This is a genomic window from Paenibacillus thailandensis (assembly GCF_042685365.1).
Taxonomy (GTDB): Bacteria; Bacillota; Bacilli; order Paenibacillales; family Paenibacillaceae; genus Paenibacillus_AP; species Paenibacillus_AP thailandensis.
The window spans coordinates 1-57,671 of record NZ_JBHUMY010000037.1 but is presented as its reverse complement, the minus strand read 5'-3'; the positions used below and the strand labels follow the sequence as shown (position 1 = coordinate 57,671).

Below are 57,671 nucleotides of genomic sequence, written 5' to 3'. Positions count from 1 at the left end.
CCGGCGTTGGTGAGCCAAAAAACTTTATACTTCTCCGCTCGCCATTCCGCGACACGGAGTGCCTCGTTGTAACTTTCGCTGGCCAACCCATAATGTCCGAAGAAGTGATAAATTTGCCCTTTAATGCTATGGTACTCAGGGTAATCAAGCGGTTGAACATATTTTTCATTCAATGTCCATGCATCGTTGAGCCGGTTTTTGCGCAAATAACATTCGATTAAGGATATTGCGCAGTATACGATCCATATTTGACCGGATGTTCCGGACTGTTTCGATTTTTTCTGAAGGGCTCGCTCATAGTAATAGATTGCTTTATCCAATTCATTAACACCGAGTTTTTCGTTGCCAATTGTGAAATAATCGTATGCTGCAAGGCCGTCCTCGTTTTTTCGTTTCTGAAAAAGTTCGGCATTACGTTGGGACTTCTCTTTTTCTTGGACCGTTTGACCGAGGTAACCGGTATGGTAAACCGTAATAGGGGCATCGGCTCCTTTTAACGGTACGCCTTTTGTTGAATACGGTTGTTCATGGATAGGTCGATTAAAATAAATCCCTTGGTGGTTCGGGAATAACCGGAGGACAGGTGCAACGGCGACTGTGCTTGTATTCATCGTTTCCCCAACGAAACTGACAACAGATACGTTATAAATCTGATTATCCCGAATTGGCTCGTTTTCCAAAAAAGTCCGAATGGATGAAGCATCCTTCGGATCTAGATATTCATCGGCATCCATAACAAGAATCCAATCGGCTGTCGCGCGTCTAATGCCTTCATTTCTTGCTGCGGAGAAGTCGTTGGTCCAATTATAATGATATACGTGTTCCGTATATTTTAATGCGATTTCTTTCGTACGATCGGTGGACCCCGTATCGATAATAATGATTTCGTCCGCTATTTCTTTCATGCTTTCTAAACAGCGTTCTAGTACTTTTTCCTCATTTTTTACGATCATACAAAGCGATAGTAACATGATTTTCTCCTCGCTAATTTCATATCATATCTTTTTAATATGAGATTAAGGGTGTGTTGTTCCAATCATACTCATAACGTGTTCATCTTTATCCCGAATTTTTTTCAAGTAGCTTCTAGCAATTTCAAACTCTCCAGATTGGTACAATACATATCCGATATTGTATAACGTATCATCATCCTGTTCATTTACAGATAAAGAATCTTGTAATAGCGGAAGAACATAATCGTATAATTTTTTATTGTACATAGAAATTGCAATCATGTTGAACAAATTTTGACAATCTGGATAATTGAATATTTCATTTCTTGTATGTGTAAACAGCGAATCGTTGGAAACGATTAGATCGGCAAGCTCATCAATGGCTTCAATCGAGTGGAATTCATTAATACTCTTTAATAGCTGTTCGATGCGGTTGTACTCCTGTAAATTGTGCACACGAAATAAATACTGATAGGCTTTCGTTTCTTCTTCAAATCTTGCATAGTCTGTTAGTGCTGCTAGGTCACTGATTAACTTAGCGTCAATCTCATTAACAGGCAAATTGGTTGCCCCGATTTCTATTTTTGTATAACCGGCATCCTCGAGCATTTTTAGCATTTCTTGTCGGGTAAAAAAGCGAAGGTGCCTACGATCAAGGATACCCGCATCCCTATAGGTCCATTTACCGTCTAGCAATTCCCGTAATACGCTATAATGCATGACATTAGGTAAGCTGATTAGCAATTTACCGTTTGGTTTTAAATATTTTTTTACGTTCTCGACTACTTGCCATGGATTATGCAAATGCTGGAGAACATCTGCGAATATCATATAATCGAAAAAGCTTTCCGGATATGATAGCTTCATTTCGACATCTTCCGCTTCAACATTTGCAAATTTGCCTGCAATATTGGCTTCTGAAGCATTTAATTCGATACCGTAAAGTTCCGCGTTTGGATATTGGTTTTTAATTTCCAGCAATGTAGCTCCGCATGCGCAACCGACTTCCAATACACGTATAGGTTCAAGCTGGGGGGAATCAATCAAATTGATAATTTCAAATCGTATCATAGAGGAATAAGTCGAGTTAAATCCCCATTTTTGTATAAATTTTTTGGCGTTATTAGTCATTAGATTAATGTACTCATTCGATACATGTTTAAAAGAAGCTCCGCCGAAATGATGGATAAAAGTATCCTTACATAATAAAAGTTTATATCCTTCCTGGACAATTCGGAAGGAGTAGTCATCATCTTCATAATTGCCGGGCGTAAATCTTTCATCCAATAGACCGATTTTATCAATGACTTCGCGTTTTATTAGCATACAAAAGCCTATAAGTTTTAAACGGCATTCCCATTTTGCCGGATTGGAAACATTAAGAGACGATGCAAAGTTATGCATATCTGCTATGCTTTTATAGGATGTGGGGATAGTTTGATAATAAGAGGCGCTGTTCGTTATAGGACCAACCGCTCCGATATCGTTCGAGCTAGTCAGGGCTGTCCTTAGATTCGTTAGCCAATTTTCCGTAACGATTGTGTCGTTATTAAGAAGAAGAATATTATCCCCGTTTGCGATCTCGATTCCTTGATTACAGCCTGCAGGAAATCCGGCATTATAGTCATTCAAAATAAGTTGGAGATCGTCTTGTTCTTGCAGCCAGTCTTTAGTTCCGTCGGTTGAGTTATTATCGATAATAATGATTTCATATGTATCTTTTTCGGTGTATTTTCTAATGCTCTCAATACAAAGTTTTGTGTACTCAATTTGGTTGTGTGTCAAAATAATAATGCTAGTTATAGGTTTACTTTGGTTAATCACTTTAAGCTGTGTTTGACCCATCAGAGCAAGCCTCCAGTATGGTTAGGTAGGTTCTCTTTATTTATCGTCAGTTGAGTTGATGAAATGAAGCGAAGTTACCGGTAATTGTCCATTTCGGCCTTCAATAAAATGAACGGCGGTAGCGGTTTTTAAGCGATTGTATTCGCTTTCAAAAAATTGATTGACAATTTCGAGCAATTGGTGTTATAGTCAAAATGTGGGCCAATATACAATTCGCCTCACAGTCATTTGAAGATGAAGGGAATGTATGTGAATGCAAGGTAAAGTAAAATGGTTTAACGCAGAGAAAGGTTATGGATTCATCGAGACTGAACAAGGCGGCGACGTATTCGTTCATTTCTCCGCAATCCAAGCCGAAGGCTTCAAAACGCTCGAAGAAGGCCAATCGGTTGAATTCGACATCGTTGAAGGCGCACGCGGTCCACAAGCTGCTAACGTAGTCAAACTGTAATTATCCGGCGACTCATTCGCCGACTTATAGTTTAATTGACAAGTGCCGACACAGACAATGGCTCCGGGAAACCGGGGCTTTTTTATTGTATGTTTATTGCATCTACCTGACAAAGATCAGGGAATAAACACAACGCCGTGCATGGCCGAACAATTGGAACCGCTTTTTTGGAGTCGTTTGGGTTGCATCTTTCATGGTGCAACTTTTTGTTCTTATAAATAGAATGCATAAAACGAATAGCTCTAAAAAATATTAAATTTCCCCAAAACGATCTATTCATTTTTAATCGATTGCAGCCGATAAATCGCTGTCTCGAGCCGTTGCCGCAACCTTTTTGCAAGCGATTTCACAAATCTATCAAAATTTATCTGAAAATTTAGAATAGAGCAAAAACAATTTTGTAACGCCCATTGGAGTGTGATATACTAAGATTAAGTAAAGGAGGAATGCCACATGAAGTTCAACATTCGAGGTCAACGCTTACAGGTGACAGAGGCATTGCGAGATTACGTGGAAAGGAAACTTAGCCGATTGGCGAAGTACTTCGACGAATCCGAACCATCCGAAACGATTGTAACTTTATCCGTTACAAAAGGAAAACATACCGTAGAGGTAACGATCCCGCTGCCGGGCCTTATGCTGAGGGCCGAAGAGAAAAGCGAAGATATGTACGCTTCGATCGACACGGTGGTGGACAAACTCGAGCGTCAAATCCGCAAGCATAAAACGAAGATGAACCGGAAGCTGCGTTTTCAAGGCAGCGTGAAGACGATGTTCAAGGAAGGAGAAGGGTCGGCGGTACGCCTGGCCGACGAGGAAGAGGAGTTTGAGGTTGTCCGCACGAAACGGCATACGCTGAAGCCGATGGACGTGGACGAAGCGATCCTTCAGATGAATTTGATCGGCCATAGCTTTTTCGTCTTCAACAACATCGACACGAAGCAGGTGAACGTGGTTTATCATCGGAACGACGGCAAATACGGACTGATCGAGCAGCGATAAGCAATAATACTTAAGATATATTTAAATAGGAAACGATAGGTTTAACGTTAATAAAGAGGCCTCTTTACCTCCGGTGAAGAGGCTTTTTGGCGCGCGGGGCCTGCCGATTGCTGGAAAACGGGGGGCATGCGTTGCGGCGGTGCTTTCAAACTGTTACAATTTAAGGCAAACAGGCGTTTTTTAATGAAAGGGGAAAACCATGCTCGGATTAGTGAAAAAAATATTCGGAGACGCAAATGAGCGCGAAATTAAGCGCCTTATGCGTACGGTGGAAGAAATAAATGGGCTGGAGCCTCAAATTTCCGCTTTGACGGACGAACAATTGCGGGCGAAAACGGATGAGTTCAAGGCCCGTTACGAGAAGGACGGCGATCTCGACCCGATTTTGGCCGAAGCGTTTGCGGTCGTTCGCGAAGCGTCGAAGCGTGTGCTGGGCAAGCGGCACTACGATGTGCAGCTGATCGGCGGCATGGTGCTGCACGAGGGCAAAATTCCGGAGATGAAAACCGGCGAAGGTAAAACGCTCGTGGCGACGCTGGCCGTCTATTTGAACGCTTTGACGGGCAAAGGCGTGCACGTCGTAACGGTCAACGATTACCTGGCTCAGCGGGACAGCGCGGAAATGGGCAAAATATACGAATTTCTGGGACTTACGGTCGGCTGCAACCTGCACGGGCTGACGCATGAGCAGAAGCAAGCCGCATATGCCTGCGATATTACGTACGGCACGAACAACGAGTTCGGCTTCGACTACTTGCGCGACAATATGGTGCTGTACAAAGAACAAATGGTTCAACGCCCTCTTAACTATGCCATTATCGACGAAGTGGACTCGATTCTGATCGACGAAGCGCGCACGCCGCTTATTATTTCCGGTCAAGCCGCGAAGTCGACGGAAATCTATTATGCGGCGGACCGTTTCGTAAGCCGTCTGAAGGAAGAAGAAGATTATGTGATCGACGTGAAGCTCCGCAACGTCAACTTGACGGAAGCCGGCGTCGAGAAAACGGAGCGTGCGTTCCAGATCGACAATCTTTACGATCACGCGCATGTGCTGCTTAACCATCACATTCAGCAGGCGCTGAAGGCCCGCTACATCATGAAACGCGACGTCGACTACGTGGTGCAGGACGGCGAAGTCATCATCGTCGACGAGTTCACCGGGCGCCTGATGGCCGGCCGCCGCTACAGCGACGGTCTGCACCAGGCGATTGAAGCGAAGGAGCAGCTCAAAGTCCAGAACGAAAGCATGACGCTTGCGACGATCACGTTCCAGAACTACTTCCGGATGTACCGCAAGCTGGCCGGTATGACCGGTACGGCGAAGACGGAGGAAGAAGAGTTCAAGCGCATCTACGGCTTGGAGGTCGTGCAGGTGCCGACGAACAAGCCGAATATCCGTAAAGATTTGCCGGATGTCGTCTACAAGTCGGAGAACGGCAAGTTTAACGCGGTAGTCGAGGAGATCGTCGCCAGACATAAAAACAATCAGCCGGTTCTCGTCGGCACGGTTTCGATCGAGAACTCGGAGCGTCTCTCGGAGATGCTGAAGCGCCGCGGCGTCAAGCATAAGGTGCTGAACGCGAAGTTCCACGCGGAGGAAGCGGAAATCATCTCCCATGCGGGACAAGCGGGCGCGGTTACGATCGCGACGAACATGGCCGGCCGCGGTACCGACATTTTGCTGGGCGAAGGCGTAGCCGAGCTTGGCGGTCTCCATATTATCGGTACGGAGCGCCATGAATCCCGCCGGATCGACAACCAGCTTCGCGGCCGCGCCGGCCGTCAAGGCGACCCGGGCTCGACGCAGTTCTATTTGTCGCTGCAGGACGACCTGATGCGCCGCTTTGGCGCCGAGAACATCATGAACATGATGGACCGCCTTGGCCTCGAGGAAGACCAGCCGATCGAAAGCCGCATGATTACGCGTGCGATCGAATCGGCGCAGAAGCGGGTGGAAGGCAGCAACTTCGATACGCGTAAAGTCGTTCTCCAGTACGACGACGTGATGAACCAACAGCGCGAAGTCATTTACAAGCAGCGCCGCGAAGTGCTCTTCTCCGAAAACATCCGCGAGATCGTACATGAGATGATCAAGCCGGTTATCGATCGGATCGTGGAGGCGCATTGCTCCGAGGATATTCCGGAGGAGTGGGATCTCGACGCGGTCGTGGACTACGTCCATTCGACGCTGCTCCCGGAGGATTCCCTCACGAAAGACGAGCTGTGGGGCAAAGAGAAGGACGAAATGTCCGAGCACATCTACGGCAAAGTCGTCGCTTATTACGATCAGCGCGAAGAAGAGATGGGCGCCGAAACGATGCGCGAGTTCGAGAAGGTCGTCGTGCTCCGCGCGGTCGACAGCAAATGGATGGACCATATCGACGCGATGGATCAATTGCGTCAGGGCATTCACTTGAGAGCGTACGGCGGTACCGATCCGCTTCGCGAATACCAGTTCGAAGGCTTCGAAATGTTCAAGGAAATGATTGAGCATATTCAGGAGGAAGTCGCCAAGTATATTATGAAGGCCCGCGTTCAAAGCAACCTGGAGCGCCAAGAGGTGGCGAAGGGGCAAACGACGAGCGGCGGCAGCAGCGAAAGCCAACCCGTTCGCAAGCAGCAGGTCCGCGTCGTAAGAATCGGCCGCAACGATCCTTGTCCGTGCGGCAGCGGCAAAAAGTACAAACAATGCCACGGTTTGAAGGAAGAATAACGCGAGGCGGCGTTTAAGCATAAGGTAAAAATACACGGCGCCGGTTCCGCATATTCGGCGGCATCGGCGCCGCACAAGCGGCATGAAGCCTATAAAGGCATGCAAACATAGATTGAGGTGAAGCAACGCTATGATAGACGTATCGGTTAAGCAAGACCTGCGCGAGATGGCGAAGCGGCTCCAAGAACTCAGGGGGTCTCTTTGACCTGGATCTCAAACGGGAGATGATCGCCAACTTCGAAGAGAAGATGAGCGCGCCTGATTTTTGGGACGACAACGACCGTGCGCAAAGCATTATCGCGGAATTGAACGCGGTCAAATCGGTCGTGGAGCAATACGAGAAATTTACGGGCGAGCAAGAGGATCTGCAGACGATGCTGGAGCTCGCCGAAGAAGAGCAAGACGACTCGCTGGAGGCGGATCTGGCGCAAGGCGTCGCCAAGCTGGTCGACGACATCGCCGCTTTTGAGCTGCAGCTGCTGCTGAACCAGCCGTACGACAAGCTGAACGCCATTCTGGAGCTTCATCCGGGCGCCGGCGGCACCGAGTCGCAGGACTGGGCGCAGATGCTGTACCGGATGTATACGCGCTGGGCGGAGAAGCATAATTTCAAAGTCGAGGTGCTGGATTTTCAGCCCGGGGACGAAGCGGGAATCAAAAGCGTCACGATGATGATCCGCGGCCATAACGCATACGGCTACTTGAAGGCGGAGAAAGGCGTTCACCGCCTCGTCCGCATCTCGCCGTTCGACGCGTCGGGCCGACGCCATACGTCGTTCGTGTCGTGCGATGTCGTGCCGGAAATCGTCGAGGACGTCGATATTGAAATCCGGCCGGAAGAGCTGAAGATCGACACGTACCGTTCCAGCGGCGCCGGCGGCCAGCATATTAACAAGACGGAATCGGCTATCCGGATTACGCATATTCCGACCGGAATCGTCGTGGCCTGCCAGACGCAGCGCTCCCAGATTCAGAACCGCGAGCGCGCGATGATGATGCTCCGCTCGAAGCTTTATGAGCGCAAGATCGAGGAGCAGCAGCGCGAGCTGGCCGAAATCCGCGGCGAGCAATCGGACATTGCGTGGGGCAGCCAGATTCGCTCCTATGTGTTCCACCCGTACAGCATGGTGAAAGATCACCGCACCTCGGTGGAGACGGGCAACGTCGGAGCGGTTATGGACGGCGATCTGGATCCGTTCATCGACGGTTATTTGCGCAGCCAGATCCGGCAGGAAGCCTAGGTCCGGGCCGCCGCCGTCAGAGCGGCGGCGCCGGCCTGACGGCCTAACGCGTCGTTGCCGCGGCCGGAATTGGGCGAAATGGCAAAGCGCGCGGGACGCGAGCCGGTTTTTATACGAAACATCATGAAGTCCTTCCCTAATCGAACGAGGGGAAGGGCTTTTTTTGAAATATAAGAATATATAAGCTTTGCGTTATTAATTGTCTTAGTATAGTTCGCGCCGAAACGTTTCGTCCTTAAGAATTGGACTAAAGAATCGTTTCCGCTTGAAATACGAGAAGAGGGGCTAATCGTGGAACAACAAGAACAGCAGAAGAATAAAGAGCATCAATCGTTTCAAAACGAGAGGCGGAAGGGGAGCCCGGCTGCAAACCCCGATATGCGGATAAAACGTCCCCGGACCAAAAAACCGAACCCGCGCGTCGTAGCCGCCACGAATGTCATCCAACTGATTGTCGGGGCGTTTGTGATGGCGGTCAGCTTTAATCTGTTTCTGGTGCCTAACGCGATTGCGTCGGGCGGAGTATCCGGCATTTCGATTTTGGTCGAGCGGGCCGCCGGGCTGGAGCCGGCGATTACGCAGTGGGCGATCAACATTCCGCTTTTTGCGGTCGGCTTGTGGCTGCTTGGGCGCCGGTTTGCGCTCAAAACGGCGTTCGGAACGGTCATTTTGCCTCTATTCATTCTGCTGACGTCCGATTGGCAGTCGCCGACGGACAATCCGCTGCTCGCGGCGATTTACGGCGGAATCGGCGTCGGCTTGGGGCTTGGCCTTGTGTTCCGGGGAAAGGGATCGACGGGCGGCCTGGATTTGGCGGCGCAAATTTTACATAAGTATACAGGCTTGAAGCTGGGACTGGCGATGGCTTGCTTTGACGGGTGCGTCATCGTGGCGACAGGCATCCTCGTCTCGCCGGAGGTGGCGCTGTACGCGCTGCTGGCCCTCTTTATTACGAGCAAAACGATCGATATCGTGCAGACGGGATTCGCGGTTTCCAAGGTCGCTTTCATAATAAGCGATTATACGGAGGAGCTGACGGAGGCGATTTTGCACGATTTGGACAGAGGCCTGACGCGTTTGGACGGGCATGGCGGTTATACCGGAGACGGCCGGACGGTGCTCATGGTCGTGCTGGGACAGACGGAAGTGACGAAGCTGAAGCAGCTTGTTCAATCCGTCGATCCGGGGGCGTTCGTCATTATTAGCGATACGGCGGAGGTGCTGGGCCAAGGCTTTAAGCTCCCTTAATAAAAACTTCCGTCGAACCGGCATGGAAGTTATTTCTTCGCATTGTATTATTATAGATTGGATTGTATAATAATACGGACGGTTTCGGATTCCATGTCGGACGGCAATCATGTACAATTGACATGGGAAAAGTTCTCATAGGGAGAGAATGCAATGAGCGATCATATCAGAGCGGCCATTATCGGATCGACCGGCTACGGCGGCGTGGAGCTGTTCCGTTTGCTGGCGTCCCATCCATACGTCGAGGTGACGGCGGTTATTTCGTCTTCCGCGGCGGGAACGTTATTTTCGGAGGGGTATCCCCATCTGACCGGCATTTATGCAGGCGTGCTGGAGGATGTCAACCCGGCGGCGATTAAGGAAAAGGCGGATGTCGTCTTTCTGGCGACGCCTCCCGGCGTGGCGGCGAAGCTGGCCCCGGAGCTGCTGGAGACGGGCCTTAAGGTTATCGACTTGTCCGGCGATTACCGGCTTAAGTCGCCTGCTTTGTACGAGCAATGGTACAAAAAGCAGCCTGCCGACGAGGCGTATTTGAAGCAGGCGGTATTCGGCTTGGCGGAAGTGTACGGCGAACGGGTGAAAGGCGCTAGCTTCATCTCCAATCCGGGCTGCTATGTCACGGCGACAACGCTTGGGCTCTATCCGGCCGTGAAAGAAGGCTTTATCGACCCGGACACGATCATTATCGACGCCAAGTCCGGCGTCTCCGGAGCGGGACGCGGCGTAAGCCTCGGCAATCATTATTCCGAAGTGAACGAAAATTTGAAAGCTTATAAGCTGAACCAGCACCAGCATATTCCGGAAATCGAGATGATCTTGTCCGATGCGGCCGAGAGGCCGGTCGTCACGACGTTCTCGACGCATCTGATCCCGATGACGCGCGGCATTATGTCGACGATGTACGCAACGGTGCAAGGCGGGCGCAACGCCGCGGACTTTATCGAGCTGTACCGCAGCTTTTATGAAGGCCGGCCGTTCGTGCGCGTGCGCGATGAAGGCATATTGCCCGCCACGAAGGAAGTATGGGGCTCGAATTATTGCGATATCGGCTTTGCCGTGGACCCGAGAACGGGCCGGGCGACGATCGTTTCGGTTATCGACAATCTCGTGAAGGGCGCGGCCGGACAGGCGGTCCAGAATCTCAACCTCATGATGGGCTGGGACGAAACGCTGGGCCTTCGGTTTGTTCCGGTTTATCCGTAACGGGGATTAAAGCCTTATTTGCCATGCTTGTTGAAAATAGCGAAGGAGACGGGAATCCAACATGGGACAGGTAAAAGCATCGGAAGCGTTTACGGTCGTAGCCGAAGGATCGATTACGACGCCGAAAGGGTTTAAAGCCGGAGGCTTGCACTGCGGCTTGAAAAAGACGGACCGCCACGATCTGGGCGCGATCGTCTGCGAGGTGCCGGCTGCGGCGGCCGGCGTCTATACGCTCAATCAATTCCAGGCTGCGCCGATCAAGGTTACGCAAGACAGCATCGGGACGGAAGGAAAGCTGCGGGCCGTTATCGTCAACAGCGGCAACGCGAACGCGGTAACGGGCAAGCAGGGCGAAGCCGACGCTTTTGAAATGCGAAGCCGCTTCGCCGAGCGGATCGGCGTTCCGGCGGCTCACGTGGCCGTCGCTTCGACGGGCGTCATCGGCGAGCTGCTGAAGATGGACAAGGTGCGCGGCGGCATCGATGCGCTGCCGGAGAAGCTGGACGGAAGCCGCGAGGGAGCGGACGGCTTCTGCCAGGCGATTCTGACGACGGATCTGGTGCAGAAGTCGGTGTGCGTCGCGGTGGAAATCGACGGCCGGACTATCCATATCGCCGGCGCGGCCAAAGGCTCGGGCATGATTCATCCGAATATGGCGACGATGCTCGGCTTCGTCACGACCGACGCGGCGATCGGCAGCGAAGCGCTGCAAGGGGTGCTGCGGCAGGCGACGGACATGACCTTCAACATGATAACGGTCGACGGCGATACGAGCACGAACGATATGCTTGTCGCCATGGCCAGCGGACTTGCCGGCAACAAGGAGCTGACGGCCGCTCATCCGGATTGGGCGAAATTCGCGGACGCGTTCCGCTACGTGTGCGAGGTGCTGGCGAAGGCGATTGCCCGCGACGGAGAAGGGGCGACGAAGCTGGTCGAGGTGCGGATCCGCGGGGCGGAATCGGTGGAAGCGGCCCGGGCGATCGCAAAGACGGTTATCGGTTCTTCGCTCGTCAAATCGGCGATGTTCGGCGCGGACGCGAACTGGGGCCGCATTATTGCGGCCGTCGGCCGATCCGGGCAGCCGGTTAACGTCGATACGGTCGACGTGCGCATCGGCGATATCGCGACGCTCGAGCAGTCCCGTCCGGTTCCGTTCGACGAGGATGCGGCGCTCGCCTATTTGAAAGGCGATACGGTCGTCATCGACGTCGACTTGCATATGGGCGAATCGGAAGCCGTGGCGTGGGGCTGCGACTTGACTTACGACTACGTCCGCATTAATGCGGCTTACAGAACTTAAGGGCGGCGCCCGTTTGGCCCGGCGGAAGCGCCGGATTCGGGCGGCATGGCTTAACGGGCCGGAGGCTCCGGCAATAAGCGGAACTGACGGCGGAGGACGTTAGCGGAACGGCCTGAGGCGTCAGGCCGTACTGGCATCGAGACGAGAGACGGGGAGCGGAGAAGGATGAACAAGCGGTTTGTGATGAAATGCGGCGGCAGCACGCTAGCTGCTTTGCCGGATTCCTTTTTCGAGGATTTGCGCAAGCTTCAGCAGTCCGGCGTGCGTCCGGTTATCGTGCACGGCGGCGGACCCGCCATTAACGAAACGCTGGCATCGCTTGGCATTGAGTCGTCATTTGTGAACGGATTGCGGGTAACGACGAAGGAAGTGCTGGGCGTGGTCGAAATGGTGCTGGCCGGCCGGATCAACAAGGAAATCGTGCGGAAAATTCAAGCCGGGGGCGCGCAAGCGATCGGCCTCTCCGGCGTGGACGGCAGGCTGATCGAAGCGAAGCCGGCCGCCAACGCGGACGAGATCGGCTACGTAGGCGAGGTCACGAACGTAAACGCGGCCGTTATCGAAGGCGTTATGGCGATGGACTACATACCGGTTATCGCCCCGATCGGCATCGACGGACAAGGCCAAAGCTACAACATTAACGCCGATACGGCTGCGGGAGCGGTCGCTTCTTTTCTCGGCGTGGAGCAGATGATCGTCGTGACGGACGTTCCCGGCATTATGAAGACGGCAGACGGAGTAAAGCGGGTGCTGCCGGTCGTTACGGTGGCGGAAATCGAAGCGATGATCGAAAGCGGCGAAATATACGGCGGCATGATTCCGAAGGTTCGTGCGGCGATTCAGTGCATTCAAGGGAAGGTACGCGAAGTCGTGATCGTTAGCGGCGAAGAGCCGGGCGTGCTGAGCCGCGCGGTGCTCGAAGGAGATATCGGAACGCGGGTTGTGCTCGGATAACGGCTCCGGGTATCGGTTGCGGGACGGTTATCCGGTACGGAATCAAGCTGTCGTGAAAATAACGAAAGGCGGTTGAAGGAGAATGGGCGATACGAAGCAATCGGCGGCGGCGACGGCCGTAACAAGCGTAACGGAAGGCGGCGGACCGCTTCTGCCGACGTACGGCAGATACCCGCTTGCGCTCGTCAAAGGCGAGGGCAGCCGGCTGTGGGATGAAGCGGGCAACCGCTATCTCGATTTTATGAGCGGCATCGCGGTAACGAACCTCGGGCATGTGCCGCCGAAGGTGAAGGAAGCGCTTGTCGGCCAATTGGACCGGCTGTGGCATGTGTCGAACCTGTTCCGCATCCCGAATCAGGAGGAAGCGGCGGCGCTGCTGACGGCCAACAGCTTCGGCGACGCGGTGTTCTTCTGCAATTCCGGGGCCGAGGCGAACGAAGCGGCGATTAAGCTGGCCCGGCGTTACCAGCAGAAGGTTGCGGGCACGGGACGGTACGAGATCGTCACGTTCCGGAATTCTTTCCACGGGCGCACGCTGGCCACGCTGACGGCAACGGGCCAAGATAAGGTGAAGGACGGATTTGCCCCTTTGCCGGAAGGTTTCCGCTATGTAGCGTTTAACGATCTTGCCGCGCTGGAAGAAGCGGTTACGGACAAGACGGCGGCGATCATGCTGGAAATGGTTCAGGCCGAAGGCGGCATCCATGCGGCGGAGCGTTCGTATGTTCAGGCGATTCGCAAGCTTTGCGACGAGCAAGGCATCCTGCTGATCGTCGACGAGGTGCAGACCGGCATGGGCCGTACGGGCAAGCTGTTCGCTTATGAGCATTACGGCATCGAGCCGGACATTATATCGCTTGCGAAAGGCCTTGGCAGCGGCTTCCCGGTAGGCGCCATCGTGGCGCGGGAGAAGCTGCGCGAAGCTTTCGGGCCGGGCAGCCACGGCTCGACGTTTGGCGGCACGCCGATCGCGACGGCCGTCGTGAAGGCGACGGTGGAGACGATCGTCGGCGACAAGCTGCCGGAGCGGGCGGCGGAGATGGGCGAGTACTTGCTCTCGCGCCTTCGCGAAGCGCTTGCCGGCAACGAAACGGTCGTCGACGTGCGGGGACTCGGCCTGATCGTCGGCATCGAATGCAAAGAGCCGGTGGCAGATCGCATTACGGCGGCGCAAAAGAAAGGGCTGCTCGTCATTTCGGCCGGGCCGAACGTTATCCGGCTGCTGCCGAACTTGCTCGTGACGAAGGAAGAGATCGACGAAGCCGTTTCGATATTGGCCGAAGTGACGGCGGAGTAAGGCCGGAGTATGAGGACGCTTGGCGAATCCGGTTAAAAAAGCGCTTGGGTTAGCTATCGTCGCTGCAACTGCAAAAATACAGTTATTTTCCGGTGAAACGAGCTGGTTAAGAGGTTTTGCCGCAAAAGCGCAATAACGTGTCCGTTTAATGGTTAAAATGGTTAACTTCGTTGAATTTTAACTGTATATTCGCAGTTCAACTTGTCTATAACACATCGCGGCGCTAGTTTTTACTGCATTTTTGCAGGAAGCCGCACAGCTTTAGGCGCTCAGGAGGCGGCATCCGGGAGCAGCGGACGGCGTTACCTGCCGTGGAGACCGCTTGACGGCGCACGTCCTTGCCGCGCTTGGCTGCGCCGCGGTTATCACGGTCCGAGCCGCCCTGCACATGCGAGCGCCGGCCGCGGCCTTGTCCAATATGGCGCGATGTGCCCGGGGCGGCCCCCGCCGCAAGAGCAAACGACGATGCCCGCGGAGCGGGCAATGAATAGAGGAGGGCTCCACATGCAAGATACAGTAAAAGAAGAGCTTGCGATCAACTTGAAGGGGCGCGATTTTCTGATGCTGGGCGATTATACGCCGCAGGAAATCCGTTACCTGATCGATCTGGCCATCGAGCTCAAAAGAAAACAAAAAGCAGGCGAGGTTTATCAGCCGCTGAAAGGGAAAACGCTTGGCATGGTGTTCGAGAAGTCGTCCACCCGCACGCGAGTATCGTTTGAGGTCGGCATGTACCAGCTCGGCGGCCAAGCGCTGTTCCTGAGCAGCAACGACTTGCAGATCGGCCGCGGCGAGCCGATTGCCGATACGGCGCAAGTGCTGTCGCGTTATCTTGACGGCATCATGATCCGCACCTACGCGCACCGCACGGTTGTGGAGCTTGCCCGCGCCGCTACGGTGCCGGTCATCAACGGCCTGACGGACCTGTCCCATCCGTGCCAGGTGCTGGCCGATTACCAGACGGTGCTGGAGCACAAAGGACGTCTGGAAGGCTTGAAGATCGCTTATATCGGCGACGGCAACAACATGGCGCATTCGCTAATGATGGGCGCGGCCAAGCTCGGCATGAACATCGCGGTCGCTTCCCCGGAAGGGTACGCCCCGGACGCCGACATGACCCAAAACGCCAAGGACGTCGCTTCCCGGCAAGGCTCCACCGTTCTCGTGACGCAGGATCCGAAGGAAGCGATCGCGGACGCGGACATCGTCTATACCGACGTATGGGCGAGCATGGGCTTTGAACAGGAGCAGAAGGAGCGGGAAATCGCTTTTGCCGCTTACCAGGTGAACGAAGAGCTCGTCAAATACGCGAAAAGCGATTATCTGTTCATGCATTGCCTGCCGGCCCACCGCGGGGAAGAAGTGACGGAAGCGATTATCGACGGCAGTCATTCGATTATTTTTGACGAGGCGGAGAACCGGCTTCACGCGCAGAAAGCCATTATGGCGGCGATTATGTAATACAACGGCTGCGAGAGAACGGGCCGATTCACCATACGAAATTCAAGGGGAGTGCAGAAGAACATGGCAAAGGAAAAAATCGTTCTCGCCTATTCCGGCGGGCTGGACACTTCGGTCATTTTGAAATGGCTGAAAGAAACGTACGACGCTGAAATTATCGCCTTCACGGCCGATATCGGCCAGAAGGAAGAGCTGGACGGCCTCGAGGCCAAAGCGCTGGCGACCGGCGCTTCGAAAGTATATATCGACGACCTTCGCGACGAATTCGCGAAAGACTTCATTTTCCCGATGTTCCAGGCGGGCGCCCTGTATGAGGGGCAATACTTGCTCGGCACGTCCATCGCCCGTCCGCTTATCGCGAAGCGCATGGTCGACATTGCCCGCGCGGAAGGCGCTACGGCGATCGCGCACGGCGCAACCGGCAAAGGCAACGACCAGATCCGTTTCGAGCTGACGGCCGCGGCTCTCGCTTCCGACATTAAAGTGATCGCCCCTTGGCGCAGCGAAGAGTTCCGCAACCAGTTCCCGGGACGCGCGGAAATGATCGCTTACGCCGAGAAGCACGGCATCCCGGTTCAAGCGTCGGCAGCCAAGCCGTATTCGATGGACCGCAACCTGCTCCATATCAGCTTCGAAAGCGGCATGCTCGAGGATCCTTGGTTCGACGCCAGCTCGGAGGAGAACAAGGATATGTACGTGCTGAGCGTGTCCCCGGAAGACGCGCCGGATAAGCCGGAATATGTCGAGCTGACGTTCGAGGCGGGCAATTGCACCGCGATCAACGGCGAAAAGCTGAGCCCGCTGGCTGTCATGGAGAAGCTGAACGAGCTGGGCGGCAAGCACGGCATCGGCCGCGTCGACATGGTCGAGAACCGCTTCGTCGGCATGAAGAGCCGCGGCGTATACGAGACGCCGGGCGGCACCATTCTGTTCGCCGCTCACCGCAAAATGGAATCGATCACGATGGACCGCGAAGTGATGCTTCTGCGCGACGGCCTCATCCCGAAATATGCGCAGCTCGTTTACAACGGCTTCTGGTTCGCGCCTGAGCGCCTCGCGCTGCAAGCGCTCGTGACGGAGTCGCAGAAGAACGTGACGGGCGTCGTGCGCCTGAAGCTGTACAAAGGCAACGTCATCGGAGCCGGCGTGAAGAGCCCGGTGAGCCTGTACAATCCGAACATCGCGACGATGGAAGCCGATCCGACGCAAGCGTACGACCAAGGCGACGCGACGGGCTTTATCCGCCTCAATGCGCTGCGCCTGAAGGTCGGTTCCACGTTCCAAGGCGAATAAGGAGCTTTCGTTTTCGATTGATTTGCTTCTAGCCGAAACCGTCTGTCCTCCGACCAGGAGATGCCGTTTCGGCTTGCAGCGTTAAAAAGATCCGGCAGTCCCCCTTGCTGCTCTTGCCGGAGAAGCAGGGGGGTATCCGGAAGGGAGTGTACTAGCCAGTGAGCAAATTGTGGGGCGGCCGGTTTACGAAAAAAACCGACCAATTGGTAGAGGAATATACGGCGTCGATTATGTTCGACAAGGAGCTGGCCGAAGAAGACATTCAAGGCAGCCTTGCGCACGTGACGATGCTGGGCAAGCAGGGCATCCTGTCCGCGGACGACGTGGACCAAATCAAGGACGGCCTGCACCGCGTCATGCAAAAAATGAAACGCGGCGAAATCGAGTTTTCGGTATCCGACGAAGATATCCATATGAACATCGAAAAAGCGCTCATCGACGACGTCGGCCCGGTCGGCGGCAAGCTGCACACGGGACGCAGCCGCAACGACCAGGTCGCGACGGACATGCATTTGTACTTGCGCAAGCGCGTCGTGGAGTTCGTCGATCTGCTGCATAAGCTGCAAGCCGCTCTTCTCGAACAGGCGAAGGCGAATTTCGATACGATTTTGCCGGGATATACGCATCTGCAGCGGGCGCAGCCGATTCTGTTCGCGCATCATCTGCTGGCGTACGTATCCATGTTCGGCCGCGACATCGAGCGGCTGCAAGACAGCTACAAGCGCATTAACGTGCTGCCGCTCGGCGCTGGCGCGCTGGCGGGCACGACATTCCCGATCGACCGCCATTTCGTGGCCAAGCAGCTGAAGTTCGACCGGGTGTACGAGAACAGTCTCGACGCGGTCAGCGACCGCGATTTCATTATCGAGTTTTTGGCCGACGCTTCGATCGTGATGATGCATTTGTCGCGCCTGAGCGAAGAGCTCGTCATGTGGTCGAGCAACGAGTTCAATTTCATCGAGTTGGACGACGCGTTCTGCACGGGCAGCAGCATTATGCCGCAGAAGAAAAATCCGGACGTCCCGGAGCTTGTCCGCGGCAAAACCGGACGCGTATACGGCAATCTGTTCGGCTTGCTCACCGTGCTCAAGTCGCTTCCGCTCGCTTATAACAAGGACATGCAGGAAGACAAGGAAGGCATGTTCGACACGGTCCGCACGATGCAAGGCGCACTGCAGCTGTTTGCGCCGATGATCGCGACGATGAAGGTGAAGAAGGACAACATGCGCAAGGCGGTGAACCAAGACTTCTCGAACGCGACGGACATCGCCGACTTCCTGGTCGGCAAAGGGCTGCCGTTCCGTCAAGCCCACGAAGTGATCGGCAAAACGGTGCTGTATTGCATCGAGCAGGGCAAATATTTGCTGGATTTGACGCTGGACGAATTCAAGCAGTTTTCCCCGCTGTTCGACGATCGCATCTATACCGTGCTGCAGCCGGAAAACGTGGTCAACGCCCGCAACGTATACGGCGGCACCGCGAAGGAGCAAGTCATGTCGGCTGCTGCGCGCGCCGAAGAAGCTCTTGCGGCTACCGCGGCTTGGGTGGCGGAATACGCCGAGCTTAGCCGCTAGGCGGGGCAATACGCCCTACTTGGCCGTTAAGCCGGCGTATCGGATGAAAGGGGCCGGGGCAATCGGCTTTGAAGGGGAACCCGCTCTTTTTACCGTGTCGAGGTTTCGTTGTATCTGCGGGAGATCCTAAAGCAGAAGAGAACACCATCGCAAAACGACTTCGTCTCTTTGCAAGGAGATGAAGTCGTTTTTCCTTGGATAAGAGAGTTGCCGATAACTTCACGGATTTAATAATGCAAGAGATAAGACTAAGAGATTTCGAGACCGGGCGGCTTGCCGACCGGGGGCTGAAGCGGGCGCTTATATCCGGTCGGCAGGGAACAGCAGCGCGGTGCCGGGGCTGCTGTTCCCTGCCGGGGCCGCCGAACGAGCCGGTCGGCGCAGCTGCGAAGGCAGCTCCTGCTCGCCAAGGCAAGGGCCGCCCCCCGCTCACCCGATGCCCTTCACGTGCTGCCGCACCGCTCGCTTTAGCCGATGCCGTCCTCGAGCAGCGGCTCGCCGCTGTCGGGCGCCGGTGCCGGGGCGCCTTCGTTGCCGCCTACGTTCACGACCGTAGGCTGCGCCTTGTACGTATCGCGCGACACCCGTTCGCGCGACACCTCTTTGCCGTCCTGCACAAGCGTGCGGAACGTCTCCACGACGTAGCCGGGCTTGCCGTGCTGGACGACTTTCCGGGTGCCGGCCGGAAGGCTTGCGCTTGCAACCTCCTGAACGGCCGGCTCAATCGTTTGGACCGTGACCGATTCGATATCGTAACGGATATTTTCGGGCATCGTGCCGAACATCTTGACGGTCAGCTGGCGGTCCTTGACGGCCGTGCGGATGATGAGATGCTTGCCCGTCGTATTTTTAAACCGGAAATTGATCGCCCCGCTTGCGAACGTAGCGTCTTGGCCGATCGGCAAATACGAGACCGGCAGCGAGTGATTGCGCCGCTCGACGATTTCGAGCCCCGTCCGCAGAACTGCATTGTACAGCGTGCTGGATACTTGACAGATGCCGCCGCCGATGCCGGGCACAAGCTTCCCGTTCAGAATGACCGGCGCTTCCTTGTAGCCGTATTCGTCTTCGGTCAACCTTACGATTTGGCCGTAATCGAAAATGTCCCCCGGTGCCAAATGCCAGCCGTCGAGCACCTTTGCCGTAGACGATACGTTATAGGCCCGCCCTTCGGCGCTTGAGCTGAAGTCGGTCGTAAATTCGATGATTTTTCGCTCCACGCCCTCCGCCTTTAACGCTTCCAGCGTCATCTTCGGCTGAACGACGGTTACGGGAAGCTCCGTTTTCAGCGCCTTCTCTTCTTCCGATAGCGTTCCGTCCCCGGCGCGCAGCAGCCAGCCTTCGACCTTGCCGGACAGCTCCTCGACGTTCAGCCGGTATGCGTTCGTATGAGGCTTGTATTCGACCCGGTCGTCGTCCGTAATCGTCCGCACCGCATCCGCAGGCTCGTTCAGATCGATCCAGCCCCATTCCTTCCGAACGGCGGTTTCGAATACGTCGCGTTCCCAGCTTTGCTCCAGCTCGTATGTTTTCGGAAAATGATACCGATAGCGCGCCCGTTCCCACACGGAGCCTTCCGTCAACCGCTGCAAAGCCGATCTGACCTTTGAAAAATCCGCTTTATACCCGATGTCCGCGGCGCTCCATTGCTTGCTGCCGTTCGCGGCCTCGCCCGCCTCCACGGTTAACGTCCGTGTCTCCAGCGCCTCCTCGTATCGATTCAGCAGCCCCACGGCCTCCTCGATGTTCATCCCTCCCAGCGGAATGCCTCCGGCAGACACGTCTTCCGGCACCGTCCGTTGCTGCGCATAGTACCATATAACCCCCCATCCCGCCGTTGCAAGTAGCAGCAGCGACATTAGGATGATGAACCACATATGAAGCCGTTTCACGATTAGCATCCACCTTTCTTTAAACGATCTTTAGGGCGATTCTTCCATGTATATGCGGCTTTGGTGCCGTTTCTGCCCGGTGCTGACGGTTTGTCGAAAAATCTTTGGCCAGCCCGGGTCTATTGCGTGCAGCCGTCGATATTTCGTACTCTAGTAGAAGGTTCATAGATTGCAGCCGGATTTACGATATAACGATAGAGTGATTCGGATTGATTTTTTACCACATCAGAAAGTAATGCGAAAAAATCGCTTTCGGATCGGCGATAAATACTGTCGTTGAAACGAGGTCGCACATCCTGGAAGGACTTCGATGGAAGTTTTTCTCAAAATTCGGAGGGGAATCATGGGGTTATCTGTCGCAATGATCGTAAAAAACGAAGAAAAATATTTGGAGCGTTGTTTAAAAAGCCTTCCGGCTATCGTCAATGAAGTCGTGGTAGTCGATACCGGTTCGTCCGACCGTACCGCCGACATTGCGGTTTCAAACGGAGCGAAGCTGCTTGCCTACGAATGGGACGACGACTTCTCGGCTGCAAGAAACTTTGCGATTAATCAAACGAGCGGCGACTGGATTCTGGTTATGGACGCGGACGAATATTTTGCGGAGGACTGTTCATCCGTCCTCGAATCGTTTATGAACGCCGGGAAGCAGATCGGAAGATTCGAAATCGTCTCCAAATATATGGATAACGGAGAGACCGCTTTTGCCCGCGACTACGTTTCGCGTTTATTTCCCCGCGGCGCCGCTTATGCCGGGAGGATTCACGAGCAGCTGATAGGGAATTTTCCGAGGCGCCGGATCGGCGGGGCCGTGATTCATCATGACGGTTATTATCAGACGGACAAGCATGAGCGGAATCTTTCCTTGCTTCTGCTGGAGCTGCAGGAAAAACCGGGCGGCTCTTATCTCTTATTTCAGCTCGGAAGGCAATACAACTCGGTGCGGGATTATGCGAAAGTCGAGATGTATTTAACCGAAAGCTATCGTCTCTTAAACAGAACGGAAGGCTACGCGAAAACCGCCGTCGTCGAATTGTTGGAAGTTTACCGGATCAACAAAAAATTCCGGGAAGCTTTTTCGCTGATCGATGCGGAATCGGAATATATGAACGGCGTATCCGACTTTCATTTCGGAAGAGCGCAGCTTTATCTGGATTACGCAATTGAGTCCGCCGATTATTCGTTCATTCCCGAGATTGAAAAAGCTTATAAAGAAGCGCTTGGCGCCGCGGACGAAATCGTCGTCGGAACGGCTTCATACCGTTCCTATCATAACTTGGGCGTATTTTACGAACTGACGGGTCAACCGGAACTGGCTAAGCGTTATTACCGCCAAGCTGCCGAGTGCAATTTCGGGTTGTCCGCCGAAAGACTCGAAAAAATGGGAATTTAGCCGAATAATCGGTCCCTATGCGAAAATTCTTAGAAATTACACAGAAACGCAGTTTTTTGGAGGATTTCGCCTGCCCCTGTCGAAATAGTAAAGCTGACTCTTAACAGGATGTGATAAAGTGATTGAAATGCAAGACATATGGAAGACCTACAAAGACGGCACGCACGCGCTGCGCGGCGTTTCGGTCCGCATCGACCGCAACGATTTCGTCTATGTCGTTGGTCCTTCCGGCGCAGGCAAGTCGACCTTCATGAAGCTTATCTACCGTGAGGAAGTGCCGACCAAAGGGCAAATTTCCGTCAACGGATTTAATATAGGGAAGCTCAAACCACGCAAAATTCCTTTCGTCAGAAGAAATATCGGCGTTATCTTTCAAGATTTCCGCTTGCTTCCCAAGCTGACGGTTTTCGAGAACGTCGCGTTTGCGATGGAGGTGATCGAAGCGCCGCCCCGCATGATCAAGAAGCGGACGATGGAGGTGCTGGAGCTCGTCGGACTGAAGCACAAGCACAGCAGCTATCCGAATCAGCTGTCCGGCGGCGAGCAGCAGCGGGTCGCCATCGCCAGAGCGATCGTGAACAACCCGGCCGTGCTGGTCGCGGACGAGCCTACCGGCAACCTTGACCCGGAAACGTCAATGGATATTATGAGCTTGCTCGAGGAGATCAATTTCCGGGGTTCGACGATCGTCATGGCGACGCATAACCGCGATATCGTCAACAACGTGAGGAAGCGGGTCATCGCCATCGAGAACGGACAGATCGTGCGCGACGAGGTCAGAGGGGAGTACGGCTATGAAATTTAGAACGCTGCTCCGCCACTTCCGCGACGGCTTCAAGAACATCCTGCGCAACGGATGGATGTCGTTCGCCTCAATGAGCTCGATTGTCATTTCGCTTTTTATACTCGGCGTGTTTCTGCTGGTAGCGCTTAACGTCAACAGCATGGCCTCCCAGATCGAAAGCCAGGTTCAGATCCGCGTTTACCTGGAACTGAACGTCGACCAAGCGAAACGCGCGGAGCTTGAGAAGACGATCCGCAGCATTCCGGAAGTGAGCAAGGTCACCTTCGTCACGAAGGAAGAAGGCTTGGAGCAACTGAAGCAAAACCTCGGCGAGGACAACCAGGATTTGTTCGAGGGCTACGACGAGGAGAACAACCCGCTGATGGACTCGTTTACGGTCGACGTGTTCGACCCGCAGACGATCTCCGTTACCGCGGACAAGATCAGCGCCATTAACGATACCGACGAGACGAAGCCGATCATGGACGTGAAATACGGCAAAGGCACGATCGAAACGTTGTTCAAAATCACCAACGCCATCCGCAATATCGGGCTTATTATGGTGCTCGGCCTGATCGTAACGGCGATGTTCCTCATCTCCAACACGATCAAAATGACGATCGTCGCGCGCCGGCGGGAAATCGGCATCATGAAGCTGGTCGGCGCAACAAATTCGTTTATCCGGTGGCCGTTTTTCGTAGAAGGCGCGTTGATCGGCATCATCGGTTCGGTCATTACGACGGTTCTGCTCCTGATCGGTTATTCGGAGCTTGTCCGCATGACCCAGGTCGATCTGGGACTGATGATGATCAAGCTGGTCACGCTTGAGGAATCGGGCCCGCTGGTGGCATCGCTGTTGATCGGACTTGGCACGCTTATCGGCGTATGGGGCAGCACGCTTTCCGTACGCAAGTATCTGAAAGTGTAGGTGACGATGCAGGTGAAGAAGAGGTATATTCCGATGCTCGCCTTTGCGGCTTGCGCTCTGCTGCTCCAGCCGGTCGGCAGCCAGGCGGCGACTTCTTTAAGCGAGGTTAACAAGGAGCTCGACGCGACCAAGCAGCAAATTAAAGAAACGCAGCAGGACGCGGCGGAAGCGGAGAAACGCCAGAACGAGCTTAACGCCCAAGTAAAGGTTACGGAAAATTCGATCCAGACGATCATGAAAGAGTTAAGCGATGTGCAAAAGACGATGGATGCGACGAAGATCCAAATCGTCAATAAGGAAGAGGAAATCCGCAAGACGAAGGAAGAGCTCGCAGCGGCGGAAGAACGGGTAAAGGAAAGGGACGCTTTGATCCAATCGCGGATGCGCCTTATGTATTCGAACGGCATCGTTTCCTATTTGGACGTCTTGCTTAGCTCTACGAGCTTCTCCGATTTCCTCGACCGCTTCGATGCGCTGCAATCGATTTTGCGGCAGGATAAAGACATTCTCGCGCAGAACAAGGCCGACAAATTGCTGATCGAAGAAAAGAAGGCGACGGCGGAAAAGCAGCTGAAAGAACGCAACGATCTGTTCGCGAAGCAGAATTCCTATATGCAGACGCTGAAAGAGAAGGAAGAACAGAAGGAAGCGATGATCGCCTCCTACAAAGAAGAAATCGAGGAGCTCGAAGAGATCTCCGAGGAAGCCGAGCAGTCGCTTATCGCGCTGGCCAAGAAGCAATCCCAGCTGGAATCGCAGAAGAAGAAGCTGAGCTCGGTGAACAAGCCTTACAGCGGCGGCAAGCTGGGGATGCCGATCGTAGACTACTCCCGGGTCAGCTCCCCGTTCGGCGTGCGGATTCATCCGGTAACAGGGGTAAGGAAGATGCACACCGGCATCGACTTTGCGGCGCCGAAAGGAACGGATATTTTCGCCGCGGAATCGGGCGTCGTCATCTTGGCGCAGTCCTGGAGCGGCTACGGCAACACCGTCATTATCGACCACGGGAACAATCTGTGGACGCTGTACGGCCATATCCGGGAAGGCGGAACGCTGGTGTCCGAGGGCGAAACGGTCAAAAAAGGCCAAAAAATCGCCGAGGTCGGCATGACCGGAACGGCGACGGGGTATCATTTGCATTTTGAGGTGCGCGTAAACGAAGAACCGGTTAACCCAAGCTCTTATTTAAATTAAGATCATCGCATTTCACGACGTACAGGCAGCCTCCCGCAGGCTGCCCTTCTTGTATGGATGGCCCGGAATAGATAAATAATGGCGGCTGGCTTGTCATATACTAGTAAAGTTCGGGCAGCAGATCTCGCGAGGGTGGTGAATAAATTGAAATTTAGCGGACGCTCGGTCATCGTTTTCGTGCTTGCGGCCGTCATCGGCTCGTCGCTGGCGACGATGGCGGTTACGGGCAAGTTTGCGGACGTTAAACGGACATTGGCGCCGTCTTTGGCCGCTGTGGCCGGAGCCGGGCAAGCCGAACCGGAACAGCTGAACGAAGACGAGTTGAACAAGCTTAATGCCGTCTTGAATTTGATCGAGACGAAGTATTATAAGGACGTGGACCGCGAAGAGATTGTCGACGGCGCGATCAAAGGCATGATGTCTGCCTTGGAGGATCCGTATTCCGTATATATGGAAAAGGAGGCGGCGCAGCAGTTCTCGGATTCCATCGAAGGCTCGTTTACCGGAATCGGCGCGGAAGTGACGATGGAAGACGGCAAGGTGGTCGTCGTCGCTCCGATCAAAGGCTCTCCGGCCGAGAAGGCGGGGCTGCTCGCCAAGGATATTGTCCTTTCGGTCAACGGCGAGAAGCTGGAAGGCCTTGATCTGAACGAAGCGGTTGGTTTAATCCGCGGCCCCAAAGGGACGAAAGCGAAGCTGTCCATTCGACGATCCGGCTATGCCGAGCCGCTGGAGCTTATTCTGATCCGCGACGATATCGATGTCGAGACGGTATACGCCAAGCTCCGCGACGACGGAATCGGCATCGTCGAGATTCGGCAGTTCTCGCTGAATACGGCTGAGCGGTTCAAGGAAGAGCTGGTCAAGCTGGATGAGGGGGGCATGACGGGGCTCGTCATCGACGTCCGCAACAATCCCGGCGGCGTCTTGCCGGTCGTCGTCAATGTGGCCGAGCATTTCGTGCCGAAAGGCAAGCCCATCGTTCAGATCGAAGACCGCGACGGCAACCGGGAGCAGACGTTGTCCGGCGGAGAGGGCCATAAGGATTATCCGATTGCCGTTCTGATCAACAAGGGCAGCGCCAGCGCGGCGGAAATTTTGGCCGGTGCGCTTCAGGAGGAAGCGGGAGCCGTGCTTGTCGGCGAAACGACGTTCGGCAAAGGCACGGTTCAGGTGAGCTACAACAAAGCGCTGGGCGACGGCAGCTTGGTCAAGATGACGATCGCGAAATGGCTGACGCCGGACGGCGGCTGGATTCATCAGAAGGGCATCGCACCCGATATTAAAGCGCCTGCGTCGGAGCTGAATTCCGTCGCGAGGCTTGCCGTGGCGGAGCCGATCGTCGCCGATACGTTCGGCGAGCAGGTGCGCAGCCTGCAAACGATATTGAAGGGGCTCGGCTACGATCCGGAACGGACGGACGGCTACTTCAACGGAGCGACCGAGAAGGCCGTCAAGAAGTTTCAAGCCGACGCCGGCCTTCCGGCAAGCGGCAGCGTAGACAAGAAGACGGCGCAAGCGCTGGAGCTGGCCGTTATCAAGTGGCTGAGGGACGAGAACAACGATTCGCAGCTGCATAAGGCGATCGAGGCCGTAAAAGCCGAAGGCAGGAAATGACGACGCTCGTGTCGAATGATAAAAAGGTTGGCTCTGTCCGCAGAGCCGGCCTTTTTTTACGGCATGGAACAGAGGAGTGAGGGGAATGGACGCTGGCACAGCTTTGCTGACGCAATGGGGACAAGCGGTCCTTCAACTGTTGACGCAGCCTTATTATTATATAGCTGTATTGTTTCTGGTTTTTCAATATATGAGGCAAATCCGTTTGGAACGCCAAATGTTTGCGGTTAAGCTTCACCTATGGCCCGGTTTGCTCGGGCGGGCGGCGCTTTCCGGGCTTGCGGCCGGGGCGGCCGTCTCTTTGGCGGGGGCCTTTCTGGGCGCGGCGCTGACGCAAGAAGCGCTGATCTGGTTATGGAGCACGGCCGCGGTGCTGATGGTCTTCCGCATTCGCTATTTGTGCTTCGCCTACAGCGCCGGCGTGCTGGCTTTGCTGCAATGGCTGGTCGGCTGGACGCCGCTCGCGGATGCTTCGGGGTTGGCCGGAAGGCTGGCCGGATCGCTTGAAGCGATCGACATGCCGGGGCTGCTTATCCTGGTGGCGCTGCTTCACTTGGGGGAGGCGCTGCTCGTGAGGACGGGCGGAGACAAGCTGTCCATGCCGCTGTTTATGGAGGGGAAGAGGGGCAAGCTGATCGGCGGGTATTTGCTGCAAGGCTTTTGGCCTGTTCCTTTGTTTATTCTTGTTCCGGGCGGCGGGAGCGAGACGGCGCCGCTGCCGTGGACTCCGCTGCTGGGCGGAGGCTGGGAGGGAGGCTGGCAGGTTGCGGCGCTTCCGATGGTCATCGGTTTCAGCGAGCTGACCCGCTCGATGCTGCCGTCCGAGAAAGCGAAGCACGCTGCGAAAGGGCTGCTGCTCTACAGCGCCGGAGTATTGGCGTTCGCTTTCCTGGCCGCTTACGTGCCGGCGCTGCTGCCGCTGGCAGCCGTCGCTTCGCTGGCGCTGCACGAAGGGATCATTTGGCGCAGCCGAGCGGTGGAAGCGGCGCGCAGCCCGCTTTACGTCCACGATGCAAGAGGCTTGCGCCTGCTCGGCATCGTGCCGGGCACGCCCGCTGCGGCCATGGGTCTTCTTCCGGGCGAAATCGTGCACAAGGTCAACGGCGTCCGGGTGCGCAGCAAGGAGGAGCTGCACGAGGCGCTGCAGATCAACCCGGCCTTCTGCAGGCTGGAGGTTTATAATAACGCCGGCGAGCTGAAGTTTGCGCAGAGGGCGCGGTATGCGGGAGAGCATCACCAGCTGGGCGTGATTTTGGCGCCGGACGAGCAGGCCACTTATTACGCTTCGCCGGGACCGGCGTCGCTCCTCGAGCTGCTGAAGCGCTCGCGCACGGCGAACCGGCGGGAGGCGGCGGCCCGCCGGCAGGAGGCCCGCTCGGCCGATTGAGGCGAACGCGAAGCGTTGGCCCGGGCGCTCGCGAGGGAGGGCTCGGCTGAGCGAACGGGCTTAAGACCCGGCTTGCCGGTTAGAACGGGCAAAGCTTCGAGGCGGGAAGCGTCGAACTTGCCGGTAAGAAACGCTCGCGAGGTTCAGTTGAAGAGAAGGGCTCTGCTGTTCCAGATTACGGACGGCAGAGTTTTTTTCTAAATATAATCGTACGAGTTTAACCCGCCATAGGAAGCAGTCGCCTCGTCGCTTCTAGCAAGCCCCGTCAAGCGTTCTGATCGTTTTATTCCGACAGGCTTTGCCGGCAGATCAGTGTCTAACGAATCCAGCGGCCGCTATTTACGCTAAAATTAGCCTGATGAAATTTTAACGAACTTCAGAATCGTTATTTCCGGTATGGGGCGGTATTTGTTGTCCCTGACGGTCAATTAACGCCGGCGGAGTTCGTTAACTTTGGGAAAAGCGATATTTCACGCAAATAAGCGCGGTAGGCTTCGTTAACCGTCATCCCGGACCGAGAGGACGGTCTGCGCAGCCAGTTCGCGGATATCAGAGCCGGCCGAAAAGTTCTGCGACCGGCGCAAAAGAGTTCCGTGCCAGTCGGGAGTGCTTCGCCTGCGTTTCCAGAACGTGACAAGGACCAAAAACTGTTTTACATTGCAACTGCTGTAATAGAACGGTATAATGGATAGGAACATATATTCCTATTAATTTATCGCAAATCGTTGGCAATAATGATAGAAGATAGAGCAAGCAACAATTGATCGGATTGAGGTGAAGGAGAAGGTGAAGGGACCGGAACTGAAAGAAATACCGTTCGAGCTGAAGTCGGCGTATACGCCGCAAGGCGATCAGCCCGAAGCGATAAGAAAGCTGGTCGAAGGCGTCAAGGCGGGCGTCAGGCATCAGACGCTGCTTGGCGCTACGGGCACGGGCAAGACGTTTACGATCGCCAATGCCATCAAGGAGCTGAACCGCCCGACGCTTGTGATCGCCCACAACAAGACGTTGGCGGCCCAGCTGTGCAGCGAGTTTAAGGAATTTTTCCCCGACAATGCGGTGGAATACTTCGTCAGTTACTACGATTATTATCAGCCCGAGGCTTACATTCCGTCGACGGATACGTATATCGAAAAGGATTCCAGCATCAACGACGAAATCGACAAGCTGCGCCACTCGGCGACCAGCGCGCTGTTCGAGAGACGCGACGTCATTATCGTCGCCAGCGTCTCCTGCATATACGGTTTAGGTTCGCCGTCCGAATACGGCAGCTTGGTGCTGTCGCTGCGCACGGGCATGGAGAAGTCGCGCGACGAAATTTTGCACAGGCTCGTCGACATTCAATACCAGCGGAACGACATCAACTTTACGCGGGGTACGTTCCGCGTGCGGGGAGACATCATCGAGATTTTCCCGATTTCCACGAACGAGAAGGCGGTCCGCGTCGAGCTGTTCGGCGACGAGATCGAGCGCATAACCGAGATCGACGTGTTGACCGGCGAAATAACGGGCGAACGCGAGCATATCGCCATCTTCCCGGCATCCCACTTCGTTACGCATGAAGAAACGATGAAGCGCGCCATCGAAAATATCGAGCGGGAGCTGGAGGAGCGCCTCGCCGAGCTGCGCGAAGCCGGCAAGCTGCTGGAAGCGCAGCGGCTGGAGCAGCGCACCCGGTACGATCTCGAGATGATGGCGGAGATGGGCTTCTGCTCCGGCATCGAGAACTACTCCGGTCCGCTTACGTTCCGGGAACGAGGCGCGACGCCTTATACGCTGATGGACTATTTCCCGGACGACATGCTGATCGTGATCGACGAATCCCATGTGACGCTGCCTCAGCTGCGGGCGATGTACAACGGCGACCGGGCCCGGAAGGAAATGCTGGTGGAGCACGGCTTCCGTCTGCCTTCCGCGCTCGATAACCGGCCGCTTAAATTCGAGGAATTCGAGCAGAAGGCGGGGCAGATGATCTATGTATCGGCAACGCCGGGGCCGTACGAGCTGGAGCATTGCCCGGAAATGGTCGAGCAAATTATCCGGCCGACGGGGCTGCTTGACCCGGTCATCGAGGTGCGGCCGACCAAAGGGCAAATCGACGATCTGCTTGGCGAAATCCGCGAGCGCATCGGTCGGGACGAGCGGGTGCTCGTGACGACGCTCACGAAGAAAATGGCCGAGGACTTGACGGATTATCTGAAAGACGTCGGCATTAAAGTCCGCTATTTGCATTCGGACATTAAGACGCTGGAACGGATGGCGATTTTGCGCGATTTGCGTCTCGGAACGTTCCACGTGCTCGTCGGGATCAACCTGCTTCGCGAAGGCCTCGACTTGCCTGAAGTATCGCTTGTGGCCATTCTCGACGCCGACAAGGAAGGCTTCCTCCGTTCGGAGCGCTCGCTTATCCAGACGATCGGCCGGGCGGCGCGGAACAGCGAAGGGCGGGTCATTATGTACGGCGACAACATCACCGAATCGATGGACAAAGCGATCAAGGAAACGGAGCGCCGCCGCGCCATTCAGATCGCCTACAACGAGCGGCACGGCATTACGCCGCAGACGATCCGCAAGCGGGTGCACGACGTGATCGAAGCGACGAAGGTCGCCGAGCAGAAGGCGGATTATTTGGCCGACGCAAGCGCGGGCAAGCTGTCGAAGAAGGAGCGGCAGTCGCTCATCCAGCGTCTCGAAGCCGAAATGAAGGAAGCGGCCAAGAACCTGCAGTTCGAGCGTGCCGCGGAACTTCGGGACGCGCTTATGGAGCTGCGGGCTGAAGCGGGCTGAGCATAGGCGGCACCCAAGACAGCGCGCGAGATACGGATAAGGACGGGACGCATGCAGCCGGACGGAACGGGCGGCTTGGGATTCCGCTATGGTATATAGGATGGAGGAGGGTTCATTGTGGCAAGCGACCATATTGTCATAAAAGGCGCGAGAGCGCATAATTTAAAAAATATCGACGTCACCATTCCGCGCGACAAGTTCGTCGTGCTGACGGGGCTTAGCGGCTCCGGGAAGTCTTCGCTTGCCTTCGACACGATCTACGCCGAAGGGCAGCGCCGGTACGTGGAGTCGCTGTCGGCTTACGCCCGCCAATTTCTCGGGCAGATGGAGAAGCCGGACGTCGATTCCATCGACGGGCTGTCGCCGGCGATTTCGATCGACCAGAAGACGACGAGCCGCAATCCGCGCTCGACGGTCGGAACCGTAACGGAAATATACGATTATTTGCGCCTTTTGTTCGCCCGCATCGGCAAGCCGCATTGTCCGGAGCACGGCATCGAAATTTCTTCGCAGACGGTCGAGCAGATGGTGGACCGGATTATGGAATATCCGGAGCGGACGAAGCTGCAAATTTTGGCGCCGGTCGTATCCGGGCGCAAAGGCGAGCACGCGAAGCTGCTTGCCGATCTTCAGAAGCAAGGTTTCGTCAGAGTCCGGGTGAACGGCGAGCTGCGGGAATTGTCGGAGAAGATCGAACTGGAGAAAAATAAAAAGCATAACATCGAAGTCATCGTCGACCGGCTGGTCGTCAAGGAAGGCATCGAGACGCGTCTCGCCGATTCGTTGGAGACGGCGCTGAAGCAAGCGGACGGCCGGGTGCTCGTCGATATTATCGATCAGGAGGAGCTGTTGTTCAGCTCCAATCTGGCATGCCCGATTTGCGGATTCAGCATGGACGAATTGACGCCGCGCATGTTTTCGTTCAACAGCCCGTTCGGGGCGTGCCCGGATTGCGACGGCCTCGGGGCGAAAATGATCGTCGACCCGGATTTGCTCGTCTCGGATTGGAGCAAAACGATCGACGACGGCGCGTTCGAAGCTTGGGCGGGCAGCACGTCCAATTATTACCCGCAGTTTCTGGCGGCGGTATGCGCGCATTACGGCATTCCGCAGGACGTTCCGGTGTCCGAGCTGACCGGCGAGCAGATGAAGAAGCTGCTGTACGGGACGGGAGGAGAGCGCGTACGGTTCGTGTACGACAGCGATTTCGGCGGGCGCAAGGAAGCTTACGTGCCGTTCGAAGGCATCGTCAACAATTTGGAGCGCCGCTACCGCGACACGCCGTCCGATTCGATGCGCGAGCATATCGAATCGTATATGAGCTCCAAGCCGTGCGCATCCTGCCAAGGGCAACGGCTGAAGAAGGAAGTGCTGGCCGTTACCGTGGGCGGCCGGAATATCGCTTACGTGACGTCGCTGTCCATCGGCGAGGCGCAGCGGTTTTTCGATTCGGTTACGCTGAGCGACAAGGAACGGACGATCGCCCATCTCATTTTGAAAGAAATTAACGGGCGGCTTGGCTTCCTCGTCAATGTCGGGCTGGAATATTTGACGCTTAGCCGCGCGGCCGGAACGTTGTCCGGCGGCGAAGCGCAGCGGATCCGGCTCGCCACCCAGATCGGCTCCAGCCTGATGGGCGTCCTCTATATTTTGGACGAGCCGAGCATCGGGTTGCATCAGCGGGATAACGACCGCCTGATCGAAACGCTGAAGCATATGCGGGACATCGGCAATACGCTGCTTGTCGTCGAGCATGACGAGGATACGATGCTGGCGTCCGATTACATTATCGACGTCGGTCCGGGTCCGGGCATTCACGGCGGCACGATCGTGTCGCAAGGCACGCCGGCGGAGGTCATGGCCGACGAGAAATCGATCACCGGGCAATATTTGAGCGGCCGGAAGTTTATTGAGGTTCCGCTGAAGCGCCGCGAGCCGAACGGCAAATGGCTGGAGGTGCGGGGGGCGAAGCAGAACAACCTCCGCAACGTCAACGTCAAAATCCCGCTGGGCGTCTTTACGGCGGTAACGGGCGTATCCGGCTCGGGCAAGTCGACGTTCGTCAACGAGATCGTCTATAAAACGCTGGCCCGCGATTTGAACAAGGCGAAGACCCGTCCGGGCGAATACAAGGAAATGCGCGGTCTGGAGCATCTGGATAAGGTCATCGACATCGACCAGTCTCCGATCGGCCGCACGCCGCGGTCCAACCCGGCAACATACACCGGGGTGTTCGACGATATCCGCGACGTCTTCGCCGTGACGAACGAATCGAAGGTAAGGGGCTATAAGAAAGGCCGCTTCAGCTTCAACGTCAAGGGCGGGCGATGCGAAGCATGCCGCGGCGACGGCATTATTAAGATCGAGATGCATTTTCTGCCCGACGTCTATGTCCCATGCGAGGTTTGCAAAGGCAAACGGTACAACCGGGAGACGCTTGAGGTGAAGTACAAAGGCAAAAACATAGCCGAAGTGCTCGAAATGACGATTGAAGACGGGTGCGAGTTTTTCAAAAACATTCCGCGCATCCACCGCAAGCTTCAAGCGCTCATGGATGTCGGTCTCGGTTATATGCAGCTCGGCCAGCCGTCTACGACGATGTCCGGCGGCGAAGCGCAGCGAGTGAAGCTGGCGGCGGAGCTGTACAGGCGAAGCACGGGCAAGACGCTGTATATTTTGGACGAACCGACGACCGGTCTTCACGTGGACGATATACAGCGGCTGCTGACGGTTCTGCATCGAATCGTCGATTCCGGCGAATCGGTGCTCGTCATCGAGCATAACCTGGACGTCATTAAGACGGCCGATTATTTGATCGATTTAGGTCCGGAAGGCGGAAGCGGAGGCGGAACGGTTGTGGCGACGGGTACGCCGGAGCAAGTGGTGAAGGTTGCCGAGTCGTATACCGGACGATATCTGAAGCCGATTCTGGAACGGGACCGCGCCAGGACGATCGCGAAGCGGGAAGCGGAAGAGACCGTTGCGGCGGCGAAGGAATAGACCGGAGCGAGTCCAGGTTAAACGGCCGTTCCGCACGGGAGGGCATCCGCCTACGTGTAGGCGTAACAGACAGCAAGCAATGGAGGGAAGCCTCTGTGGGCGCACCTCCTCCGAAACATAAGAAGTGCCAATCAATGCCGTCCTTGCAGCAAGGGCGGCATTTTTTTGCTGCGTACCGCTACGCTTCATCGGCTGCCGCCGCTTCAAACCTGTCGAATTTAGCGTCGGTGATTATTGTTTTGAAGACCCGCGCAACGAAAAACTCGAAGAATGGGGCATGAAGTAGTTCATAGCTCATCACATATATGGAAAGGACGCTGGGACACCTTTCTGCACCAACAGCGTGAATCCATGGATGGATTTTTTAGAGCGCCATCCTCGATATCGCCAAAGCGGGGGGAAACGAAATCAGCCGCCTACAGGCGATTTATACACGACTGTGTGTTGTTTGTTTGTGGTGTGACGACAAGAACATGTAGACAATGAAAGTGCATAAACTACGTTTACACGATCACCTGTAATGAATAAAGAAAGACGATACGAAAAACAGAAGTCGACCATTTCGTTGGTCGACCTCTATTTATTCTATTGTGCGGTCAAAATTTGCGGACCTTCAGCCGTGATAGCGATCGTATGCTCATATTGGGCGGCAAGCTTGTTATCCATCGTCCGTGCGGTCCAGCCGTCCGGATCGATTGTCATGGAGTAAGTGCCTTCGGTGATCATGGGTTCAATCGTGAACACCATACCTTCCTTGATACGGAGGCCTTTTCCGGGCTTGCCGACATGCATATAATTCGGCTCCTCGTGCAGGTCGCGGCCGATGCCATGGGCAAGAAGATCGCGCACGACGCCGAAGCCGTGTGATTCCGCATGCCGTTGAATCGCGCTCGTAACGTCGCCGAGCCGATTGCCGGGCTGCGCCTGTGCGATGCCGTGGTCAAGGCATTCCTTTGTGACGCGCATCAACTTCTCAGCCGTTGGTGATATCTGGCCGACCGCATAAGTCCAGGCCGAATCACCGAGCCAGCCATCGAGTTCAGCGACCGTGTCGATCGTCACGATATCGCCTTCCTCAAGTGGCTTATTGCTAGGGAAGCCATGCGCGATCACATCGTTGGGGGAGGCACAGGTCGCATATGGATAGCCCTTATAGCCTTTCTGGTATGGCTTTGCGCCGTACTTTAACATAACGTCCTCAAAAATGCGATCAATCTCGTTGGTGGTAATGCCCGGTTTGATAAGCGGGGCGATTGTACGATGGCATTCAGCCACCACTTGGCATGCCTTCCGGATAGCCTCAATTTCATACTTGCTTTTTAAAATGACCATGTTCGTATCAGGACTCCTTCGTAATAGCTTGCATGGCAAGACGGGCAATTCGATCGACGTCAAAGCCGGAATTGCCTGCATAATAGTACAGTCCACAGCAGCCGATCAGCACAGCAAGCATATGGTCGACGCTATCATCATCGCGCTGGGCGATCGATTGAAGTGGAACGTACAGCCGTTCCGTAAATCGTCTCTTGGCGTGATAGCGATCCTTCTCAGGCAAGCCTGCATAATGTTCCGCCGCCATTTTGTAGACAAGATATGCACGGGCGTCCGATTGCCACAGCCGGAGCAGCGCTTTGCAATAGGTCAACAGCTGCCTGTCATCGGGGTGGCTGCCGCTGATGTTCGCCCATTCCACGATAACTTGCTCGCATCTCTCAAAGCCGCTGCACAACACATCTTCTATTAATAAATGCCGGTTGGGGTAATAATGGTATACGGTGCCGTAACCAAGCCCTGCTTCACGGGCGACGTCGCGAATATCAAAGCTGCCGCCCGTCCGAAAGTAAGATCGCGCGGCGACGTCCAGGATCTGTTCTCTGCGCTGCATACGTATGAGCTCATTTTGTTCTTTGGTACGGGGGGACATAGGCGTTAGAACCTCCTTATATAGACCTGCATATTTGTCGATATAAAGATAGTAGCGCATGCGGCGAAGAAATGCAAAAGATCTGTAGGTGTTCGATGAAATGATGTACTGAAAATATAGATCTGAACCATGACAATAAAGTTGTAGATTGTGCGATGGCGTTAAACTAACGGGAAACGTTAGTTCAATAAAATAGCGACAGTCTAAGACAATAGTTTATCGAACGTGGCTGTCGTAACGATACAGCGGACAGCTCGAATGCCGTTTCGGACCGTTAACGGTAATAAATGCCGAAGGAGATGGGTATTTTATGGGGTAAAGGATAACGGGCTTCATACACGAGGATACGTGCAAATTTTAGAAAATCGTGACAATGTTGTTAAGACTGGAAATTGGGACTTGCATCCAGCGTCCTAAACGGATAACATGAGGATAATATAGGCAAGTTGTGAATAAAAAGGAGGGCCACCGATGTTTTTGGCAGAAGAAGCGGCAGCATCAACCAGTACGGTAAATACGTTCGACTATTTTATGCTATTGTTCACGGTGTTGATCTTTATTGGATTGATTCGGTTGCTGAGAGTAAAGCCGAACAAAAATTATTTTGCCATCGGCTGGACGACGCTTTCGCTGCTCGTATTCCTTGTGATCGATTACATAATGATTTTCAAAATTTGGATGGCATGAGAAGAAACTTCGGGAAATTACAAATACTATTGCGGCAATAGAAAGCCTGCCGGAAATTCCGGCAGGCTTTTTTATTTCGGTGAGGCGGGCTTGCTTTATACCCACCACATTTCGCCAAGAGGCTCGCGAATAAGTACTTGCTGCAGATTTTGAACGGCCTTCGAGAAGCCTTCCTCGACCGACATCAGGCCGTCTTCGTGCTCGATGCTGACGACATAGTCGTAGCCGACGAGACGGAGAGCGCTGATGATGTCCGCCCAAGTTTTCAGATCGTGGCCGAAGCCGACAGTGCGGAACTGCCATGCGCGGTCCAGCATCTGCGTGTAGGACTGCATGTCGGTTACGCCGTAACGGTTCACGTTGATCGGGTCAATCGACGTGTCTTTGGCATGGAAATGGTGAATTGCGCCGGCGCGGCCGAGAATTTGAACCGCTTGCACCGGATCGATGCCTTGCCACCACATATGGCTCGGATCCAAGTTGGCGCCGATGACGTTGCCGACCGCTTCGCGAAGGCGGAGCAGCGTGCCCGGGCTATGGACGGAGAAGCCGCCGTGGAGCTCGAGACCGATTTTGACCCCGCTGCGCTCGGCGATACCGCCAACCTCGGTCCAATAAGGAATCACTTTCTCCTCCCATTGCCATTTCAGAATTTCCTGATAATCGTTAGGCCATGGCGCAACCGGCCAGTTCGGGTATTTCGCGCCTTCGTGGTCGCCCGGGCAGCCCGAGAACGTGTTCACGACCGGAACTTCCAGACGGTTCGCAAGCTCGATCGTTTTGCGGATGACTGCATCGTCCGGTGCGGCGAGCGCCTGCTGCGGGTGCAGCGGATTGGCATGGGCGCTAAGGGCGCTAATGATCAGGCCGCGGGACTCGACGGCTTGCTTAAACGCTTTCAATTTACCCGCATCCGACAGCAGCACGTCCGGATCGCAATGGGCGTTGCCCGGGTAACCGCCGGTGCCGATTTCAACCGCTTCCAATCCTTTCGACGCGATGTAGTCGAGCGCTTCTTCAAACGGCTTTTGTGCAAATAAAACAGCAAATACGCCTAATTTCATATTCGGATTCAGCCTCCTTGAATATCACCGTATAAACGAACAAAAAGCAATTTCATTATAGCATTTCTCTATCCAAAACGAACCGGCTAACGGCAAAAATGACAAAATCGTATAAAAAATAAACAATCCAAAGGACGGCTTCCCGATTGGTGCCGACTGCCGTCAAAAAACGTTAACAAAACGATCGAATTATGGCGATATATGTTATAGCGATGCGGAACTGGAAGCGATTGCCGCAAACCGCGAATCGAAGAAATAAACAAACAGAGCATTGGGGGATGAAGGAATGAAATCGGGGAAAAAAGCGGCAACGGCTTTGCTAGCGGGCTCTTTGCTGGCGGCGGCCATGTTTCCGGCGGCGGTTATGGGCGCGGAAGCCGGGAGCGCGGTCGAAATCACACTGAAGTCCGGGAGCCCGAGCATCAGCATTAACGGCGTATCGTCCGCAATCGTTGCGCCTTATGAGCAAAGCGGCACGACAATGGTGCCCTTGCGCGTCATCACGGAATCGTTCAAGGCCGATCTGACGTACGACAAAGGCGTTATCGGGCTGACCTACGGCGACCGCCAAGTCGTGCTGACGATCGGAAGCAAAAAAGTGCTGATTAACGGCAAGGCGACGCAGGTAGCCGTTGCGCCTGCGCTTATTAACAACGGAACGACCTACGTGCCGCTTCGCGTCATTGCGGAAGCGTTTGGCGCCGACGTCAAATTCGACCCGGCCACCAAAACCGTCACGATTAAAGGAAGCGCGCAAGCGGAAACCGGCGCAGCTGCCGAACAGGCCCAGATCGGAAGCAGTTACGACGGCTGGACGATCAACGATCCAAGCATTTACGGATTGAAGCAGCGCTTTGTGAACGGCACCTACACGACTTTTATGAGTACGGACGGATCCAGCACACTTATCATCGATTCCGTGCTTGTCGGAGGGACATTAAGCTCGAACGAGATCAAGGAAGCGGTAACCGGATGGTTTGAAGACGGCGAAGAAGTGCTTTCGGAGCGAACGGTGACCGTTAACGGCGTTAACTTCGTGCAGATTCAAACGGAAATTGACGGCTCGGTTGTCGAATATCGCGCCGCTCAGCAAGGCGATTTGCTCTATTACGTGATCGCCGTTACCGAAGGGGCGGATACAAGCGATCTGGCTCATCTCACGGAGCTGCTGGACAGCTTTAGAATCGATTACGACGCATCGGCCGCATCGGACGTCGTCGGCTCGACAAGCTTGAATAAATTAAAGAACGGCATCTCCATCACGACTCCGCAGTATTGGTATTCGGCGGCCGGTACGGAAGGATTCGAAGATTTCACGGAATTTTATTTTTTCCACGGCGGCTCGTTCTCGATCCGGGTGCTGGAGCCGAGCGAGTTGACGGAAGACGATGGCGAGCTCGAAGACGAGTTCGAGGAAGAACCGTCAATCGAGGCTTGGGAGGAAAAGATCGGCGGGAAGGACGCCATTGCGTTCAAGGAAGTATCGGAAGAAGATAACGGCGTTTACTATACTTATTTGACCGATTATAACGACAATCTGGTCGCCATAACGTTTTTCATCGAGAACGGCGCCAGAGCCGAAGCGAATTTGCGCGACGCTCAAGCTGCGGTTCGCTCGATGACGTTTGGCTCTTAATCGGAAAGACGGACTGTCTTTCGCCTCCTGGCGTTAGACGGTCTTTCTTTTTGGCGTTTTAAATTGGACAGCTATGCAGAGTACACGTAAAATGTGTTGCCAGCATTGTATGGTAGATTCGCGGCGGGCGGTTTGTTACACTATTAGAAAAAGCTTGAGAAGCTTGAACTAGAAGATGGAGGATGTTAGTCGTTATGACTTTAAATATAAGAAGAGAAGATATCGAGCTGCTGGCGCCGGCCGGCGATTGGGACTGCATGCGGGCGGCCGTGGCGAACGGCGCGGATGCGATTTTTTTTGGCGTCGAGAAATTTAACGCCCGCGCGCGGGCCAACAATTTCCGGATGGAAGAGCTGCCGGAGATTATGTCGTTTCTGCACAGCTACGGAGTGAAGGGTTTTTTGACCTTCAACATTCTCGTATTCGAGGACGAGCTGAAGGATGCGCAGCAGCTGATCGAAGCATGCATCTCCGCCGGCGTCGACGCGGTTATCGTGCAGGATCTGGGGCTCGTGAAGCTGATCCGCGAGATTTCGCCGGATTTTCCGATCCACGGCTCGACGCAGATGACGATCACGTCGCCGGAAGCGGTGGAGTTTACGAAGCCGTTCGGAATGGAACGGGTCGTATTGGGACGCGAAAACAATTTGAACCAAATCCGAAAAATCGGCGAGCAGGCGAAGCTTCCGATGGAAGTGTTCGTCCATGGCGCCTTGTGCGTATCCTACTCCGGCCAATGCTTGACGTCGGAAATGTGGGGCGGCCGCTCCGCGAACCGCGGCGAATGCGCGCAGGCGTGCCGGCTCCCTTACGATCTGATCGTGGACGGCGAGCAGAAGCCGATGGGCGATGTGGCGTATTTGCTGTCGCCGAAGGATCTGGCGGCGATCGATCTCGTGCCCGAGCTGATCGAAGCGGGCGTGTCGTCTTTTAAAATCGAAGGCCGTCTCAAAAGCCCGGAATATGTAGCCAACGTGGTGAGCAAATACCGCAAGGCGATCGATAAATATTTCGAAGGCGACCGTTCGGCGCCAAGCAAGGAAGAAATTCGCGAGCTGCAGCAAAGCTTCTCGCGCGGCTTTACGCACGGCTTCCTGGAAGGGACGAACAACAAGCAGCTGGTGGACGGCACGTTCCCGAAAAGCCGCGGCGTCTATCTTGGCCGGGTCGAGCGCGTCATGCGCGACGCGGTCACCGTTTGTGTCGAAGCGCCGATCAAGCGGGGCGACGGCATCGTGTTCGACGCCGGCGATCCGACCAAGAAGGAGGAAGGCGGCCGCGTCTACGATTTGCGCCGTCAGGGCGTGAAGATCGAAGGCGAAGCCCAGGAAGGAACGCTGCTCGAAATCGTGCCGGGACGCCACGACGTGGATCTGTACAAGGTGCATGTCGGCGATAAGGTGTGGAAGACCAGCGATCCGGCATTGGACAAAAGGCTGCGCGCAACGTTCGAAACGGAGAAGCCGTACCGCGTATTTCCGCTTCATGTGCGGGTGAGCGGCCAAGAAGGCGGCTTCCTGCACACGGTTTGGACCGACGTGCAGAAAGGAACAAGCGTAGAAGTGAGCTCCGAGCTTGCGCTCGAAAAAGCGCTGAAGCGCCCGATGGACGCGGCGCTGCTTGAAGAGCAGCTGGGACGGCTCGGCGGCACGCTGTATCAGCTCGATCGTCTGGAGGTTGCGCTTGAAGGCGATCTGATATTGCCGATCCGCGAATTGAACCGGATTCGCCGCGAAGCGGTCGAAAAGCTGACGGGCGAACGTCCGAAGCCGCCGGTGTACGTCAAGCGGACCGTCGATGCGTTCGCCGATGCGCGTAAATCTCCGGCGAAGCCGGTGCGGGACCCGCAGCTGACGGCATTATGCCGGACGCTTCCGCAGGTGGAGGCCGCAGCGGCGGAGGATGTCGCGATGATTTACGCCGATTTTGAATTCATTAAGCAGTTTCCGGCCGCCATCGACATCGCCCGACGCGCGGGCAAGCCGATTGCGCTGGCAACGCCGCGCATCCATATGCCGGGCGAAAACGGCTATCACGCGAATATTTTGAAGCTGCAGCCGGATGCCGTTCTGGTGCGCAATACGGGTGCGCTCTATTACTACCTGCGCGCTATGGCCGAGAATCCGGGACGGAAGTTCCCGAAGCTGATCGGAGATTTTTCGCTTAACGTGGCGAATCATAAAGCGGTTAACGTATTTACCGAAGCGGGGCTCGATATCGTAACGCCTTCGTACGACCTGAACATTCAGCAAATGGTCGATTTGCTGCGACAGGCCGACACGTCCAGGCTGGAAGTCGTCATTCATCAGCATCTGCCGATGTTCCATACGGAGCACTGCGTCTATTGCACGTTCTTGAGCGAAGGGACGAACTATACGAACTGCGGCCGCCCGTGCGAGGAGCACCGCGCTTCGCTGCAGGACCGAATCGGCATGTCCCATCCCGTCCGCGTCGACGAGGGCTGCCGCAATACGGTATACAACGCAATCGAGCAGTCCGGCGCCGAATATATCCGCAACTTTATCGAGCTCGGCGTTCCGTCCTACCGTGTCGAATTTCTGGAGGAATCGGCGGAGAAGGTGCACGAGGTGCTGGGCTTGTACCGCGAAGCGCTGGAAGGCCGCATTAGCGGCACGCAAGTATGGCGCGCGCTGAAGGCGACGAATCAGCTCGGCGTCACGCGCGGACAGCTGGTGAAGTAGACCGGACGCCGCGGGTGAGGTCGTCTTGACCGTTTACTCCTATTGAGACAGGTTCGAAGAAAACACGCTCTCGCTCACGCCGGTTCTTGTTCGAAACCATACACGCCGGTCCCGCCTCTATGCTTTAACGGCAAGAGACGGGGCCGGCGTTTTTTTTGCCGCTTAAGAGTATTAAAGTTTCGGCGTTTCCAAGCATGACAATTGGAGGTGTTTTTATCCAACGATTGAGCATGGTAAAATATTGGAAAACGCAAGGCGGAGAAAATTCTCCGTGTGAAACGGCAAAGGGGAGGAGCCGCGCAAAATGAGAAGCGAACGGTTAAAATGGGCCGTTGCCGCAGCGGCAGCGCTTATACTTGTTGCGGGAGCTGCCGTGCTGCTTCGGCTGTATTCCGAGCACCGGCTGGACCGATTGGCGTTAGATGAGGCGGCGTCCATGAACATGGACGGGATTGAAGAACCGGAGCTCGTATATATTTTCAACAGCTTTAGTTCATCATCGGGAAATACCGGCGATCCGGAACGGTTGGCGGAGATCCGCGCGCGGCTGGAGAAGCTTGTCTCCGATGACGGCGATTCGCCTTATAGCGCCCGGAGCAAATTCAGCCTTGCCGAAATTTATTTGCTGCAGAAGGAGTGGGACAAGGGGGAGCGGCTGCTGCAGGAGCTGGCCGCAGAACAATCGCCCGTCGGCGGGTTTGCCGAAGACGAGCTGCAAGCCTTGCTTGCCATGTTGGCCGCAAGGGATGCTGCGGGCGGCAAGCCGATTCTTCTCGAAGGAAGCGTGACGCTGGACGGACAACCGGCTTCCGGCGTTTATGTCGTTTTGCGCAAGGCGTCGGACCCGGGATGGGTCACAAGACCGTTTGGCCATTATCCGGTCGCCGTAACCGACGAGGCCGGGCGTTACCGGTTTTACGGCGATGACTTATCCGGCGAGGCTCGGCCATGGCAAGCTCAACCGGGGGAATACGAAGTGGGAGTCGGCATGCTGCCGGAAGAAGTCGAAGGCTATCATCTGGTAGAGCCCGACCGCCCAACCGTAACGATCGCCTACGGCGAGACCGGCCGTTACGATTTGAGCTTCGCTCCGCGAATCGGATTGGTTTCGCCCGTTGACGGCGACCTTATAGAAGGCGACCGTATCGCGTTCCGATGGCATGCCGTCCCCGGCGCGGCTTATTATCAGCTGTCGATTGCCGCATTGGAGCCGGACAAGGACGGCCGGGCAGCCGGCAGCATAAAGAGCCCGTTGGAGGAGCGGTGGACGGGAACGTCGGCGGAGTACCGGATGGAAGATTTGCGAAGCCGGTTAATCGGCTATGTCAAAAGACAGGGGACTTCGAAAAACGATTTTGCGCTCGGCACGCAATCGATTCTGGGAGTCGTTTATCCCGGCGGTCAATTTGTTTGGGCGGTCGATGCTTATTCGGCGGAAGGTCGCAAGCTGACCAGCTCCGCAGCACACCGTTTCGACCGTCCCGACCGGCCGCATTTTCATACGCCGGCGGACGGGCTGACGGAAGGAGACCGTCTCGTTCAGCAGCAACGGTACGAAGAAGCGGTTGCCGCCTACGAACGGGAAGGAGGCGGGGACCGTACGCTGCGGGCGCTGGCCGCCATGGCGCTGCACGGCATTACCGCGGACGATCCGGGAGATCCGGCCAAGGCGCTTGCTTATTTGGAACGAATCAAGAAGCCGTCGAAGCAAGACGCGGAAACGATCGGCTACGCCCGCAAGCAGCTGACGGGGACGGATGCGGAATAACGGCCTGCAATTGCGCCTTGCCGATTGCCCCCCGGGCGATCGCCTGCATCTTTCGTTTGACACCGGGTGCGGGCTGTCTTAGCATAGAGGAATCGAAAGGCGCTTTTCCCCTAGCGGACGATAAAAAGAGAAGAAACGCGCTTCATGAACGAACAAGCGGAGGAACATCGATGGAAGCAATAGGCTACGCCGAATGGCGGCATGTATTTAAATTGGACCCGGACCGGGAGCTGTCCGACGAAGCGCTTGACGCGGTGTGCATGTCCGGAACGGACGCGATTATGGTCGGGGGCTCGAGCGGCGTAACGTTCGACAACACGATCGATCTGATGTCGCGCGTCCGCCGTTACGCGCTTCCTTGCGTGCTGGAGGTTTCGTCGCTTGAAGCGGCGGTTCCCGGGTTCGACGGTTATTTGGTTCCGATGGTGCTGAATACGGACAAGCCGGAATGGATAGTCGGCAACCATATCGAAGGAATTAAAGAGTACGGCAGCTTCGTGCCCTGGGACATGACGGCGGTGGAAGGCTACATTATACTAAACGCGGAGGCGACGGCGGCGAAGCTGACCGGCGCGCAGGCCGATCTGGACGAGCATGAAGTCGTCGCCCGCGTCAAGCTGGCGGATAAGCTTCTGCGGCTTCCGATCGTTTATTTGGAGTACAGCGGCGCTTACGGCGATATGGACCTTGTAAGACGGGCGGCAGCCGCTGCGACCCAAGCCCGGGTCTTTTACGGCGGCGGCATCGACAGCGCCGCGAAAGCGGCCGAAGCGGCAAAAGCGGTTCATACCGTCGTCGTGGGCAATGTCGTTTACAGCGACCTGCAGGCCGCTCTCGCCACCGTGCCGGCCGTAAAGTCGGCGGATCATTAATACATCTTAAAACACCTGCCTGACAATCCGCTTCCTTCGGAATCTCGGGCGGGTGTTTTTGTTTGTTCGGCGCCAGGGCTAACGCTTGATTTCCCGCTCGCTCCGTGCAAGTTTGACTTCCCGTTTGGGGAAAAACTATACTGAATTCGTATAAAAGTTTTATTACTAAACTATTTGCGTCCGAAGGGCGGGTGTACGCTGTTTTGTTAAAGCTATTCCGTTATTTAAGTCCTTATCGCTGGCAAGTTGTATTCGTTCTCGTGTTTGTATTTCTGCAAACGTTATCGGATCTTTATCTGCCGACATTAATGTCGGATATCGTGGACGAAGGCGTCTTGAAGCAAAACACGCCTTACATATGGCGCGTAGGCGCCTTTATGCTGCTCGTCGCCGCGGGAGGCGGCCTATGCTCCGTCGCGGCCAGCTATCTTTCCGCGAAGTCGGCGGCCGGCTTCGGGCGAATCGTCCGGAGCAAAGTATTTAGCCATGTCGAACATTTCTCCCTGCATCAATTCGACCGCATCGGGACTTCGTCGCTCATTACCCGGACGACGAACGACATTACCCAGCTGCAGCAGGTGCTCATTATGATGATGCGGATGATGGTCATGGCGCCGCTTATGTGCATCGGCGGCATTATAATGGCCGTATCGCAGGACGCCAAGCTGTCGCTTGTATTTATCGTCGTGCTGCCGCTGCTGGCGTTTGTCATTTATGCCGTCATGCGCAAGGGTATCCCGCTGTTCAAGGCGATGCAGAAAAAGATCGACAAGCTCAACCTGGTGCTGCGCGAAGGGCTCATGGGGATTAGGGTCATCCGCTCGTTCGACCGGACCCGGCATGAGACGGAACGGTTCGAAGAAGCAAACGCCGACCTGACCGATACGGCCGTTCGCGTCAACAAGCTGATGGCCGTTATGTTTCCGCTTATGATGCTGGTCATGAACTTGTCGATTGTCGCCATCGTGGCGATCGGCGCCGTACGGATCGGGAACAACGATCTTCAGGTCGGTTCGCTGATGGCTTTCATCCAATATGCGATGCAAATTATGTTTTCGCTCATGATGGGTTCCATGATGTTCGTCATGCTCCCCCGCGCGTCGGCTTCGGCGGCCCGCATCCAAGAGGTTCTCGATATGGAAGGAGGGACCGAGAACCACGTTCGGGAAGTACGCGGCACGGACGGGAAGCCGGCGGCAGGGAACGGGACGGCCGCATGGCCGAAAACGGAAGGCGGCAAACGAGGTTATGTGACGTTCGAACGCGTTTCCTTCCGTTATCCCGGAGCGGAGGAAGCGGCGCTGTCCGATATTTCGTTCGAAGCGGGCCCCGGCGAGGTGACTGCGATTATCGGCGGCACCGGCTCCGGCAAAAGCACGCTCGTCAGCCTCATTCCGCGCTTTTATGACGTTAACGAAGGCCGCGTGCTCGTGGACGGAATCGACGTCCGGGATATGGAGCCGGAGCGGCTGCGCGCCAAAATCGGCTTCGTGCCGCAAAAGGCGATGCTGTTTACGGGCACGGTCGCGGACAATATCCGTTACGGCAAGGAGGACGCGACGGACGAGGAGATTCGCCGCGCGGCGGAAATCGCCCAAGCGGCCGATTTTATCGCGAAGATGGAGCAAGGGTACGGTTCTCTTATCGCCCAAGGCGGGAATAACGTGTCCGGCGGGCAGAAGCAGCGGCTGTCCATTGCCCGCGCGCTCGTACGCAAGCCTGAAATATACGTGTTCGACGACAGCTTCTCCGCGCTTGACTTCAAGACCGACGCGAAGCTGCGGGCCGCTCTCAAAACGGAAACGACCGAAGCGACCGTCCTGATCGTCGCCCAGCGGGTCAGCACCGTGATGGATGCGGACCGCATTATCGTGCTGGACGAAGGCCGAATCGCCGGAATCGGGAAGCACGCCGAGCTGATGCAAACGAGCGAAGTATACCGCGAAATCGTCTTTTCGCAGCTGTCGGAGGAGGAATCCGCATGAGCGATCACAAGGATCGGAGAGGTCCCGGCAACGGACACGGCGGCCCGCGCATGGGACCGCCCGGGCCCGGGATGGGGATGCCGGTTCAGAAGGCCAAAAATTTCAAAGGCACGTTAAACCGGCTGATCGGGTATTTGAAGCCTCATGTCGGCAAGCTGACCGGCGTGTTGCTCGCGGCTATCGCCAGCACGATATTCAGCATCGTGACGCCGAAGCTGCTCGGAAACGCGACGACCAAGCTGACGGAAGGGTTAATCGCCATATGGAACGGCACGCCGGGGGCGGGCATCGACTTCGGCGCGATTAACCGGATTTTGCTTGTGCTTGCGTTGTTGTATGTCGTCAGCGCGGCTTTCGGCTATATCCAGCAATATTTGATGGCGGACGTGGCGCAGAAGGTCGTCTACGATTTGCGCAAGCAGGTTTACGACAAATTCAACCGGCTGCCGATCAAGTTTTTTGATTCGCGTCCGCACGGCGAAGTGCTGAGCCGGGTCGTCAACGACGTGGACAATATTAGCACGACGCTGCAGCAAAGCTTAACGCAGTTTATTACCTCGTTCGTTACGCTGGTCGGCGTAATCGTCATGATGCTGACGATTAGTCCTTTAATGACGTTAATCGTCTTTCTGACCATCCCGGCCAGTCTGCTGGCGATCCGGTCGATTGCCGCCCGATCTCAGAAGCTGTTCGTGCAGCAGCAGGCTCAGCTTGGCAGGCTGAACGGGCACGTGGAGGAAATGTTTACGGGCCACCGGATCGTCAAGGCGTTCGGCAGGGAACAACGTTCCATCGACGACTTCGACGAAATGAACGACAAGCTGTACGAAGCGGGCTGGAAGGCGCAATTTATATCCGGCATCATTATGCCGATTATGAGCTTCATCAGCAACATCGGCTATGTGCTGGTCTGTATCGTGGGCGGCCTGCTCGTCCTTCGCAGGGCGATTTCCGTCGGCGATATTTTGGCGTTTATTCAATATACGAGACAGTTTACGATGCCGATTACGCAGCTGGCCAACATCGCCAACGTCATCCAATCGACGGTCGCTTCCGCCGAGCGCGTATTCGAGCTGCTGGACGAGCGGGAGGAGATTCCCGATCCGGAGGTGCCGAAGGCGCTCATCCGCCCGGCCGGAGCGGTTCATTTCGATCATGTGCGGTTCGGCTACGAGGCGGACAAGCCGCTTATCGCCGATATGAACATCAACGTGCTGCCGGGGCAGACGATCGCGATTGTCGGGCCGACCGGCGCGGGCAAAACGACCATCATCAATTTGCTCATGCGCTTCTACGAGCTGGACGGCGGCAAAATCACGATCGACGGCGTGGACGTCAAGGAGATGAAGCGAAGCGGCCTGCGCAATCTGTTCGGCATGGTGCTGCAGGACACCTGGCTGTTTAACGGCACGATCCGGGACAATATCGCGTACGGGCGCGAAGGCGCAACCGAAGAGGAGATCGTGGAGGCGGCCAAAGCGGCCCATGCCGATCACTTTATCCGGACGCTGCCGGACGGTTACGATACGGTGCTGAACGAAGAGGCGTCCAACATTTCGCAAGGGCAGAAACAGCTGCTCACCATTGCGCGGGCGATACTGGCCGATCCGCAAATTCTCATTCTCGACGAAGCGACAAGCAGCGTCGATACGCGAACGGAAGTGTTTATCCAGCGCGCGATGAACTCCCTGATGAAGGGGCGAACGAGCTTCGTCATTGCCCACCGCCTGTCGACGATACGGGGTGCCGATCTTATTCTCGTCATGAATAACGGCTCGATTATCGAACAGGGCAATCATGAGCAGCTGCTCGCGGCGAACGGGTTTTACGCCGATCTGTACAACAGCCAGTTTACGGGCAAAGCGGCCAGCGGGGCATGAGGGCGACTTAAAAGGCATAGGAGGTGTTCGCCGGCGATGGACATCGAGGACATGATGAAGCAGCTGGAATCGCTCGGGACCGGGCAAACGAAAAAGACGCTCATGCGCCACGGCGCGCCCGAACCGTTATTCGGCGTCAGGATCGGCGATTTGAAGAAGCTGGTCAAGCATGTCAAAAAAAATCAAGAGCTTGCGCTTCGGCTTTACGATACGGGCAATTACGACGCGATGTATTTGGCCGGGTTGTCCGTCGATCCGAAGCGGCTCACCAAGGAGCAGCTGCGGGTCTGGGCGTCGAAGGCGAATTGCCATACGATTGCCGAATGCACGGTGGCGGCCGTCGCCGCCGAAAGCGCCTTTGCCTTGGAGCTGGCGAACGAGTGGATGGCCTCCGAGGAGGAGCTTATCGCTTCGTGCGGCTGGAACACGATGACCCATTACATCTCGGTTACGCCGGACGAGGAGCTGGACCTGGACGCACTTCGCGTTTTGCTGCGACAAGTGTCCGATCGGATCCATGAGGAGCGCAACCGCGTCCGTTATACGATGAACGGATTTGTGATCGGCGTCGGGTCTTTTGTGAAGCCGCTGGCCGGAGAGGCGGCGGCTGTCGCCGAAAAGATCGGCAAAGTGAGCGTCGACGTCGGCGATACCGCCTGCAAAGTTCCGGTCGCCGCCGATTACATCCGCAAAGTGGAGGCGGCCGGAAAGCTTGGCGCAAAACGGAAAACATGCATCTGTTAACAGGGACAGCCATCCTCCCAAAACATCAAAGCCTTGTCTAGCGGCCGATTGCCGCCGGACAAGGCTTTTGTTTTTGTTCATTTCCATAGCCGCCGGCCTGTCTTATGCCGGCACGGCCGCGCCGGGTCATGTTCGCGTATTTTGAACTTTTTTCGGCAGGTCCTTGCCCGCGCCAATTTGGGCTCATCCGATTTTTTGGAAATGGTTGACATAGGAAGAATAATCCATTATGATGAGGTTAGTTACTAGAGTAATTAACCAGTGTGGTGGTGAGGTAAAGATCATGATAGACGACAGCAAGCCGATATTTATGCAAATCGCGGAGAAAATCGAGGACGACATTATCGAGCGGACGTTGCCCGAAGAAACGCAGGTGCCTTCGACGAACCAGTTCGCGTCCTTTTACCGGATTAATCCGGCTACCGCGGCTAAAGGCGTCAACCTGCTGGCGGAGCAGGGCATTTTGTACAAGAAGAGAGGGATTGGCATGTTCGTTGCGGCAGGCGCGAGAGAGAAGCTGGTCGAGAAGCGGAGAGAGCAGTTTTATGAGCAATATGTAGTGTCGATGGTCCAGGAAGCGAAGAAGCTGGACATTACGGCGGAACAGCTGGCGGATATGATCCGGAAGGGAGCGGGCGGACAATGAGCGCGGTCGTGGAAGTGAAAGGGCTGACGAAGCGCTACGGCGATACAACGGTGCTTAACGCGATCGATTTTACGTTAAAGGAAGGCAAAATTTACGGCTTGCTCGGACGGAACGGAGCGGGCAAAACGACAATTATGCACATGCTTGCGGCGCAGTTGTTTCCGACGAAGGGCACGGTCAAAGTGTTCGGCGAAAATCCGTACGAGAACAAGCGGGTGCTGGATCGAATCTGTTTCATCAAGGAGAGCCAGAGGTATCCCGAGACGTTTAAGGTTTCGGATGTGCTTGGGGTTGCGGAGACCCTGTTTCCGAATTGGGACCGGCGGTATGCCGAGAATTTGCTCGAACAGTTCGATCTTCCCCGGAACCGGCCGGTCAAGAAGCTGTCAAGGGGCATGACCTCGTCCGTGGGCATTATTGTCGGCCTTGCAAGCCGCGCGCCGCTTACGATTTTCGACGAGCCGTATTTGGGGCTGGATGCGGTCGCCCGGTCGATGTTCTACGAGCTGCTGCTCGAAGACTACGCCAATCATCCCCGCACCGTTATTCTGTCCACGCATCTGATTGATGAAGTAAGCCAATTGCTGGAGCACGTCATCGTTATCGATAAAGGCGAAATATTGTTCGACGAAGAAGCCGACACGCTCCGAGATAAAGGTTATACGGTGGCCGGACCGGCCGGAAAGGTGAATTCGTTCGTGGGAGACAAGGAAGTCGTTTCGAGCTCGGCCCTGGGCGGTTTCTCGACCGCGACGGTAATCGGCGTATCCGCCGGGGAGAAGGAAGAAGCGGAGAAACTGGGACTCGATATCGTGCCGGTTTCCTTGCAGGAGCTGATCGTCCATTTGACGGGGAAAAGAAAACGGCAAACGGAAGGGGGATTCGGGGCATGAACAAAATTGGGGCCGTCATGCGCATGCACTACCGGGATAAATGGTCATGGTTTCTTATTCCGGTCATTATATTGTTCGCCAGCTTTGCAATCAATCTGCTTATCGGGTATTTGGTGCAGGAAGAAGAAGGGATGAGATCGGGCGGCGTCACGTCGGTTTACGTATACGCGTTTATAGCCGGCATCATCGCCCCTTCCCAAACATTCTCGTTCGCCATCGGGCTTAGCGTTCGAAGACGCGATTTTTTCTGGGGAACGGCATGCACCATGGCCGTCTTCAGCTTCACGGCAGCGGCGATGCTCACGGTGCTTTCGTTCGTGGAAGCGGAATGGACCGGAGGCTGGGGCGTCAAGCTGGGATTTTTTCACCTGCCGTATTTGAACGATGGCAATGCCGCCGTTCAATTGCTGATTGCGTTCAGCTTGCTTCTGCATATGTACATGGCCGGCTTTACGCTGGTAGCTTTGTTCCGAAGATTTGGCCGGAAAGGCATGTTCACGTTCTGGATCGCCGCGATCCTGCTGGGCACGCTTGCAAGCTTCATTCTGACCTATATGGAACTGTGGGGGGCAATCGGGGAATGGCTCGTCAGCCATTCGGCTTCCTATTATGCGGCTTGGCTGCTGCCGCTGACGGCGATCTACGGAATCGTCTCATACTTGGTGCTAAGAAAAGCGGTTTGACGCGAAACGCTCGTCATACGGCATAATACGCAAAGAAAAAGGGAGCTTCCCGGCGGCAAGCTCCCTTTCCCATCTAATACGGACTTAACTTTCTCGCCGAAACGGTTCGTCCGTAGGTGTTGGACGGCGAAGCCGTTTCAGCTTGTTACAGGATAAATACAAAGTAAATGATGGCGGCAAGCACGATCCGGTAAATCGCAAACGGAACGAGTTTGATCCGGTCAATGAGCTTCAGGAAGAAGCGGATGGAGATCAGCGCAAAGACGAACGCCGCGACGAAGCCGGCGATAAAAAACGGCAAAGCGTCCATCGTGAAATATTCCAGATTTTTGATCAGCGACAGAAAGCTGGCGCCGAACATGATCGGAACCGCCATAATGAACGTAAAGTCGGAAGCCGCGCGGTGGCTTAGCCCAAACATTACGCCCCCGGAAATCGTCGATCCGGAGCGGGAGAAGCCCGGCCACAGCGACAAGCATTGGATCAGGCCGATGCCAAGAGCCTGCTTGTAAGTAATCTGGTCGACCGTTTCCGCTCGGACGGTTTTCCGCTTATAGACGTAGTCCGCAACGATCATCAGGATCGCTCCGACGACGAGCCCGATCAGCACCGTTTCCGTCGAGAACAAATATTCGTCGATATAATCTTCGAACAACACGCCGAGCACGCCGGCCGGGAGAAGCCCGACGATAACCTGCATCAGCTTCAGGCGCCCTTTGTTGGAAGCGGCCGCCGATCCTTTGCCCGTGCCGAAAACCCGGTTCAGTCCGAGCAAATCGATGAACCGCTGCCGGAATACGACCAGGACGGCCAATATCGATCCCAGCTGGATGACGACTTTGAACGTATTGGCGGTGTATTTGCCCAGAAACTCTTCGGATTTCAGCCACATGTCATCGACGATGATCATATGTCCCGTCGACGATACCGGTGCGAACTCCGTCAGCCCTTCCACCAGGCCGAGAATGATAGCCTTCAGTATTTCCCAGAACTCCATTCCTATTAACATCCTCTCTATCTGCTATTCATATAAGCGGAACGAAAGCGATAGTATAGCCTTCCGTCCGGCTTATCGGCCGCCCGCTGCGCCGGGCTTCAAGCCCTTGCAACGGCAGCCCTGACATTCATTCGCGGTCCTGCAGGCGGTTTCCTCCCAAAAAACAGGAGAAAAAACTTCCATTTTCAAGACCGGGCACTGTCGCTATTATACATGAGAGGACTTCATAGGCTCAAATGTCTTAGCGCCTGTTTTATTCGGCGGGACCCTCCGGCTGGACGGCCCATCCGGGAGCAAGGCGGTTCGTCTTTCGCCGCAAACGTTCCCGTCTAAAGACGGAGTCAATAAAATACGCCTCAGCATCAACGATCAAATTGACATGCCAAGGCCCCGAAGTCTACACTGGGAGTAGGCGAACAAATGCGAACAAATCGGTACAAAGGAGCAAGATGATGTTAAATCCAATCGGCATCGAGCAAGCGGTGCAAAAGCTGAATCCGCCGCAGCGGGAAGCGGTCCGCACAACGGAGGGCCCTTTGCTTATCATGGCGGGAGCGGGCAGCGGCAAGACGCGGGTTCTGACCCACCGCATCGCTTACTTAATTGAGAACAAGCGCGTTGCGCCGTGGAGCATACTTGCCATTACGTTTACCAATAAAGCGGCCCGCGAAATGCAGGACAGAGTGTCGGCCTTGATCGGCCCCGGCGGACAAGACATCTGGGTGTCCACCTTCCACTCCATGTGCGTCCGGATTTTGCGCAAGGATATCGGCCGCATCGGATATTCTTCGAGCTTTTCCATTCTGGATTCGTCCGACCAATTGTCGGTCATCCGCAACGTCATGAAGGATCTCAACATCGACGTCAAAAAATTCGAGCCCAAGGCGGTTCAGGCCGCGATCAGCAGCGCCAAAAACGAGCTGATCTCGCCGGAGAGGTACGAGCAGAAAGCCGGCGATTATTTCGAAGGCATCGTGGCTCAAGTGTATTCGGCTTATCAGAAGCGTCTTCGGGGCAACAACTCGCTCGATTTTGACGATCTCATCATGAAGACGATCGAGCTGTTCAAGGACGTGCCGGAGGTGCTGGATTTCTATCAATCGAAATTCCGCTACCTTCACGTGGACGAATACCAGGATACGAACCGCGCCCAATACATGCTGTGCCGTATGCTGGCCGACAAGCACCACAATATATGCGTCGTCGGCGACAGCGACCAGTCGATCTACCGCTGGCGCGGAGCGGACATTACGAACATTCTCAACTTCGAGGAGGACTATCCGGAAGCCCGCACGATTATGCTGGAGCAGAACTACCGTTCCACCTCGAACATATTGGACGCGGCGAACGCCGTAATTCAGCGGAATACGGGACGAAAGCCGAAGAAGCTGTGGACCGACCGGGGCGCAGGCGATCCGATTACGGTCTATCAGGCGGACTCCGAGCATGACGAGGCTTATTTCGTGACGGGTGAAATTCGCCGGAACGTCGATACTAAAGGCAAACGGTACGACGATCACGCGATATTGTACCGCACCAACGCGCAGTCGCGGGTGATCGAGGAAGTGCTGATCAAGTCGGAAATTCCTTATCAGATCGTCGGCGGCGTAAAGTTCTACGACCGCAAGGAAATTAAGGACTTGCTGGCCTATCTTCGCCTCGTGTCCAATCCGGACGACGATATCAGCCTGGAGCGGATTATTAACGTGCCTAAACGCGGCATCGGCGATACGACGGTCGGCAAGCTGGCGGCCGAAGCGGCGAGAAGAGGCACGTCGATTTACGAAGTGATCGGCGATCTGGAAGGCGTGGACGTCAGCGGACGGATTCGCTCGCAGCTGATCGAGTTTCGGGACATGATAGGAAATTTGTCCCGCATGGTCGAATATTTATCCGTGACGGAATTGACGGAGAAGGTGCTGGAGCTGACGCAATACCGGCTCGAGCTGCAGCGGGAAAACACGCTCGAATCGAAAGCGCGGCTCGAGAACATCGACGAATTTCTGTCGGTAACGATGGATTTCGAGAAGCGGAACGAAGACCGCACGCTGGTCGCGTTCCTGACGGATCTGGCGCTTATCGCGGATATCGACAGCATGAACGATTCGGACGAAGACGGCGAAAACGCGGTCGTGCTCATGACGATGCACAGCGCCAAAGGGCTGGAGTTTCCCGTCGTGTTCATCATCGGCTGCGAAGAAAGCGTCTTTCCGCACAGCCGTGCGCTGGCGGACAACGAAGAGCTTGAAGAGGAGCGCCGGCTGGCGTACGTCGGCATTACGCGAGCCGAGGAAAGGCTGTATATGACTTGCGCCCGGATGCGGACGCTGTTCGGCCGAACCGGCGCGAACATGCCGTCGCGGTTTCTGGAGGAAGTGCCGGACCATGTGAAGGAGAACGTATCGCCCGGGGGCATCGGCCGCGGCCGCTTCGGAGGCGGAGGCTCGTGGTCCGGCGGCTCGGGCTTGTCCGCCGGCGGAAGACCTGCCGGCGGCTTCGGCTACGGTTCGGCGGCATCGGCCCGGCCTGCCGGCGCGTCCGGCGGGGGCGTGCGCGTCAGCACGCCGATGGACGCGGCCCGCGCGGCGGGCGGTTCGGCCGCCGGAGGCGACCGGAACTTCGCCGCGGGCGATAAGGTCAAGCACGGCAAATTCGGCGAAGGGACGGTCGTCTCCGTCAAGGGGACGGGCAACGACATGGAAATCCAGGTCGCTTTCCCGGCGCCGGTCGGCATTAAACGGCTGCTTGCCGCTTTTGCTCCGATTACGAAAGTATAAGGAAGGAACTTCAATACGGAAGGGGAGCCTCTGTGGACACGGAACAGAACAAGACGGTGCCCGCAGCCGATCCTGCGGCGCTGCAGCGCATGCAGGAGCTGGCGGATGAGATTGCCGCTCACAATTATCAATATTATACGCTCGATCAGCCGACCATAAGCGATGCGGATTACGATAAGCTGTACGACGAGCTCGTTGCGTTGGAGCGATCGACGGGCGTCGTGCTGCCCGATTCGCCTACGCTGCGGGTCGGCGGCGAGCTGCTGAAAGGCTTCGATCCGCACAAGCATTTGGCCAAGCTGTGGAGCCTCGACAAAGCCCAGGATGCGGAAGATTTGCTTGCCTGGAACCAGCGCGCTCTTAAGGCGATTTCCGACTACAATGCGAAGAATCCCGAAGCGAAGCCGCTCCCGGCCCCGCGTTATGCGATCGAGCTGAAGTTTGACGGGCTGACGCTGAACCTGACCTATACGAACGGACGGCTGGTTCAGGCGGCGACGCGGGGGAACGGTACGGTCGGGGAGGGCATTTTGCCGCAAGTCAAAACGATCAAGTCCGTCCCGCTGACGATTCCGTTTAAGAACGGCACGATCGAAGTGCAGGGCGAAGGCATCATGAATTTGTCCGTACTGGAGAAATACAATGCGACGGCGGCCGAGCAGCTGAAAAATGCGCGCAATGCCGCAGCCGGAGCGCTCCGCAACTTGAACCCGCAAGTAACGGCGGAGCGGAAGCTGGACGCCTACTTCTATAATATAGGCTATACCGACGGCGGCGTTACGTTCGAGAACCACGAAGAGATGATGCGGTTTTTGCGGGATAACCGGTTTAAGGTGAACCCTTACGTCATGTATTGCGACTCGATTGAGGATGTGCAGAAGGAGCTTGAGGCGATCGCCGAGCGCCGGCATACGTTCGATTATTTGATCGACGGGGCGGTCGTGAAGCTCACGGATATGCGCACCCGCGAAGCGCTCGGGTATACCGATAAGTTCCCGCGCTGGGCGGTAGCCTACAAGTTCGAGGCGGAGGAGACGACTACCGTTCTCGAGGCCGTATCCTGGGAAGTGGGCCGCACGGGCAAAATTACGCCCGTCGCCCGCGTGGAGGCGGTCGAGCTTGCGGGCGTCACGGTGCAGAACTGCACGCTGAACAATATGGGGGATATCGAGCGGAAAAACTTAAAGCATGCACTGGGCACGCTGGTCAAAATCCGCCGTTCGAACGATGTTATCCCGGAGATTCTCGGCAAAGCCGACGATGAAGAAGGCCGGGAAATTATCGCTCCGACGGAATGTCCGGCCTGCGGCACGCCGCTGGAGCAGCGCGGCGCCCATCTGTTCTGCAACAACAAGCTCGGCTGCCGTCCGCAGTTGATCGGCCGCATTACGCATTTCGCTTCGCGCGACGCGATGGACATCGAAACGTTCAGCATCATGACCGCCGAGCAGCTTTATGACGATTGCGGCGTGCGCGATCCGGCGGATCTGTACGATTTGACCTATGACGATCTGATCAAGCTGGATCGCTTCGGCGACAAAAAAGCGACCAAGCTTCTGGAATCGTTCGAGAAATCGAAATCCCGCGATCTCTCGGCGTTCCTGTACGCGCTCGGCATTCCGAACACGGGCAAAGCGACGACCCGGACGCTGGCCGACCATTTCGGCAGCCTCGACGCGGTGATGAACGCAACCGCCGAAGAGCTTACCGCCCTGCAGGATATCGGCGGTATCGTCGCGGACAGCATCGTTTCGTTTTTTGCCGATCCGGTTATTCGGGACAGCATCGCCCGCATGAGGGCGAGAGGAGTGCGCGCGGAGGCGGAGCAGCGCGAACCGGCGGTGCCGGCCGACAGTGTCTTTACGGGCAAGACGGTAGTCTTGACCGGCACATTGTCGCAAATGACAAGGGACGAAGCGGCCAAAAAGCTCGAAGCCTGCGGAGCGAAAGTGACAGGCAGCGTCTCGAAAAAAACCGCCTTCGTCATCGCCGGGGAAAACGCCGGCAGCAAGCTGACGAAGGCGAGAGAGCTTGGCATAACCGTTATCGACGACGAGAACGAGCTTCTTCGTTTGTTGGGCGAGAAATAGACGTTTAACGGCTCCGGGCGGAACGGCTGCGTTTCGCCCGGAGCTTTTGTTCAACATAAGGATTGATATGTGTTGCGTTATAAATTGTCTTATACTTCTCCCGCCGAAACGATTTCTGATTAGTTAAGGACTCAGTAGATCGTTTCTGCTTGGCTTGCAGGCTGTTGATAGACTGCTTAGACCGCTGTTGAAGCGTGGCCGCTCACCAATGGCTTCATATAGAAGTTATGGTTCGTCGAATGCGGCGGATACCCAAGTCGGAATATGGAATATATTACAACTTGTAAAGGCGTTTCGCCCATGATATATTATTTCTTGTCGCTTCTGACACAACGTCATAACTTGCAGCAACAAGAATCGTAAAGATTCGCAAGAAAAAAGTTGTTGACAAACGAAAAAGAAGCTGATAACATATGTGAATGTCACAACGATTTGTGACAGACAAGTTCCTTGAAAACTGAACAAATGGATCACGTCAATCCAATGATTTATATGAAGCTAGCAAGCTAATGAGCAAGTCAAACTTTTTTGGAGAGTTTGATCCTGGCTCAGGACGAACGCTGGCGGCGTGCCTAATACATGCAAGTCGAGCGGAGCTGATGAGGTGCTTGCACTTCTGACGCTTAGCGGCGGACGGGTGAGTAACACGTAGGTAACCTGCCCATAAGACCGGGATAACATTCGGAAACGGATGCTAATACCGGATACGCAGTTCCCTCGCATGAGGGGATTGGGAAAGGCGGAGCAATCTGTCACTTATGGATGGACCTGCGGCGCATTAGCTAGTTGGTGAGGTAACG

At 55.5% G+C, this 57,671-nt stretch carries 41 protein-coding genes and 1 rRNA gene (1 of these 42 running past the window's edge); 34 read left to right on the top strand and 8 right to left on the bottom strand.

From position 1 onward, the window contains the following. Positions 1-971, bottom strand: partial view of a tetratricopeptide repeat-containing glycosyltransferase family 2 protein gene (locus ACFSW5_RS22380; RefSeq protein ID WP_379278233.1) — the 5' end (the start) only. 982 nt of this gene lie to the left of the window's left edge; 971 of the gene's 1,953 nt are visible here — the first part of the coding sequence; its start codon is at positions 969-971; its stop codon lies off the left edge, out of view. Positions 972-1,016: 45 nt separating this feature from the next. Then, the gene (locus ACFSW5_RS22375) at positions 1,017-2,798 is read right to left on the bottom strand and encodes a glycosyltransferase (protein ID WP_379278231.1); all 1,782 of its coding nucleotides are present in this window, start codon (positions 2,796-2,798) and stop codon (positions 1,017-1,019) included. Positions 2,799-3,051: 253 nt separating this feature from the next. Here ACFSW5_RS22375 and ACFSW5_RS22370 point away from each other — a divergent pair, with 253 nt between their 5' ends. The 4 genes from ACFSW5_RS22370 to prfB all read left to right on the top strand — a co-directional run bounded on the left by ACFSW5_RS22370 (position 3,052) and on the right by prfB (position 8,208). After that, positions 3,052-3,249 (top strand): cold-shock protein, encoded by a 198-nt coding sequence (locus tag ACFSW5_RS22370; protein ID WP_379278229.1) that lies wholly within the window; start codon positions 3,052-3,054, stop codon positions 3,247-3,249. A gap of 453 nt (positions 3,250-3,702) precedes the next feature. Next, a complete protein-coding gene (gene hpf / locus ACFSW5_RS22365; protein ID WP_379278226.1) occupies positions 3,703-4,251 on the top strand; it encodes a ribosome hibernation-promoting factor, HPF/YfiA family in 549 nt (182 codons plus the stop codon). A gap of 199 nt (positions 4,252-4,450) precedes the next feature. Further along, positions 4,451-6,967 (top strand): preprotein translocase subunit SecA, encoded by a 2,517-nt coding sequence (gene secA / locus ACFSW5_RS22360; protein WP_379278223.1) that lies wholly within the window; start codon positions 4,451-4,453, stop codon positions 6,965-6,967. A gap of 130 nt (positions 6,968-7,097) precedes the next feature. Next, positions 7,098-8,208 (top strand): peptide chain release factor 2 gene (gene prfB, locus ACFSW5_RS22355; RefSeq protein WP_379278219.1). Its coding sequence is split into 2 segments (ribosomal slippage): positions 7,098-7,169 and positions 7,171-8,208, totalling 1,110 coding nucleotides; the frame shifts between segments, so codons are not numbered across the junction. On the opposite strand, the gene ACFSW5_RS22350 is transcribed toward prfB, so the two are convergent. Then, positions 8,205-8,330 carry a hypothetical protein gene (locus ACFSW5_RS22350; RefSeq protein ID WP_379278216.1) on the bottom strand — a complete coding sequence of 42 codons (126 nt, stop codon included), beginning with the start codon at positions 8,328-8,330 and terminating at the stop codon, positions 8,205-8,207. The genes prfB and ACFSW5_RS22350 overlap by 4 nt on opposite strands. Before the next feature lie 256 nt (positions 8,331-8,586). On the opposite strand from ACFSW5_RS22350, the gene ACFSW5_RS22345 reads away from it, so the two are divergent. From ACFSW5_RS22345 to argH, 8 genes are all read left to right on the top strand, one after another. Continuing rightward, positions 8,587-9,456 carry a YitT family protein gene (locus tag ACFSW5_RS22345; protein WP_379278279.1) on the top strand — a complete coding sequence of 290 codons (870 nt, stop codon included), beginning with the start codon at positions 8,587-8,589 and terminating at the stop codon, positions 9,454-9,456. 153 nt (positions 9,457-9,609) lie between these two features. Continuing rightward, complete coding sequence (gene argC / locus ACFSW5_RS22340; protein ID WP_379278214.1) at positions 9,610-10,659, top strand: N-acetyl-gamma-glutamyl-phosphate reductase; 1,050 nt, start codon at positions 9,610-9,612, stop codon at positions 10,657-10,659. A 61-nt stretch (positions 10,660-10,720) separates the two neighbouring features. Continuing rightward, positions 10,721-11,962, top strand: a complete 1,242-nt coding sequence (gene argJ, locus ACFSW5_RS22335; protein ID WP_379278212.1) for a bifunctional ornithine acetyltransferase/N-acetylglutamate synthase — start codon at positions 10,721-10,723, stop codon at positions 11,960-11,962. Between the two features lie 165 nt (positions 11,963-12,127). Continuing rightward, positions 12,128-12,916, top strand: coding sequence for an acetylglutamate kinase (gene argB / locus ACFSW5_RS22330; RefSeq protein ID WP_379278210.1), 789 nt, complete (start codon positions 12,128-12,130; stop codon positions 12,914-12,916). Positions 12,917-12,998: 82 nt separating this feature from the next. Continuing rightward, positions 12,999-14,213 (top strand): acetylornithine transaminase, encoded by a 1,215-nt coding sequence (locus ACFSW5_RS22325; RefSeq protein ID WP_379278206.1) that lies wholly within the window; start codon positions 12,999-13,001, stop codon positions 14,211-14,213. Between the two features lie 504 nt (positions 14,214-14,717). Continuing rightward, positions 14,718-15,674, top strand: coding sequence for an ornithine carbamoyltransferase (gene argF, locus ACFSW5_RS22320; protein WP_379278203.1), 957 nt, complete (start codon positions 14,718-14,720; stop codon positions 15,672-15,674). 63 nt (positions 15,675-15,737) lie between these two features. Further along, a complete protein-coding gene (locus tag ACFSW5_RS22315; protein WP_379278200.1) occupies positions 15,738-16,967 on the top strand; it encodes an argininosuccinate synthase in 1,230 nt (409 codons plus the stop codon). 158 nt (positions 16,968-17,125) lie between these two features. After that, positions 17,126-18,541, top strand: a complete 1,416-nt coding sequence (argH, locus tag ACFSW5_RS22310) for an argininosuccinate lyase (RefSeq protein ID WP_379278196.1) — start codon at positions 17,126-17,128, stop codon at positions 18,539-18,541. Between the two features lie 467 nt (positions 18,542-19,008). Here argH and ACFSW5_RS22305 read toward each other — a convergent pair whose 3' ends face one another. Continuing rightward, the gene (locus ACFSW5_RS22305; RefSeq protein ID WP_379278193.1) at positions 19,009-20,442 is read right to left on the bottom strand and encodes a VanW family protein; all 1,434 of its coding nucleotides are present in this window, start codon (positions 20,440-20,442) and stop codon (positions 19,009-19,011) included. 334 nt (positions 20,443-20,776) lie between these two features. On the opposite strand from ACFSW5_RS22305, the gene ACFSW5_RS22300 reads away from it, so the two are divergent. From ACFSW5_RS22300 to uvrA, 8 genes are all read left to right on the top strand, one after another. Next, on the top strand, positions 20,777-21,826 hold the full coding sequence (locus ACFSW5_RS22300) for a tetratricopeptide repeat-containing glycosyltransferase family 2 protein (RefSeq protein WP_379278191.1): 1,050 nt from the start codon (positions 20,777-20,779) through the stop codon (positions 21,824-21,826). Positions 21,827-21,944: 118 nt separating this feature from the next. Continuing rightward, entirely contained in the window at positions 21,945-22,631 is a 687-nt protein-coding gene (gene ftsE, locus ACFSW5_RS22295) for a cell division ATP-binding protein FtsE (protein WP_379278188.1), read from the top strand. Further along, positions 22,621-23,538, top strand: coding sequence for a permease-like cell division protein FtsX (gene ftsX, locus ACFSW5_RS22290; RefSeq protein WP_379278186.1), 918 nt, complete (start codon positions 22,621-22,623; stop codon positions 23,536-23,538). Before ftsE ends, ftsX begins: the two co-directional genes overlap by 11 nt. 6 nt (positions 23,539-23,544) lie before the next feature. Then, on the top strand, positions 23,545-24,732 hold the full coding sequence (locus ACFSW5_RS22285; RefSeq protein WP_379278184.1) for a murein hydrolase activator EnvC family protein: 1,188 nt from the start codon (positions 23,545-23,547) through the stop codon (positions 24,730-24,732). 144 nt (positions 24,733-24,876) lie between these two features. After that, positions 24,877-26,349: a S41 family peptidase gene (locus ACFSW5_RS22280; protein ID WP_379278182.1), complete on the top strand. Its 1,473-nt coding sequence runs from the start codon at positions 24,877-24,879 to the stop codon at positions 26,347-26,349. 85 nt (positions 26,350-26,434) lie between these two features. Continuing rightward, positions 26,435-27,736, top strand: a complete 1,302-nt coding sequence (locus tag ACFSW5_RS22275; RefSeq protein ID WP_379278179.1) for a PDZ domain-containing protein — start codon at positions 26,435-26,437, stop codon at positions 27,734-27,736. A gap of 786 nt (positions 27,737-28,522) precedes the next feature. Then, positions 28,523-30,523, top strand: coding sequence for an excinuclease ABC subunit UvrB (uvrB, locus tag ACFSW5_RS22270; protein WP_379278177.1), 2,001 nt, complete (start codon positions 28,523-28,525; stop codon positions 30,521-30,523). 117 nt (positions 30,524-30,640) lie between these two features. After that, positions 30,641-33,523: an excinuclease ABC subunit UvrA gene (gene uvrA / locus ACFSW5_RS22265; RefSeq protein ID WP_379278174.1), complete on the top strand. Its 2,883-nt coding sequence runs from the start codon at positions 30,641-30,643 to the stop codon at positions 33,521-33,523. Between the two features lie 585 nt (positions 33,524-34,108). Here the strand turns inward: uvrA and map are convergent. Together map and ACFSW5_RS22255 are read right to left on the bottom strand one after the other, a co-directional pair. Next, entirely contained in the window at positions 34,109-34,855 is a 747-nt protein-coding gene (gene map / locus ACFSW5_RS22260; RefSeq protein WP_379278171.1) for a type I methionyl aminopeptidase, read from the bottom strand. Between the two features lie 7 nt (positions 34,856-34,862). Beyond that, positions 34,863-35,408: a TetR/AcrR family transcriptional regulator gene (locus ACFSW5_RS22255; RefSeq protein WP_379278168.1), complete on the bottom strand. Its 546-nt coding sequence runs from the start codon at positions 35,406-35,408 to the stop codon at positions 34,863-34,865. A gap of 510 nt (positions 35,409-35,918) precedes the next feature. On the opposite strand from ACFSW5_RS22255, the gene ACFSW5_RS22250 reads away from it, so the two are divergent. Then, positions 35,919-36,134, top strand: a complete 216-nt coding sequence (locus tag ACFSW5_RS22250; RefSeq protein ID WP_379278166.1) for a hypothetical protein — start codon at positions 35,919-35,921, stop codon at positions 36,132-36,134. 95 nt (positions 36,135-36,229) lie between these two features. Here the strand turns inward: ACFSW5_RS22250 and ACFSW5_RS22245 are convergent, their stop codons facing one another. Further along, complete coding sequence (locus ACFSW5_RS22245) at positions 36,230-37,198, bottom strand: sugar phosphate isomerase/epimerase family protein (protein WP_379278164.1); 969 nt, start codon at positions 37,196-37,198, stop codon at positions 36,230-36,232. Between the two features lie 286 nt (positions 37,199-37,484). On the opposite strand from ACFSW5_RS22245, the gene ACFSW5_RS22240 reads away from it, so the two are divergent. From ACFSW5_RS22240 to ACFSW5_RS22195, 10 genes are all read left to right on the top strand, one after another. Beyond that, a complete protein-coding gene (locus tag ACFSW5_RS22240; protein ID WP_379278161.1) occupies positions 37,485-38,834 on the top strand; it encodes a stalk domain-containing protein in 1,350 nt (449 codons plus the stop codon). A gap of 194 nt (positions 38,835-39,028) precedes the next feature. Further along, positions 39,029-41,536, top strand: coding sequence for a U32 family peptidase (locus tag ACFSW5_RS22235; protein WP_379278158.1), 2,508 nt, complete (start codon positions 39,029-39,031; stop codon positions 41,534-41,536). A 304-nt stretch (positions 41,537-41,840) separates the two neighbouring features. Then, complete coding sequence (locus ACFSW5_RS22230) at positions 41,841-43,304, top strand: hypothetical protein (RefSeq protein ID WP_379278156.1); 1,464 nt, start codon at positions 41,841-41,843, stop codon at positions 43,302-43,304. A 170-nt stretch (positions 43,305-43,474) separates the two neighbouring features. Beyond that, positions 43,475-44,176 carry a heptaprenylglyceryl phosphate synthase gene (locus ACFSW5_RS22225; protein ID WP_379278154.1) on the top strand — a complete coding sequence of 234 codons (702 nt, stop codon included), beginning with the start codon at positions 43,475-43,477 and terminating at the stop codon, positions 44,174-44,176. Between the two features lie 203 nt (positions 44,177-44,379). Then, the gene (locus tag ACFSW5_RS22220; RefSeq protein ID WP_379278151.1) at positions 44,380-46,161 is read left to right on the top strand and encodes an ABC transporter ATP-binding protein; all 1,782 of its coding nucleotides are present in this window, start codon (positions 44,380-44,382) and stop codon (positions 46,159-46,161) included. Then, positions 46,158-48,041 carry an ABC transporter ATP-binding protein gene (locus ACFSW5_RS22215; RefSeq protein WP_379278147.1) on the top strand — a complete coding sequence of 628 codons (1,884 nt, stop codon included), beginning with the start codon at positions 46,158-46,160 and terminating at the stop codon, positions 48,039-48,041. The genes ACFSW5_RS22220 and ACFSW5_RS22215 overlap by 4 nt, the downstream gene beginning before the upstream one ends. A 36-nt stretch (positions 48,042-48,077) precedes the next feature. Further along, positions 48,078-48,785 carry a DNA alkylation repair protein gene (locus tag ACFSW5_RS22210; RefSeq protein WP_379278143.1) on the top strand — a complete coding sequence of 236 codons (708 nt, stop codon included), beginning with the start codon at positions 48,078-48,080 and terminating at the stop codon, positions 48,783-48,785. Positions 48,786-49,068: 283 nt separating this feature from the next. Then, positions 49,069-49,431, top strand: a complete 363-nt coding sequence (locus ACFSW5_RS22205) for a GntR family transcriptional regulator (RefSeq protein WP_379278141.1) — start codon at positions 49,069-49,071, stop codon at positions 49,429-49,431. Next, the gene (locus tag ACFSW5_RS22200) at positions 49,428-50,324 is read left to right on the top strand and encodes an ABC transporter ATP-binding protein (RefSeq protein WP_379278139.1); all 897 of its coding nucleotides are present in this window, start codon (positions 49,428-49,430) and stop codon (positions 50,322-50,324) included. The genes ACFSW5_RS22205 and ACFSW5_RS22200 overlap by 4 nt, the downstream gene beginning before the upstream one ends. Further along, positions 50,321-51,007, top strand: coding sequence for a hypothetical protein (locus ACFSW5_RS22195; RefSeq protein WP_379278137.1), 687 nt, complete (start codon positions 50,321-50,323; stop codon positions 51,005-51,007). The genes ACFSW5_RS22200 and ACFSW5_RS22195 overlap by 4 nt, the downstream gene beginning before the upstream one ends. 145 nt (positions 51,008-51,152) lie before the next feature. Here the strand turns inward: ACFSW5_RS22195 and ACFSW5_RS22190 are convergent, their stop codons facing one another. Further along, positions 51,153-52,004, bottom strand: a complete 852-nt coding sequence (locus ACFSW5_RS22190) for an undecaprenyl-diphosphate phosphatase (protein WP_379278135.1) — start codon at positions 52,002-52,004, stop codon at positions 51,153-51,155. 449 nt (positions 52,005-52,453) lie between these two features. Here ACFSW5_RS22190 and pcrA point away from each other — a divergent pair, with 449 nt between their 5' ends. From pcrA to ACFSW5_RS22175, 3 genes are all read left to right on the top strand, one after another. Beyond that, entirely contained in the window at positions 52,454-54,781 is a 2,328-nt protein-coding gene (pcrA, locus tag ACFSW5_RS22185; RefSeq protein ID WP_379278132.1) for a DNA helicase PcrA, read from the top strand. A gap of 89 nt (positions 54,782-54,870) precedes the next feature. Beyond that, on the top strand, positions 54,871-56,871 hold the full coding sequence (gene ligA / locus ACFSW5_RS22180) for an NAD-dependent DNA ligase LigA (protein ID WP_379278276.1): 2,001 nt from the start codon (positions 54,871-54,873) through the stop codon (positions 56,869-56,871). 525 nt (positions 56,872-57,396) lie between these two features. Next, positions 57,397-57,671: ribosomal RNA gene (locus ACFSW5_RS22175) — 16S ribosomal RNA — on the top strand; the annotation flags it as partial.

What these genes read in the sequence shown, in the direction of transcription:
- ACFSW5_RS22190 (WP_379278135.1), bottom strand. Translation starts at nt 52,004, where the DNA reads ATGGAGTTCTGGGAAATACTGAAGGCTATCATTCTCGGCCTGGTGGAA.
- ftsX (WP_379278186.1), top strand. Translation starts at nt 22,621, where the DNA reads ATGAAATTTAGAACGCTGCTCCGCCACTTCCGCGACGGCTTCAAGAAC.
- ACFSW5_RS22315 (WP_379278200.1), top strand. Translation starts at nt 15,738, where the DNA reads ATGGCAAAGGAAAAAATCGTTCTCGCCTATTCCGGCGGGCTGGACACT.
- ligA (WP_379278276.1), top strand. Translation starts at nt 54,871, where the DNA reads ATGCAGGAGCTGGCGGATGAGATTGCCGCTCACAATTATCAATATTAT.
- hpf (WP_379278226.1), top strand. Translation starts at nt 3,703, where the DNA reads ATGAAGTTCAACATTCGAGGTCAACGCTTACAGGTGACAGAGGCATTG.
- ACFSW5_RS22205 (WP_379278141.1), top strand. Translation starts at nt 49,069, where the DNA reads ATGATAGACGACAGCAAGCCGATATTTATGCAAATCGCGGAGAAAATC.
- ACFSW5_RS22225 (WP_379278154.1), top strand. Translation starts at nt 43,475, where the DNA reads ATGGAAGCAATAGGCTACGCCGAATGGCGGCATGTATTTAAATTGGAC.
- ACFSW5_RS22245 (WP_379278164.1), bottom strand. Translation starts at nt 37,198, where the DNA reads ATGAAATTAGGCGTATTTGCTGTTTTATTTGCACAAAAGCCGTTTGAA.
- argF (WP_379278203.1), top strand. Translation starts at nt 14,718, where the DNA reads ATGCAAGATACAGTAAAAGAAGAGCTTGCGATCAACTTGAAGGGGCGC.
- argJ (WP_379278212.1), top strand. Translation starts at nt 10,721, where the DNA reads ATGGGACAGGTAAAAGCATCGGAAGCGTTTACGGTCGTAGCCGAAGGA.
- argB (WP_379278210.1), top strand. Translation starts at nt 12,128, where the DNA reads ATGAACAAGCGGTTTGTGATGAAATGCGGCGGCAGCACGCTAGCTGCT.
- ACFSW5_RS22195 (WP_379278137.1), top strand. Translation starts at nt 50,321, where the DNA reads ATGAACAAAATTGGGGCCGTCATGCGCATGCACTACCGGGATAAATGG.
- pcrA (WP_379278132.1), top strand. Translation starts at nt 52,454, where the DNA reads ATGATGTTAAATCCAATCGGCATCGAGCAAGCGGTGCAAAAGCTGAAT.
- ACFSW5_RS22230 (WP_379278156.1), top strand. Translation starts at nt 41,841, where the DNA reads ATGAGAAGCGAACGGTTAAAATGGGCCGTTGCCGCAGCGGCAGCGCTT.
- ACFSW5_RS22235 (WP_379278158.1), top strand. Translation starts at nt 39,029, where the DNA reads ATGACTTTAAATATAAGAAGAGAAGATATCGAGCTGCTGGCGCCGGCC.
- ACFSW5_RS22210 (WP_379278143.1), top strand. Translation starts at nt 48,078, where the DNA reads ATGGACATCGAGGACATGATGAAGCAGCTGGAATCGCTCGGGACCGGG.
- ACFSW5_RS22285 (WP_379278184.1), top strand. Translation starts at nt 23,545, where the DNA reads ATGCAGGTGAAGAAGAGGTATATTCCGATGCTCGCCTTTGCGGCTTGC.
- ACFSW5_RS22300 (WP_379278191.1), top strand. Translation starts at nt 20,777, where the DNA reads ATGGGGTTATCTGTCGCAATGATCGTAAAAAACGAAGAAAAATATTTG.
- ACFSW5_RS22350 (WP_379278216.1), bottom strand. Translation starts at nt 8,330, where the DNA reads ATGTTTCGTATAAAAACCGGCTCGCGTCCCGCGCGCTTTGCCATTTCG.
- ACFSW5_RS22255 (WP_379278168.1), bottom strand. Translation starts at nt 35,408, where the DNA reads ATGCAGCGCAGAGAACAGATCCTGGACGTCGCCGCGCGATCTTACTTT.
- ACFSW5_RS22200 (WP_379278139.1), top strand. Translation starts at nt 49,428, where the DNA reads ATGAGCGCGGTCGTGGAAGTGAAAGGGCTGACGAAGCGCTACGGCGAT.
- ACFSW5_RS22345 (WP_379278279.1), top strand. Translation starts at nt 8,587, where the DNA reads ATGCGGATAAAACGTCCCCGGACCAAAAAACCGAACCCGCGCGTCGTA.
- ACFSW5_RS22325 (WP_379278206.1), top strand. Translation starts at nt 12,999, where the DNA reads ATGGGCGATACGAAGCAATCGGCGGCGGCGACGGCCGTAACAAGCGTA.
- ACFSW5_RS22305 (WP_379278193.1), bottom strand. Translation starts at nt 20,442, where the DNA reads ATGCTAATCGTGAAACGGCTTCATATGTGGTTCATCATCCTAATGTCG.
- argC (WP_379278214.1), top strand. Translation starts at nt 9,610, where the DNA reads ATGAGCGATCATATCAGAGCGGCCATTATCGGATCGACCGGCTACGGC.
- ACFSW5_RS22275 (WP_379278179.1), top strand. Translation starts at nt 26,435, where the DNA reads ATGGACGCTGGCACAGCTTTGCTGACGCAATGGGGACAAGCGGTCCTT.
- map (WP_379278171.1), bottom strand. Translation starts at nt 34,855, where the DNA reads ATGGTCATTTTAAAAAGCAAGTATGAAATTGAGGCTATCCGGAAGGCA.
- ACFSW5_RS22240 (WP_379278161.1), top strand. Translation starts at nt 37,485, where the DNA reads ATGAAATCGGGGAAAAAAGCGGCAACGGCTTTGCTAGCGGGCTCTTTG.
- ACFSW5_RS22370 (WP_379278229.1), top strand. Translation starts at nt 3,052, where the DNA reads ATGCAAGGTAAAGTAAAATGGTTTAACGCAGAGAAAGGTTATGGATTC.
- ACFSW5_RS22250 (WP_379278166.1), top strand. Translation starts at nt 35,919, where the DNA reads ATGTTTTTGGCAGAAGAAGCGGCAGCATCAACCAGTACGGTAAATACG.
- ACFSW5_RS22375 (WP_379278231.1), bottom strand. Translation starts at nt 2,798, where the DNA reads ATGGGTCAAACACAGCTTAAAGTGATTAACCAAAGTAAACCTATAACT.
- ACFSW5_RS22215 (WP_379278147.1), top strand. Translation starts at nt 46,158, where the DNA reads ATGAGCGATCACAAGGATCGGAGAGGTCCCGGCAACGGACACGGCGGC.
- secA (WP_379278223.1), top strand. Translation starts at nt 4,451, where the DNA reads ATGCTCGGATTAGTGAAAAAAATATTCGGAGACGCAAATGAGCGCGAA.